Source organism: Peribacillus suis, assembly GCF_059384845.1.
In genome coordinates, this window is the sequence record NZ_CM182019.1 from 634,386 (window position 1) to 692,056 (window position 57,671).

At 41.9% G+C, this 57,671-nt stretch carries 51 protein-coding genes and 1 riboswitch (1 of these 52 only partly in view); of the genes, 31 read left to right on the forward strand and 20 right to left on the reverse strand.

Annotated elements, in window-relative coordinates; all coding sequences use genetic code 11:
* Positions 1–513, reverse strand: the beginning of a protein-coding gene (gene exaC, locus AC503W_RS03060) for an acetaldehyde dehydrogenase ExaC (protein ID WP_402871640.1). Its footprint begins 1,008 nt before the window's first position; only the first 513 of its 1,521 coding nucleotides appear in the window; it begins with the start codon at positions 511–513; its stop codon lies off the left edge, out of view.
* A gap of 685 nt (positions 514–1,198) precedes the next feature.
* Between exaC and AC503W_RS03065 the strand changes: the two genes are divergently transcribed.
* On the forward strand, positions 1,199–1,798 hold the full coding sequence (locus tag AC503W_RS03065) for a hypothetical protein (RefSeq protein ID WP_494916004.1): 600 nt from the start codon (positions 1,199–1,201) through the stop codon (positions 1,796–1,798).
* A 183-nt stretch (positions 1,799–1,981) separates the two neighbouring features.
* Complete coding sequence (locus AC503W_RS03070; RefSeq protein WP_494916006.1) at positions 1,982–2,668, forward strand: nuclease-related domain-containing protein; 687 nt, start codon at positions 1,982–1,984, stop codon at positions 2,666–2,668.
* 79 nt (positions 2,669–2,747) lie between these two features.
* Here the strand turns inward: AC503W_RS03070 and AC503W_RS03075 are convergent, their stop codons facing one another.
* Entirely contained in the window at positions 2,748–3,479 is a 732-nt protein-coding gene (locus AC503W_RS03075; RefSeq protein WP_494916007.1) for a GntR family transcriptional regulator, read from the reverse strand.
* A 259-nt stretch (positions 3,480–3,738) separates the two neighbouring features.
* Here AC503W_RS03075 and AC503W_RS03080 point away from each other — a divergent pair, with 259 nt between their 5' ends.
* The 5 genes from AC503W_RS03080 to chbG are packed head-to-tail and all read left to right on the forward strand — an operon-like array spanning position 3,739 to position 7,814.
* Positions 3,739–4,047, forward strand: a complete 309-nt coding sequence (locus AC503W_RS03080; protein WP_402871625.1) for a PTS sugar transporter subunit IIB — start codon at positions 3,739–3,741, stop codon at positions 4,045–4,047.
* Positions 4,048–4,051: 4 nt separating this feature from the next.
* The gene (locus tag AC503W_RS03085; RefSeq protein ID WP_402871622.1) at positions 4,052–5,407 is read left to right on the forward strand and encodes a PTS sugar transporter subunit IIC; all 1,356 of its coding nucleotides are present in this window, start codon (positions 4,052–4,054) and stop codon (positions 5,405–5,407) included.
* Between the two features lie 16 nt (positions 5,408–5,423).
* On the forward strand, positions 5,424–5,771 hold the full coding sequence (locus tag AC503W_RS03090) for a PTS sugar transporter subunit IIA (protein WP_402871619.1): 348 nt from the start codon (positions 5,424–5,426) through the stop codon (positions 5,769–5,771).
* The gene (locus AC503W_RS03095; RefSeq protein WP_402871616.1) at positions 5,768–7,114 is read left to right on the forward strand and encodes a 6-phospho-beta-glucosidase; all 1,347 of its coding nucleotides are present in this window, start codon (positions 5,768–5,770) and stop codon (positions 7,112–7,114) included. The genes AC503W_RS03090 and AC503W_RS03095 overlap by 4 nt, the downstream gene beginning before the upstream one ends.
* Positions 7,107–7,814 carry a chitin disaccharide deacetylase gene (chbG, locus tag AC503W_RS03100; RefSeq protein ID WP_402871614.1) on the forward strand — a complete coding sequence of 236 codons (708 nt, stop codon included), beginning with the start codon at positions 7,107–7,109 and terminating at the stop codon, positions 7,812–7,814. The genes AC503W_RS03095 and chbG overlap by 8 nt, the downstream gene beginning before the upstream one ends.
* A 77-nt stretch (positions 7,815–7,891) precedes the next feature.
* On the opposite strand, the gene AC503W_RS03105 is transcribed toward chbG, so the two are convergent.
* From AC503W_RS03105 to AC503W_RS03120, 4 genes are all read right to left on the reverse strand, one after another.
* Positions 7,892–9,373 carry a sodium:solute symporter family protein gene (locus AC503W_RS03105; RefSeq protein ID WP_402959032.1) on the reverse strand — a complete coding sequence of 494 codons (1,482 nt, stop codon included), beginning with the start codon at positions 9,371–9,373 and terminating at the stop codon, positions 7,892–7,894.
* The gene (locus tag AC503W_RS03110; RefSeq protein WP_402871609.1) at positions 9,370–9,570 is read right to left on the reverse strand and encodes a DUF3311 domain-containing protein; all 201 of its coding nucleotides are present in this window, start codon (positions 9,568–9,570) and stop codon (positions 9,370–9,372) included. The genes AC503W_RS03105 and AC503W_RS03110 overlap by 4 nt, the downstream gene beginning before the upstream one ends.
* Before the next feature lie 209 nt (positions 9,571–9,779).
* Entirely contained in the window at positions 9,780–11,117 is a 1,338-nt protein-coding gene (locus AC503W_RS03115) for an amino acid permease (RefSeq protein ID WP_402959034.1), read from the reverse strand.
* 193 nt (positions 11,118–11,310) lie between these two features.
* Positions 11,311–11,390: riboswitch (glycine riboswitch) on the reverse strand.
* 224 nt (positions 11,391–11,614) lie between these two features.
* Positions 11,615–12,157, reverse strand: coding sequence for a GNAT family N-acetyltransferase (locus AC503W_RS03120; RefSeq protein ID WP_494916010.1), 543 nt, complete (start codon positions 12,155–12,157; stop codon positions 11,615–11,617).
* A 267-nt stretch (positions 12,158–12,424) separates the two neighbouring features.
* On the opposite strand from AC503W_RS03120, the gene AC503W_RS03125 reads away from it, so the two are divergent.
* The 4 genes from AC503W_RS03125 to AC503W_RS03140 all read left to right on the forward strand — a co-directional run bounded on the left by AC503W_RS03125 (position 12,425) and on the right by AC503W_RS03140 (position 16,666).
* Positions 12,425–13,813 (forward strand): amino acid permease, encoded by a 1,389-nt coding sequence (locus AC503W_RS03125; RefSeq protein WP_494916012.1) that lies wholly within the window; start codon positions 12,425–12,427, stop codon positions 13,811–13,813.
* 216 nt (positions 13,814–14,029) lie between these two features.
* Positions 14,030–14,989 (forward strand): hypothetical protein, encoded by a 960-nt coding sequence (locus AC503W_RS03130; protein ID WP_402959042.1) that lies wholly within the window; start codon positions 14,030–14,032, stop codon positions 14,987–14,989.
* Positions 14,990–15,108: 119 nt separating this feature from the next.
* Positions 15,109–15,678, forward strand: coding sequence for a TetR/AcrR family transcriptional regulator (locus AC503W_RS03135; RefSeq protein WP_402959044.1), 570 nt, complete (start codon positions 15,109–15,111; stop codon positions 15,676–15,678).
* A gap of 52 nt (positions 15,679–15,730) precedes the next feature.
* Positions 15,731–16,666 (forward strand): SDR family NAD(P)-dependent oxidoreductase, encoded by a 936-nt coding sequence (locus AC503W_RS03140; RefSeq protein WP_402959046.1) that lies wholly within the window; start codon positions 15,731–15,733, stop codon positions 16,664–16,666.
* 42 nt (positions 16,667–16,708) lie between these two features.
* Here the strand turns inward: AC503W_RS03140 and AC503W_RS03145 are convergent, their stop codons facing one another.
* Both AC503W_RS03145 and AC503W_RS03150 read right to left on the reverse strand, forming a co-directional pair.
* Positions 16,709–17,494, reverse strand: a complete 786-nt coding sequence (locus AC503W_RS03145; protein WP_402871574.1) for a glucose-1-dehydrogenase — start codon at positions 17,492–17,494, stop codon at positions 16,709–16,711.
* Positions 17,495–17,513: 19 nt separating this feature from the next.
* On the reverse strand, positions 17,514–18,365 hold the full coding sequence (locus tag AC503W_RS03150; protein ID WP_402959048.1) for a GRP family sugar transporter: 852 nt from the start codon (positions 18,363–18,365) through the stop codon (positions 17,514–17,516).
* A gap of 208 nt (positions 18,366–18,573) precedes the next feature.
* Between AC503W_RS03150 and AC503W_RS03155 the strand changes: the two genes are divergently transcribed.
* Positions 18,574–19,134, forward strand: coding sequence for a thioredoxin family protein (locus AC503W_RS03155; protein ID WP_402871568.1), 561 nt, complete (start codon positions 18,574–18,576; stop codon positions 19,132–19,134).
* Positions 19,135–19,179: 45 nt separating this feature from the next.
* Here the strand turns inward: AC503W_RS03155 and AC503W_RS03160 are convergent, their stop codons facing one another.
* The 4 genes from AC503W_RS03160 to AC503W_RS03175 all read right to left on the reverse strand — a co-directional run bounded on the left by AC503W_RS03160 (position 19,180) and on the right by AC503W_RS03175 (position 23,772).
* Entirely contained in the window at positions 19,180–20,400 is a 1,221-nt protein-coding gene (locus AC503W_RS03160; RefSeq protein ID WP_402959050.1) for an MFS transporter, read from the reverse strand.
* A gap of 138 nt (positions 20,401–20,538) precedes the next feature.
* Positions 20,539–21,129: a TetR/AcrR family transcriptional regulator gene (locus AC503W_RS03165; protein ID WP_402959052.1), complete on the reverse strand. Its 591-nt coding sequence runs from the start codon at positions 21,127–21,129 to the stop codon at positions 20,539–20,541.
* A 140-nt stretch (positions 21,130–21,269) separates the two neighbouring features.
* Positions 21,270–22,670 (reverse strand): hypothetical protein, encoded by a 1,401-nt coding sequence (locus AC503W_RS03170; RefSeq protein ID WP_402959054.1) that lies wholly within the window; start codon positions 22,668–22,670, stop codon positions 21,270–21,272.
* 271 nt (positions 22,671–22,941) lie between these two features.
* Positions 22,942–23,772 carry a TetR/AcrR family transcriptional regulator gene (locus AC503W_RS03175; RefSeq protein WP_494916017.1) on the reverse strand — a complete coding sequence of 277 codons (831 nt, stop codon included), beginning with the start codon at positions 23,770–23,772 and terminating at the stop codon, positions 22,942–22,944.
* A 95-nt stretch (positions 23,773–23,867) separates the two neighbouring features.
* Between AC503W_RS03175 and AC503W_RS03180 the strand changes: the two genes are divergently transcribed.
* The gene (locus AC503W_RS03180; protein ID WP_494916022.1) at positions 23,868–26,951 is read left to right on the forward strand and encodes an efflux RND transporter permease subunit; all 3,084 of its coding nucleotides are present in this window, start codon (positions 23,868–23,870) and stop codon (positions 26,949–26,951) included.
* A 316-nt stretch (positions 26,952–27,267) separates the two neighbouring features.
* Complete coding sequence (locus tag AC503W_RS03185) at positions 27,268–27,645, forward strand: SMI1/KNR4 family protein (protein WP_402959070.1); 378 nt, start codon at positions 27,268–27,270, stop codon at positions 27,643–27,645.
* A 322-nt stretch (positions 27,646–27,967) separates the two neighbouring features.
* Here AC503W_RS03185 and AC503W_RS03190 read toward each other — a convergent pair whose 3' ends face one another.
* Positions 27,968–28,990: an HNH endonuclease gene (locus AC503W_RS03190; RefSeq protein ID WP_494916025.1), complete on the reverse strand. Its 1,023-nt coding sequence runs from the start codon at positions 28,988–28,990 to the stop codon at positions 27,968–27,970.
* A 604-nt stretch (positions 28,991–29,594) separates the two neighbouring features.
* On the opposite strand from AC503W_RS03190, the gene AC503W_RS03195 reads away from it, so the two are divergent.
* Positions 29,595–30,659, forward strand: coding sequence for a C45 family autoproteolytic acyltransferase/hydrolase (locus AC503W_RS03195; protein WP_494916030.1), 1,065 nt, complete (start codon positions 29,595–29,597; stop codon positions 30,657–30,659).
* Between the two features lie 252 nt (positions 30,660–30,911).
* Positions 30,912–32,081, forward strand: a complete 1,170-nt coding sequence (locus AC503W_RS03200; protein ID WP_494916033.1) for an MFS transporter — start codon at positions 30,912–30,914, stop codon at positions 32,079–32,081.
* Positions 32,082–32,129: 48 nt separating this feature from the next.
* Here AC503W_RS03200 and AC503W_RS03205 read toward each other — a convergent pair whose 3' ends face one another.
* Positions 32,130–33,044, reverse strand: coding sequence for a TIM44-like domain-containing protein (locus tag AC503W_RS03205; protein WP_494916035.1), 915 nt, complete (start codon positions 33,042–33,044; stop codon positions 32,130–32,132).
* On the reverse strand, positions 33,041–34,129 hold the full coding sequence (locus tag AC503W_RS03210) for an SPFH domain-containing protein (RefSeq protein WP_494916037.1): 1,089 nt from the start codon (positions 34,127–34,129) through the stop codon (positions 33,041–33,043). The genes AC503W_RS03205 and AC503W_RS03210 overlap by 4 nt, the downstream gene beginning before the upstream one ends.
* 318 nt (positions 34,130–34,447) lie before the next feature.
* On the opposite strand from AC503W_RS03210, the gene AC503W_RS03215 reads away from it, so the two are divergent.
* Both AC503W_RS03215 and AC503W_RS03220 read left to right on the forward strand, forming a co-directional pair.
* Positions 34,448–35,635 carry an LL-diaminopimelate aminotransferase gene (locus AC503W_RS03215; protein ID WP_427688727.1) on the forward strand — a complete coding sequence of 396 codons (1,188 nt, stop codon included), beginning with the start codon at positions 34,448–34,450 and terminating at the stop codon, positions 35,633–35,635.
* A 217-nt stretch (positions 35,636–35,852) separates the two neighbouring features.
* Positions 35,853–37,610 carry an IS1182 family transposase gene (locus AC503W_RS03220; RefSeq protein WP_494917255.1) on the forward strand — a complete coding sequence of 586 codons (1,758 nt, stop codon included), beginning with the start codon at positions 35,853–35,855 and terminating at the stop codon, positions 37,608–37,610.
* Here AC503W_RS03220 and AC503W_RS03225 read toward each other — a convergent pair.
* On the reverse strand, positions 37,607–37,846 hold the full coding sequence (locus AC503W_RS03225) for a hypothetical protein (RefSeq protein ID WP_427689173.1): 240 nt from the start codon (positions 37,844–37,846) through the stop codon (positions 37,607–37,609). The two genes, AC503W_RS03220 and AC503W_RS03225, sit on opposite strands and share 4 nt — an antisense overlap.
* Positions 37,847–38,047: 201 nt before the next feature.
* Here AC503W_RS03225 and AC503W_RS03230 point away from each other — a divergent pair, with 201 nt between their 5' ends.
* The 4 genes from AC503W_RS03230 to AC503W_RS03245 all read left to right on the forward strand — a co-directional run bounded on the left by AC503W_RS03230 (position 38,048) and on the right by AC503W_RS03245 (position 40,504).
* Positions 38,048–38,767, forward strand: coding sequence for a hypothetical protein (locus AC503W_RS03230; protein ID WP_494916039.1), 720 nt, complete (start codon positions 38,048–38,050; stop codon positions 38,765–38,767).
* A 24-nt stretch (positions 38,768–38,791) separates the two neighbouring features.
* Positions 38,792–39,199, forward strand: a complete 408-nt coding sequence (locus tag AC503W_RS03235) for a GntR family transcriptional regulator (RefSeq protein WP_427689171.1) — start codon at positions 38,792–38,794, stop codon at positions 39,197–39,199.
* Positions 39,196–40,047 (forward strand): ABC transporter ATP-binding protein, encoded by an 852-nt coding sequence (locus tag AC503W_RS03240; protein WP_427689169.1) that lies wholly within the window; start codon positions 39,196–39,198, stop codon positions 40,045–40,047. Before AC503W_RS03235 ends, AC503W_RS03240 begins: the two co-directional genes overlap by 4 nt.
* A 184-nt stretch (positions 40,048–40,231) precedes the next feature.
* A complete protein-coding gene (locus AC503W_RS03245; RefSeq protein WP_494916042.1) occupies positions 40,232–40,504 on the forward strand; it encodes a phage holin in 273 nt (90 codons plus the stop codon).
* Positions 40,505–40,588: 84 nt separating this feature from the next.
* Here the strand turns inward: AC503W_RS03245 and AC503W_RS03250 are convergent, their stop codons facing one another.
* Positions 40,589–41,026 carry a DUF5391 family protein gene (locus AC503W_RS03250; RefSeq protein ID WP_427689165.1) on the reverse strand — a complete coding sequence of 146 codons (438 nt, stop codon included), beginning with the start codon at positions 41,024–41,026 and terminating at the stop codon, positions 40,589–40,591.
* A 247-nt stretch (positions 41,027–41,273) separates the two neighbouring features.
* On the opposite strand from AC503W_RS03250, the gene AC503W_RS03255 reads away from it, so the two are divergent.
* Positions 41,274–41,756: a C40 family peptidase gene (locus AC503W_RS03255; RefSeq protein WP_402871515.1), complete on the forward strand. Its 483-nt coding sequence runs from the start codon at positions 41,274–41,276 to the stop codon at positions 41,754–41,756.
* A 70-nt stretch (positions 41,757–41,826) separates the two neighbouring features.
* Here AC503W_RS03255 and AC503W_RS03260 read toward each other — a convergent pair whose 3' ends face one another.
* Both AC503W_RS03260 and AC503W_RS03265 read right to left on the reverse strand, forming a co-directional pair.
* Complete coding sequence (locus tag AC503W_RS03260; protein ID WP_427689163.1) at positions 41,827–42,366, reverse strand: GDYXXLXY domain-containing protein; 540 nt, start codon at positions 42,364–42,366, stop codon at positions 41,827–41,829.
* Entirely contained in the window at positions 42,356–43,417 is a 1,062-nt protein-coding gene (locus AC503W_RS03265; protein ID WP_427689161.1) for a DUF2157 domain-containing protein, read from the reverse strand. Before AC503W_RS03265 ends, AC503W_RS03260 begins: the two co-directional genes overlap by 11 nt.
* Positions 43,418–43,634: 217 nt before the next feature.
* Here AC503W_RS03265 and AC503W_RS03270 point away from each other — a divergent pair, with 217 nt between their 5' ends.
* The 3 genes from AC503W_RS03270 to AC503W_RS03280 are packed head-to-tail and all read left to right on the forward strand — an operon-like array spanning position 43,635 to position 45,286.
* Positions 43,635–43,958 carry a PadR family transcriptional regulator gene (locus AC503W_RS03270; RefSeq protein ID WP_402871504.1) on the forward strand — a complete coding sequence of 108 codons (324 nt, stop codon included), beginning with the start codon at positions 43,635–43,637 and terminating at the stop codon, positions 43,956–43,958.
* Positions 43,951–44,505 carry a DUF1700 domain-containing protein gene (locus AC503W_RS03275; RefSeq protein WP_402871501.1) on the forward strand — a complete coding sequence of 185 codons (555 nt, stop codon included), beginning with the start codon at positions 43,951–43,953 and terminating at the stop codon, positions 44,503–44,505. Before AC503W_RS03270 ends, AC503W_RS03275 begins: the two co-directional genes overlap by 8 nt.
* Positions 44,498–45,286: a DUF4097 family beta strand repeat-containing protein gene (locus AC503W_RS03280; protein WP_402959326.1), complete on the forward strand. Its 789-nt coding sequence runs from the start codon at positions 44,498–44,500 to the stop codon at positions 45,284–45,286. The genes AC503W_RS03275 and AC503W_RS03280 overlap by 8 nt, the downstream gene beginning before the upstream one ends.
* 863 nt (positions 45,287–46,149) lie before the next feature.
* On the opposite strand, the gene AC503W_RS03285 is transcribed toward AC503W_RS03280, so the two are convergent.
* Positions 46,150–47,481 carry a hypothetical protein gene (locus AC503W_RS03285; protein WP_494916045.1) on the reverse strand — a complete coding sequence of 444 codons (1,332 nt, stop codon included), beginning with the start codon at positions 47,479–47,481 and terminating at the stop codon, positions 46,150–46,152.
* Between the two features lie 262 nt (positions 47,482–47,743).
* Between AC503W_RS03285 and AC503W_RS03290 the strand changes: the two genes are divergently transcribed.
* The 5 genes from AC503W_RS03290 to AC503W_RS03310 all read left to right on the forward strand — a co-directional run bounded on the left by AC503W_RS03290 (position 47,744) and on the right by AC503W_RS03310 (position 57,591).
* Positions 47,744–48,940: an MFS transporter gene (locus AC503W_RS03290; RefSeq protein ID WP_494916047.1), complete on the forward strand. Its 1,197-nt coding sequence runs from the start codon at positions 47,744–47,746 to the stop codon at positions 48,938–48,940.
* A 443-nt stretch (positions 48,941–49,383) separates the two neighbouring features.
* Positions 49,384–54,060 carry a hypothetical protein gene (locus AC503W_RS03295; protein ID WP_494916048.1) on the forward strand — a complete coding sequence of 1,559 codons (4,677 nt, stop codon included), beginning with the start codon at positions 49,384–49,386 and terminating at the stop codon, positions 54,058–54,060.
* A gap of 190 nt (positions 54,061–54,250) precedes the next feature.
* A complete protein-coding gene (locus AC503W_RS03300) occupies positions 54,251–55,708 on the forward strand; it encodes a circularly permuted type 2 ATP-grasp protein (RefSeq protein WP_494916050.1) in 1,458 nt (485 codons plus the stop codon).
* Entirely contained in the window at positions 55,701–56,663 is a 963-nt protein-coding gene (locus AC503W_RS03305) for an alpha-E domain-containing protein (protein ID WP_494916051.1), read from the forward strand. Before AC503W_RS03300 ends, AC503W_RS03305 begins: the two co-directional genes overlap by 8 nt.
* Before the next feature lie 73 nt (positions 56,664–56,736).
* Positions 56,737–57,591 carry a transglutaminase family protein gene (locus AC503W_RS03310; RefSeq protein ID WP_427689085.1) on the forward strand — a complete coding sequence of 285 codons (855 nt, stop codon included), beginning with the start codon at positions 56,737–56,739 and terminating at the stop codon, positions 57,589–57,591.
* The last annotated feature ends 80 nt before the right edge of the window (positions 57,592–57,671 follow it).

Here is a 57,671-nt window from a genome sequence, read left to right on the forward strand (position 1 = left end):
AGCCATTAGAATTGGGAAATTCCAAGGGATGATTTGTCCAACAACACCAAGTGGCTCTTGGAAGTGGTATGCTACTGTATCATTATCTATTTGAGTTGTGCGGCCTTCTTGAGAACGAATGGCACTTGCAAAGTAACGGAAGTGATCGATTGCCAATGGAATATCGGCATTCAATGTTTCACGTACTGCTTTACCGTTGTCCCAAGTTTCAGCAACAGCGATCATTTCTAAGTTTTCTTCTAAACGGTCAGCGATTTTGTTTAAAATGCGAGCGCGTTCAGCAGGAGTAGTTTTTCCCCAAGCAGCTTTTGCAGCATGTGCAGCATCTAATGCCAATTCGATATCTTCAACAGTAGAACGAGCAGCTTTTGTGAATACTTTACCAGTTACTGGTGATTTATTTTCGAAATATTGGCCTTTAACGGGTGCAACCCATTCTCCACCAATAAAGTTATCGTATTTTTCTTTGAATTGTACGACAGAACCTTCTGTATTAGGATTAGCATAAATCATAGTTGTATTTCTCCCCTTTAATTGGTTTAGAAAACTAACCCTGATGAACACGATTGTTTGAACAATGATAGAGGAATCATCCAGGTCTGCTTTCTATCTCTATAATCGTCTTTTTTCGACAAAAACACAAGCAATAAGAACTAGAAAAATAGATTACTAATAGCATTTTTGTAAAAATGTGGATAATTTTGAAAGGGAATCACCCTAATTATTCCATAATTTTCTCGATATTTCCTGTTCTTAGAAACGCTAAAAAAAGAAAGTTATTTCGGAATATTTCCTATTATTCTTTTAAATGATAGTGGCCGATCAATTCTCCCGAAGGGGCTGTCCATTGACGATTAAATCAGAGCCATCTAACTAGGAAAGCAAGGGGATTTCGGAAATAGTATCAGGAGCGTTAGTGATTTCATTGAATAACAAATCGATTGAGTAGTAACCAACCGTCCTTTCCCTTAGCATTTCTTATCTGGAAGAAACCATACGACAATAAGAAAACTTGAATGTAATCGAACTACCCATAAAGAATAACCAGTAAGTATCATGTGAATTTCTGCTTAATTAAAGGAAACAAAAAATACTTATACTGGATCAATACTTTTCTTATATAATGTTAAAGTGATTTGAAATGATTTTTTTACTTGAAGAATTATGATCGATCATACATATATAGGAGGGATACGGTATGAAGAAATTTGGGTTTATCTTTTTAATGGTAATGATGGCGATGCTTGCAGCCTGCTCATCTGATGATGATAATGCATCAAAAAAAGATGAAGAGGGGGCATTGAAGGTCGATAAAGGCCTCCTAAATGTAGAAGTGACATTGCCTGCTTCATTCTTTGAAGGTGAGGACATCGATAGCGTCATTGTTGAAGCCAAAAAAGATGGTGTAAGTAAAGTGACGAAAAACGAGGACGGATCATTAACGTATAAAATGCCGAAGTCTAAGCATAAGGAAATGATGAAAGACTTAGAAAAGAATGCGGAAGAGACAATGGAAGAGATGAAGAATGGCAAAGATTATCCATCCATTAAAGAGATCTCTCATAACAAGGCGTTTTCAAAGTTTACTTTAGAAGTGGATAAAGAAACATATGAGAATGGTTTCGACGGTTTTGCCGCCATGGGACTAGGGATAACTGGCATGTACTATCAAGTTTTTAATGGAGCAAGCCCGGATGAGTATAAAGTTACGATATCAGTTAAAGATGCGGCGACTCAAAAAGTCTTTGACGAAGTCGTCTACCCGGATGATTTAGAGGGTGAGGAAGAAGCCAAGTAACTTCCTGCGTGTTAAAAAGTATGATATGAAGATAAGAGGCATGAGAGTACAGGAGAAATCCATACATCTCATGCCTTTTTACATATACAGAAGTTAATATCGGTATATTTTTCCATATAAATATTAAAGGATGATGCGGTTTTTGACGAAATAAAGAAAAGGTCAAAGCGGGAGGGATTATAGGTGATAGGGTGGTTCATATGCTTATTTGCACTAGTGTTTATTTCTGGATTTCTTGTGGACAAAGCCAAATTTGAAAAAAGCACGTACAAAAAAGAAACTGATTTTTCGTACTGGAAAGTAAGGAGCGATAAAGGGTTATATGGGGAATATCTAACGGTAAATGAAATCGATAAATTGAAGGGTTATCATAAAGTTTTGGTCAATGTGTATTTGCCTAAAGTAAGGGGTGAAGGCACAACTGAAGTGGATATCGTCCTTCTTCACGAATCGGGAATCTATTCGATTGAGTCGAAGAATTACAGTGGATGGATATTTGGAAATGAGGAGAATAAAAACTGGACGCAAACATTCCCTAACGGAAAAAAGCAGGCGTTTTATAATCCAATCAAGCAAAATCGAAGTCATATCAATGCGCTAAAAAAGCAATTGAATGAGTTGGATGAGGGGGCTTTTAAATCGATCATCGTATTTAGTGAGCGCTGTGAATTAAAGAAAATCGTACTGACTTCCCCTGATCACAAGGTCATCAAAAGGAAACGTTTAAGAAATGCCATACATAATGAAGGAAGACAGGTTTTATCAGGAAGTGAGATTCTCTTGATATACAAGGTACTTAAAAGATATGCCAATGCATCATCTGATGTGAAGGTCGGCCATATAGAACGGCTTAAGAAAATTCAAAGGTAGATAGAATGAATCTTTTCATCATTCACGTTCCTTATAACAAAAAGAACTGTCCATGTCATGATGGGCAGTTCTTTTTGCATCATTCATAATTTCTTTCAATTACGAAATGGGAACGGTCTCCCCTGAAGTAGGTTTTGGAGTATTCGATGACGCTCTGGTCGGCCTCGTACGTATGGGTTTCAAGCGAGAAACAGGGAGATCCATTGGGAATTTCCAGTTTTTCTGCAATGGACTCGTCGGCGAGGGCCAGTTCCAGATGTTCGATGGTCTTCAGGACTTTGAGATTAAACTGGTTTTTAAGCAGTCGGAAAAGGGATGTTTCACAGGCCTTCATATCAAGACCGGGTGTTTTATGCCACGGTAGGTAGGCGACTTCGTATTGAAGGGGGACGGAATCTACATAACGCACCCGAACGAGTTTATTGATGGGATCACCAATATCAAGGTCAAATCGTTTGGCAAGGGATGCGTTTGCTTCAATGACCGTTAAACCCAAGACCTTGGTGGAGGGGTTTTTGCCCTGCATCATGACCTGATCGGAAAAGTTTTCAACCGTGCTGGTAAGTGTTTGGCGTACTTTATTTTCTGAAACGAAGGTTCCCTTACCTTGGATCCGGTACACATACCCTTCCACGGTAAGTTGTTGGAGGGCTGTTCGGACGGTCGTCCTGCTCACTTCGAATGATTTACAGAATTCTGCTTCGGTCGGTAATTTAGTGTTTGGCTGATAATCCCCATTCTTTATCATTTGAACGATGGATTCCTTTACGGCAGAATGAAGGGCTGTCACTTTATTCGTGGTTTTCAACATGCTTCCTCCTAGACATTTTTCGCTACTTCTAGAGTATATCTTGTTACAACAAGAATCAACTATAAAGTTATTTGTAGTAACAAATTTAAAATTTGTATTGAAATTAGATATAAATGACTATACAATGGAATATATAGGTAATGACCAATGTTCCACTCAAAAAGGAGGAGATACATTCGTAAAAGGTGAACATTAGAAAAGGAAACACCTATTTACATCAAAAATACAGAATATTTAGAAATGAAAAGGGGAGAAATCTATGAATATCTTATTATGTTGTTCTGCGGGAATGTCTACGAGTTTACTAGTGACGAAAATGGAGAAAAGTGCGAAGGAACAAGGCATAGATTGCCGCATATGGGCAGTGTCTTCTACTGAGGTGGACAGAGAAATGGATAAGGCAGATGTCGTTTTACTAGGGCCACAGGTTAGGTTCCTGCTTTCTAAGATGAAGCAAGCAGGCACAGCAAAAGGCATTCCAGTCGATACAATCAATCCGATGTTCTATGGTTTGTGCAACGGGGAAGAAGTGCTCAAACAAGCTGTTACTTTGATAAAAGGAGAATAAGGATATGATGACTTTCATTGATAAGTACATTATGCCGGCTGCAGTCAAGTTGGGGAATAACCGACATCTGTTGGCCATTCGTGACACGTTGATTGGAATGATAGCGATTACAATTATCGGATCGTTCGCGGTTTTATTGAATAATCTAGGGCAAATCATCAAGCCATACGGAAGAATGATGGAAGCCATTTTCGGTCCTACCTGGACGACGCTTGGCAATGACATTTCATTCGGTACCTTTGCATTCATGACCATTTTTGCCGTTTTCGGCATATCTTATAAACTTGCTAAATCTTATGGAGACGATGGATTCGAGGCGATGCTCATTTCGGCGGCCTGTTTCTTCTTATTGCTTCCACAGATGGGATTGGTCTCGCTGACGGTTGATAACAAAGTCGTATCAGGCGAGGCAGCTGGCTTCATCAGTACCAATTACTTTAATGCAACCGCTCTCTTTACGGGAATTGCCGTTTCCCTTATTGCGACGGAGATTTTTGTAAGGCTTTCCAAACTCAAATTCTTGGTGATCAACATGCCGGAGGGTGTACCTCCTGCAGTAGGGCGCTCGTTTGCCAAATTGATTCCAGGCATGGCAACCATTTTCATCATCGGGGTGTTCGGATTGCTTTTCCGTATCGCAACGAATGGCCAAATCGTGAATGACTGGTTAAGTAAAGTGATCGTATCTCCGATGCAAGGGGCCGTGGATTCACTGCCATTTGCCATCCTTCTTGTCTTTTTCGTCCATATTTTATGGATGGTGGGATTGCACGGACCGAACATCCTTGGTGGAATCACGACACCGCTTTTTGAAAGTTCAGGCGTAAAGAATATTGATCTGTATGCAAAAGGCATTACAGATATGGACCAATACGGCGTCTTGGCCGGCTCATTTCTTGATGCTTTTGTTTATCTAGGCGGATCGGGCGGAACGATGGGCTTGATCATTGCGATGATCATAGCCGGTAGAAGGCGGTATAAACAGATGATTGGGCTTGGTGGGGCCCCGGGACTTTTCCAGATCAACGAACCGATTCTTTTCGGGCTTCCCATCGTATTGAATCCAATCTGGTTGGTTCCATTCGTTCTAGGACCTATCATTACTACAGTCATTTCGTACTTAGCGGTGAGCAGCGGTCTGGTCTTCCCGATTGTAGCCAAAATTCCATGGGTGACCCCGCCGATTGTCGGAGGATTCCTGGCGACAGGTGGCCATGTTTCGGGGGCTGTCCTGGCAGGAATCAATCTCGTCATTTCAACCGTAATCTACTTGCCATTCGTGTATGCCCAGGTGAAAATCGATTCGAAAAATAAAACGGAGCTTACAAAGGATTCGGAATCAGAATCAGTAAGTCTTTAAGAAAGAAGTGGGGAACATGGAAAAAGAAGAATTATATCAGTTATCCTTCCAACTTGTTTTACACAGTGGAAATGCACGGAGCTTTGCGATGGAAGCCTTGCAAGAAGCCAAGAAAAAAGATTTCGAAGCAGCCAGGCAGAAGATAGCGGAGGCGGAGACGGAATTATTGCAGGCGCATAAATTTCAGACCCAATTGATTCATGCGGAAGCGGGTGGCGAGAAATTAGACATCCCGATTATCCTGATACACGCACAGGATCATTTGATGACGGCGATGACTTTGAAGGATTTGGCGGTTGAAATGATTGAGATGAGAGAAGAGTTTCTTGGAGCCAACAAGATCAAGGAGGGGACAGCGGAATGAGTAAGGGGTTGAAAATCGTTACGATAGGTGGAGGTTCAAGTTATACGCCGGAACTGATTGAAGGATTTATTAAATATTACAAGGAGCTTCCTGTAAGTGAAATCTGGCTCGTGGATATAGAAGCTGGCAAGGAAAAGCTTGAAATCGTCGGCGGGCTGGCAAGACGGATGGTGGAAAAAGCGGGAGTGCCGATCGATATTCACTTAACGCTTGACCGAAAAAAAGCTCTAGAGGGTGCCGACTATGTCACGACCCAATTACGGGTCGGGCAGTTGGCTGCCAGGGCACTTGATGAGAAAATTCCGCTGAAGCATGGAGTCATCGGTCAGGAAACGAATGGACCAGGCGGGTTGTTCAAAGCATTTCGGACGATTCCTGTCATTCTTGACATCGCCCGGGAGATGGAAGAGATTTGCCCGAATGCCTGGTTGATCAATTTCACAAACCCTGCCGGCATGGTCACGGAAGCGGTTCTGCGTCATAGCAACATCACTAAAATCGTCGGTCTATGCAATGTGCCAATCGGGATGGAACGTGGTGTCGCCGAGTTGATGAAGGTGGAACCGGACCGGGTGCGAATTGATTTCGCCGGATTGAACCATATGGTATACGGGTTGGATGTATTCGTGGATGGAAAGAGCGTGAAAGAGGAAATTATCGATATGATTTCAGACCCGGATAAAGCGGTGACGATGAAGAATATCCATGCGATGGGATGGGAGCCAGAATTCCTTCGTGCATTGAATTTATTTCCTTGCCCATATCACAATTATTACTACAAAACGGGAGATATCCTGGCTCAAGAGCTGAAGGATGCAGAAAATGGGGAAACAAGGGCTGAGGTCGTACAAAAGCTGGAAACAGAACTATTTGAACTATATAAAGACGTCGATCTAGACATCAAGCCACCACAGCTTGAAGAACGGGGCGGCGCTTACTACAGTGATGCCGCGGTTCGGTTGATCCATTCCATGTATACGGATAAACGTGATATACAGGCGGTCAATACGATGAATTATGGTGCGATTGAAGGCATCCCGTACGATTCAGCCGTTGAAGTGAGCTGTGTGATTACGAAGGATGGTCCAAAACCGATTACGGTAGGTGAATTACCGGTAGCCGTTCGCGGACTCGTCCAGCAAATTAAGTCCTTTGAAAGGGTGGCTATCGAGGCTGCCGTAACAGGCAACTATGATACGGCCCTGCTTGCGATGACCATCAACCCACTAGTTCCAAGTGACCGGGTGGGGAAATTGATTCTGGATGAAATGCTCTTGGCGCATAAGGAATTTTTGCCGCAGTTCTTCGAGAATAAGGAATTACAAGGAAGTTTTCATGATTGAAGTGCTGGTCAATGCTGATGATTTCGGGTTTTCGCGGGCTGTGAATTACGGCATATTGAATAGCCACAAAAATGGAATAGTCAATTCGGCGACCATGATGATGAATGCAAAAGCGACCGATCATGCCATCAGAATTGCCAAAGATCATCGCACGCTTAAGGTGGGCATCCATCTTGTCCTGACATGGGGACGGCCGCTGCTACATGATGTGCCTAGCCTTGTAGACAGAGAGGGAAACTTCAAAAAGCAAGATGAGGTATATGGGAACCCGGGTAGTATTTCCTTGGAAGAGTTGGAGAGGGAATGGTCTGCCCAGATTGATAAATTCATCGATTTGGGGATGATGCCGACCCACTTTGACAGTCATCATCATGTCCATGCGATCCCGGCCTTTTGGCCGGTCGTGAAAAAGCTTTCCGCCCATTATGGGCTACCAGTCCGAAAAGCGGGACCCCATTTTCAGGACATTGAAACAGTGACCGATACATTCCTTGACGATTTTTATGGGGAAAAGGCGGCCGTCGATTACTTTCAAACCCTTAACGAGCGGATTAGTGAGGGCAAAAGCGTGGAGGTAATGACCCACCCAGCCTACCTGGATGATGATTTGCTCCAGCATTCCTCCTACAATCAAGAAAGGCTCAAGGAAACGGCCATCTTGATGAAAGCCACATTGCCGGAAGGATTCATTCTCCGGTAATGATCGGTTCAGGAAGGCCCATTAAGACAAAAAAAGCAATCGGATCTCAGTTTTCACTGAGGTCCGATTGCTTTTTTTTATACTTCTTTAACCACTACGGATTTAACTTCGCCAACTACCAGCTTCTTGAATGCGAGGCTGACAACCATCATCACGATAAAGTTCACAGCCAAGGCGATGATTCCGACATTCAGATCCTTCGCCGCTTGTGGCAAGGATGGGAACAGCGTGCCGATTGTCGATTGGCTGATGGTGATGTAGGTGACGATGGCCAATCCACAGATGATACCCGCTATTGCCCCATATTTATTGATAAAGTTCTTCTTTTTCAGGCTGAATAACAGGGACGGGAATAGTTGTGTAATGAAGCTATATCCCATCAAGATCAAAGCAGACATCGTTTCTCCGCCATTTAAGGTGAAGTAAACGGATATGAGTGCAATCACGGGAACGAGTAACTTGGCCAAACGTACCACATGCCGGTCTGATGCTCCAGGATGGAGTTCCTTATAGACATTTTTCGCAAGGAGCGTAGAGACGCTCATCAACAGCATCGATCCTGGTACTAATGCCGTCAACATGCCAGCCGCACCGATGACTCCTATAAACCATGGATCAAAGGTCTGTATCGCAAGGCGCAATAAGGAAAGGTCGGCATCGGCGCCTTCCAGTCCAGGCACTTTCAAAATCGCTGCAAATCCTACAAAAAAGACAAATAGTAACATGAGCGTATACAGTGGACTGATGATGGCATTTTTACGAAATGTTTTTCCGCTCCGGGCCGTATAGACGGCACTGAATACTTGGGGCCACATGTAAAAACCAAATACGAGCAAGATGACGGTCGAGATGAACCACGAAACGCTAAGACCTTGTTCGGGCAGCGTCAGGAAACCTGGTTTGGCGGCATTTATGGTCTCAAACATCGGTTGAAGACCTCCAAAGTAATGAATCGGAAGATAAATGCCCAGGAATGCGATGATGACGATCATCATGATGTCCTTGATGACGGCGGTCCAGGCTGATCCGTGAATGCCGGAAATCATGACATAAATGGTCAGGCTGATAGCTCCAAGCCACACAGCGGTGGACATGGAAATGGCGCCATATGATGCTTCGGAAACAATGATCCCTAAGCCTTTGAGCTGTACGACGACGACCGGAATCATCGATACCACGCCGACAAGGGCAGCAAGAATCCCTAGAGTTGGGCTCTTGTACTTGCTTACGAAGAAATCGGATTGTGACATAAGCCGATTTTCTTTTGCGTATTTCCAAATGGCCGGAAGTAGCCAATAGGATAATACATAAGACAAGGTAATATAAATGAGGACGTATAAAGCGGGCGCACCCTTTCCATAAGCCCAGCCGCTTCCTCCAAGGAAGGAGAAGGTTGTGTAAATTTCCCCTGCCATCAATAGAAAGACGAATATGGCACCAAAACCGCGGCCGCCCACCGTCCATTGTTCCAGGTTCATGTCTTTTCCTTTTGTCGAACGGATCCCAAGAAAAATCGATAAAAGTAAAAATGCTAAAATAATGATAAGAGCAATATTCATTCTTCTTCACCTTCTCGGTTCCTAGGATCCAACTTATACATGACGGCTAGAGTGACGGAAGTGAGCACGACCCACATCGCCATCCAAAACATATAAAAAGGCATCCCCAATACATAAGGTTCTACTTTATTAACAAAAGGAAGAAACCCTAATATGCCGATAAAAGGAACGAGTGTAAGAATATATAATACTTTCATGAAGCAACCCCTCCATTCTAAATATGTTTCACAGATTATGATGTTTTTCTAAAAAAATGTTTCCGTAATACCTAGTACCTTACACTAATTCGATAAAAAAATTAATAGTGTGGCAGAAAAAAATATTCGTCACGCTTCATTTTACTCTCTCATTTAATCACAGGAAAATGGGATAGGAAGGTAGACTTCCGTATCCCAAAATTCCTCGTTCATTTTTTTCGATAGTTATATATGACAACTAAAAGAATGAACCAAAGCGGTGTCAGCAATAATGACGGCCTGGTCGCCTCAGCAAACAGCATGACGATCAAGATGAAGATAAACAGCCCTAAGATTACATAGTTGATGAAAGGTGTTAAGGGAGCCCTGAAAGTGGACGTAGCCCTTAAGTCCGGACGTTTTTTCGTATACCGGATATGGGAAATCAAGATGATGCTCCAGACCCATAGGAAGCAGATTGCACTAATCGTTGTCACGATGGTGAAAGCTTGCTCCGGTATGATTTTACTTAATAATGCCCCAATGGAGACAACGATGGTAGACGTAACCAATGCATTGCTCGGAACAGCACGTTTATTTAATTTCTTAAGTTTTGCAGGTGCTTCGTTATTGTTGCTCAAGGTATAAAGCATGCGGCTTGTTGAAAACAATCCACTGTTTCCGGCAGAAGCGGCTGATGTCAACACGACGAAATTGATAATCCCTGCAGCAACCGGAATCCCGATCAAGGCGAAGACCTCCACGAATGGGCTGCTCGCGGCATCGAGCTGTGTCCATGGATTGACGCAAAGGATGACGGTGATGGCACCGATATAGAAAAGCAATATCCGGACAGGGATCTTATTGATCGCTGACGGGATGTTTTTTTTCGGATTGGCGGTTTCGGCCGCTGTCACTCCAATGATTTCGACACCAACAAAGGAGAAGACGACTAGCTGTAGGGAAAGCAAAAAGCCGGATGCGCCGTTCGGGAACATGCCCCCATGACTCCAAAGGTTGTTGAGGGAAACGGTTCCTGTATCGGTTTGGAAGCCAATGATGAGTAAGACAATTCCCACAACGATCAAGGCGACGATCGTGATGACTTTAATGAGGGAGAACCAGAACTCCAATTCTCCGAATAGCTTCACGGTCAACAAATTCAATCCTAGTAGAATCACCAAGCAGGCAAGTGCAGGGATCCATTGCGGAATGTCGAACCAATATTGCATATAGACCCCGACAGCGATGATATCGGCCATGGCCGTCATGATCCAACAGAACCAGTAGGTCCAGCCAGTCACGAAACCAGCCCACGGTCCGATGTATTCCGTGGCGAATTCGGTGAATGAGGAATATCCCGCGTTGGACAACAGCAATTCCCCTAAAGCCCTCATGACGAAAAACAAGGCAATCCCGATAATCAGATACGAAAAGATAATGGAGGGTCCCGCCAACTGTATGGCTTTTCCGGATCCCAAAAATAACCCGGTCCCGATGGTTCCTCCTATGGCGATGAGTTGTACATGTCGATTTTTCAAATCCCTTTTCAATTCTTGTTTAGCCAATTTGTGCGCCCCCGTTGTTATAATTCTTGAATGTGAAGTACATGGTCCGTTGATTCCAATCGATCACCAGGGCAATGAATCTGTCCAGTTTAGTAGCGATTTCACTTCGTTTTTTTAGTGATGATTGAAAAAAGACAATAAAAAAAGAGATTGGAAGCTACCAATCTCGAAAGGTTAAAGAATAACAAATATTCGTTACTCTTCTGTCCTTTTGCCTGAGATTGTGAATCCTTCGGCGCTGCACGTGTGTACAGTCTCTCCAGAAGCTGCTCCTGCTATAGTGTGATCCATAGCATTCATCGCTTGCTTAGTATGTGGTTGTCAATAAATGATCGCTGTGAAAGATGAAATTCTTTTTGGCAACTCATTTATTCTTTTAAAATAATAATGGAATTCTATCACTATTTTGATTTTGGGTCAAAGGGATATATTGTAAATGTGGTGGGGGGTGAATCTATATGACCAGTTTGATGCCCAAAAACGATGCGAACCCCGAATCAGTTTGATAAGAACATTTTTTCATAGTCCCTTTTAAGAATGGCCATGATAATCTCGTCCGAATATTTTCCATTAACATATAAAGACTCCCGTAAAATCCCCTCTTTGACAAAGCCGACTTTCTCATAGGCTCTAATTCCCCGTAAGTTATGGCTGAATACTTCCAGCTGCAGGCGATTTAAAGCCAATTCTTCAAAAACAAAGGCTAAAACAAGCTTGATCGCTTCTGTACCATACCCTTTGCCGGTTAATTCAATGGAATTCATTGAAATTCTAAATCCTGCCTTTTTGTCCTCTTTATCGATATCAGAGATGGATAATTCCCCGATCATTTGGTCACTTTCGTTTAAGCAAATGGCTAGATCATGGCGGGATGGATCTTCATGTATATTCTTTATATGAAGTTGAAGCTGTTCTAAGGTGAATGTAGATCTTGTCCCTGTCATATACCGTATTTCCTCATCCTTTGTATTCTCTAAAAGGATAGGTGCATCCGATTCTTTTAAATAACGGAGATAGATTCTTTCTCCTATTAATTTCACTTTATTTCCTCCTCCGTCGATACTTACCATCAATCGTACATAGGTTTCCTTCACCCGTATAGGGAAAGAACAAGTACCAATCATGTTATCCCATCCATTGCTTTGGGTTAAAAAGTGTTTTTCCTAAAAGTACATTTGTGTTTTTGGGGAATATTTATTATTATAAGATAAGGAAATGCTTTTGTGGGTAAAATACTTAGGAAGCATCGTAAATCTACTAAATTATTTATCTCGTCATTTTATGCTTGTACATCTGGGGGAGTTATCATGTCAAATAAAGAATTAACAAGAGGGCTGGAGGCACGTCATATTCAGATGATTGCCTTGGGCGGTACGATCGGTGTTGGGTTGTTCATGGGATCTGCCAGCACGATTAAGTGGACCGGACCCTCTGTGATGCTGGCGTATGCCATCGCGGGCCTTTTTATCTTTTTTATTATGCGTTCGATGGGGGAAATGCTGTACCTGGAGCCTACTACGGGCTCATTCGCAACGTTTGCGAGTGATTATATCCATCCATTGGCAGGATTTGTAACTGCTTGGAGCAACTGGTTCCTATGGGTGTTGGTCGGCATGTCTGAAATCATTGCCGTAGGATTATATATGAACTTTTGGTTCCCTGAACTGCCAGCTTGGATTCCGGGAGTGGTGGCCATGGTCATCCTTGGCGCCGCTAACCTCATTTCCGTCAAATCCTTCGGTGAATTCGAATTCTGGTTTGCACTGATCAAGATCGTTACCATCATCTTGATGATCATTGCCGGTCTAGGTCTTATCTTTTTCGGGATAGGGAATGGTGGGGAGGCAATCGGCCTTTCCAATCTATGGGCTAACGGCGGTTTCTTTACGGGGGGATGGAAAGGTTTCTTCTTTGCCCTTTCTCTTGTTGTGGCATCTTATCAAGGCGTTGAACTTATCGGGATCACTGCTGGTGAAGCAAAGGATCCGAAGAGTACCATTACTAAAGCAATCCAAACGATCATTTGGCGTATATTAATCTTCTATATCGGCGCGATTTTTGTCATCGTCACGGTATTTCCTTGGAATCAATTAGATGAACTTGGAAGCCCGTTTGTATCGACCTTTGCAAAAATAGGCATTACCGCAGCCGCGGGCATCATCAACTTTGTCGTGATCACGGCGGCGATGTCAGGATGCAATAGTGGGATTTTCAGTGCAGGGCGCATGCTTTATACCCTTGCCTTGAACGGGCAAGCGCCAAAGATCTTTGCAAAAATATCGAAAAGCGGAGTGCCGGCCTATTGTACAATCGCTGTCATGTTGGGCTTGGCCATTGGTGTTGTCCTGAACTACCTGGCTCCACCGGAAATATTCCTGTATGTGTACAGTGCAAGTGTGCTGCCCGGGATGATTCCATGGTTCGTGATTCTTATTAGTGAGCTTAGGTTCAGGAAGGTACGAGCTGAGGAAATGAAAAACCATCCATTCAAAATGCCTTTTGCCCCGTATACCAACTATGCAACGATTGCCTTCTTACTATTGGTATTGGTCGGCATGTGGTTTAACCCGAGTACGCGACTCTCCTCGATTGTGGGCATCATTTTCCTAGCAATCGTTGTAGCCTGTTACTACCTACTGAAAATGGATAAGCGGGTTCCCTTAGACGTGAAGGCGAAAGAGGATGTATCTGCGTAATCTAGAGTGTCGGAAAAAGTTATGCTTCGTGCATAGCTTTTTTTGTTTGACCGATATAGTGAGGGAGTTGACCGATAAAAGCGGCCATTTGACCGATAAACCTTCCAACTTGACCGATAAAATGAGAAATTGACTGATATATGTAATTTATTGTAATGTTGGACGCTTGAATATAAGATGAAGAGAAGAAATATACATACAAAGAAGGTGATTCGATTGAGAAAAGTGGAGAGGATTTTTAGCATTAATTCTCTGGTTAAGGAATTATGGGAAAGTCAGCCGGATATGAGATTCCTTCAATTGTTGGATTGGATAGAATCGGAGTACTCGAAACAGAATGGGGGCTTTGGGCAAGGAAATTTGTTCAAACGGGATTCTTATCAAGCCGAGGAGCCTTTTTCTTATATCGATTTGTTTTATCTTGAGGACGAGCTGTTAGAGCAGTTTTTACTGCAGTTGGTAAAGGATACTGAGACTAGGCTTAGGCTTGAGAAGGTTCAGGCTGAAAAAGGGAGTAAACATTGGATTCAGCAATTCGTAAATAACAGGCAAGGGGAATTGAACCATCTTATTTTGATGAGTTCGCCTTCCTTGCTGACTTTCCTTGATAAAGAGCGGTCCATCCAGTGGAAGTCCCCATTGCGGGAAACGGGTTACCAAGAATACAGAAATGAATTTTTGGAGCTTGAAAGTGTGAGGCGGGGCAGACGAATCGAGCTGGAGAAATATTGGCCAAGGATGGGTCCGCAATGGGATGGATATGCCACGGTGGCAGGGAAAGATGGTCAAAAAGGGTTTTTGCTAGTGGAAGCGAAGGCCCATTTGAAAGAAATGGCTTCATCGATACGGGCAAAGGATCTGGACAGTAGATTCCTGATAGAGAGTACCATGAAGGAAACAATGGAGGCCATGGGTTCCCGGGCCCCTATGGAAGTCTGGCTGAACCGTTATTATCAGTTGGCGAATCGTTTGGCTTTTTTATATATATTGAATGAGAAAATGGGGATTCCAACGTGGCTGGTCCTTGTGAATTTTCTTAAAGATGATACCCATATACCTACCGGTTCTGTGGAATGGGTAGAACATTACCAAGAAGTTTTTAGCGAAATGGACATTACATCCGAATCGAATCCATTATTTGATAAGATCGTCACGGTCTATCCAAGTTGTAATTGATATGTGGAAAACTTAGGGAGAGCTTAATCCTCGGCTCTCTCTTTTAATTGGTACTTATTGACAATGGTAAAAATATGAATTATACTTTTAATTAACCAGTGGTCAACAAGGAGGATATCATGTCACCAAGAAAATCCGTTACACAGGAATTAACACGGGAAATGATAATGGACGCAGCACGGAATCTCTTTGTGGCGAAAGGGTATCAGCATGTTTCCATGAGGCAGATTGCGAAAGAACTAGGGTACAGCCATGGCGCTCTTTACTATCATTTCAAGAATAAAGCGGAGTTGTTTTACGCGTTAGTGGAAGAACATTTCGCCATGCTCGATCAAAAACTGGATGATGTGATGCACCAAGCCATCCCAAATGGGGAAAAGCTAGAGAACATTCTTTTGGGCTTCATTGAATTCGGGCTGACCCATCAAAGCCATTATGAAATCATGTTTTTGATCAAGGACGAAGAAGTACAGAACTTCATCAATCAAGGGCCACACAAAACCTATGAAAAATTCGCCCAGATTATTTTCACTTTATGTGAGAACAAAGTTTCCATCCAGCATATTTACAGCATCTTTTTATCCTTGCATGGTTTTGTCACGCATTATTGCCGTCATGTCACGACGTATGAGGAAGTAAAGAATCTAGCTGTGTTGCACGTGAAATTTTTAACAAAATCAATTAGCTGATTTTTTTTACCACGTATTGACCAGTGGTTAAATAAAAGGGAGGGCGTCCATTATGAAAAAAGCATTGGTAGTAGGAGCTTCAGGAGGAATGGGGTATTCAATCGTCAAGGAATTATCAAACAGGGGGATCTCGGTGACGGCCTTTGCACGCACCCGCAGTAAGCTGGAAAAACTTTTCGGAAATGATTCGAATGTGACGATCCATACGGGAGATCTATTTCAAGTGGAGGATTTAGAAAGAGCAGCCCAAGGTGTTGACGTCATATTCCAATCAGCGAACATTCCCTATTCAGAATGGGATGAGAAGTTAGTGGTCATGATGTCCAATATTATGGAAGTGGCAAAAAAGAATGAAGCGAAACTTGCCTTTGTCGACAATATTTATGCCTATGGACGCAGTTCAGGGAAAAGCGTGACTGAAATGAAGGTTAAACATCCCCACACGAAAAAAGGAAGCATCCGCCTGAATGTCGAAAACCTGATTAAGGAATCAAACATTCCTGCAATCATTGTTCACTTTCCTGATTTCTATGGTCCCAATGCGGAAAGTTCTTTACTGCATTATACGCTTAATAATGTCATTAAAAATAAGAAGGCCAGTTATGTGGGCGACCAAAGCATTGCCAGGGAATTCATATACACCCCGGACGGAGCAAAAGCCATCGTTGAATTGTCCCTTAACGAAGAAGCGTACGGTCAGAACTGGAATATACCCGGTCATGATGTGATTACTGGAAAAGAACTAATCAAGATCATTCGCGACATAACGGATTATCAAAAAGGAGTATCCACCATTTCAAAGAAGATGATTCAATTCTTGGGGATCTTCAACTCCCAGATGCGTGAAGCGGTCGAGATGTATTATTTGAATGAAGAACCGGTTGTGTTGAACGGGGAAAAATACGAAAAGCTGATTGGACCGGTGCCTCGGACTTCTTATCGTGAAGGGGTGATCGAGACGGTGGAGTATATGAAAAGCCATGCATGAAAAAAACACGGCGTAAGAACGCCGTGTCGGTAATCCCTATAATCAACCTTTCCCAGCTTCGAATCCAGGGTATTTGGTCATGCCGCCATCCGCATATAGTGTCAAGCCGGTGACGTAGCTGGATTCCTCGGATGCGAGCCAAACCGCACATGCAGCGATTTGTTCCGGTTTTCCGATATAGCCCATCGGAATCAGGTCGATGACTTCTTGTGTCGCCTTTGGATCATTGAATTTCTCGGCGTTAATCGGTGTATCGATCGCTCCAGGGGAAATGTTATTCACGCGGATTCCTTTTGGCGCATATTCAAGGGCAAGTGTTTCGGTCATCATTTTGACGCCACCTTTACTTGCTGCATAGTGAACAAAATGTGGCCATGGAATTCTGTCATGAACCGAAGACATATTGATGATGTTTCCTTTAATATCATGTTCTAACATATAACTGATTGCATCCCGACTTGCTAAAAACATGCCGGTAAGGTTGACGTCGATGACCTTTTGCCAATCTTCTAGCGTCAGTTTTTCGCTTGGCACTTCATTTTCAATGCCGGCATTGTTGACCATGATGTCGATGGTACCGAATGTATCCACTGCAAACTGAATTAATTTCTTCACATCTTCTTCTTTTGTAACATCGCCTTGAATGGCTGCGGCCTTCCCGCCTGAAGCTTCAATCGTTTGAATGATTTCTTTATAGTCGTTCTCTTCCGAATGATAATTTAAGACAACTCGTGCTTTTTCCTTTCCGAAGCGTTCCGCCATTGCTTTACCTAATCCTGTTGCGGCCCCTGTGATTACGACTACCTTGTTCTCTAAATCTGTATACATACTATATCCTCTCCCTTATTTATTCTTTTGTGAATCCAATCATGACGCCACCGGCGATGACTAAGATACAACCGATGATGACATAGGTCATTTGTTTCTTTGATTTTTTCTCTCCTAATAGGAAGATGCCGCCTAAAGTGGAAATGACGATACCCATTTGCGAGAATGAAAAGGCAATGGCAACGCCCACTTTTGGATTAGCGAGAAGGAGACCGATATTCCCGGTCGCCCACATGATCCCAGTTAAGATGTTGCGTCCGGCATATTTGTTGAATGGTTTATGTTTAATGGATAGAAGGAAAGCTGCAATAAACATTCCGATCGCTTGTGGCAAGATAGTCGACCACCCGTCAATGTCAAACCATCTGACGACGATGACATAGGTGACAAAACCAAGAGTGGAGACGATCAAGTAAAGGATTCCTTTTTTCATGCTGCCTTCATTTTTCCCTTTACTACCTTCATAGCTTGTCAGCAATACACCCGCAATCAAGAAAATGATAGCAATCACGCCAAGGATGATCGTCGAAGTGGTGTTCCACTCCTTAAAGACGATAACCGCAAAAAATGTATTTCCTAGTATTTGCAATCCGGTTGAAATGGGAACGGTTTTGGAAACGCCCATTTCCTTGACACTGTTGAACTGAAAAAGTTGACCGAACGCCCAGCCAATCCCTGAAATGATTCCGACAATCCAGATGAGGCTCGTCCATTCGGGGGGATTGATGACCGACATCACGATGGCAAACAATAAAGAGCCGATGGTGATACCGAGTGTTTGGTTATATGAGTTGCCCCCGAGTTTTTCGGAAACAAGTACCAAGCTTCCCCACGTTAATGCGGGGATAAGTGCATAGAGAAAACCTTCCACAAAATCCATCTCCTAAGTTACAAACATTTGTATTAATGAAAAGTACTGGTTATTTAGTTAGCTAATAATAAATTTCCCTTGTTTTCTAAAATGAAAACATTTTTTTAATATATTAATTTAGATATATGATTCGTTTCTCCCGAATCAATGGGCTGAAAAATAAACCGGTTTATGGTATTTTTAATTAAAATTAGTTAGGAGTGGGAACATGACGACATTACATGAATGGTTTGAAAAGGGGATACCTGCAAAGGAATTTGTGGAGTCGATGAAAGTGAATAAGGAAGGCTTGCAATCCGTATACGAGCGTTTTTCCATTTCGGAAGAAGACCGTGCATTTTTCGAAGAAGTAAAAGGGAAAGAGCTGAGAGCGATTGTCATTACAGAAGATTGGTGTGGCGACGCGATGATGAATATCCCGATCCTTTTGAACATCGCACAGGCAGCGAATATCGATACGCGGATGATTCTGCGGGATCAAAACCTTGAGCTGATGGATCAGTATTTAACGAATGGAACGGCACGATCGATTCCCATCTTTATTTTCATCGATAATCAAGGGAAGGAAAAAGCTGTTTGGGGCCCTCGAGCACCTAAAGTACAGGAGTTCGTAATGGAATTGCGCAAGGATTTGCCAGCTAAGGAAGACGAACATTTTGAAGCGGCACAAAAGGAGCTTTTTAAGAAAATCGGGGAATCTTATGCCCAAAACGAACAGCTTTGGCAAGAAGTGTACAGTAGCATTAAAGAAACATTGACGAAGGCGTAAACCACTTGCATCCCCGTTTTTAGCGGGGATGTTTTTTTCTTAACCTTACAAAGTTTTGATTCTTTCCTCTTTATTTTCAGTATGTGATGCGACCGACATGCCCAAAGCCGGGATAGCTGCCAGAGCAACGGTGATAGCGGATAAACTAAAAACCGTGAATAGCGAAGTTATTTTCAGCAATGGACCGGACGAAGCCGTTCCAATTAAGAGAAATAGAATGAAGATGGGCGTGATGATGCCATTTGTTCTACCGATGAATTTTTCTTCCACAAGTTTAATCATCATGGTGCTTAAGAGTATTTGCATGAACGCCATCATGAAGGCGGTGATGAATCTCATCGATGCCGTTAAAATAAAGGAAGTGGACAGTACTTCGATAACGGTGGAAAGGGCTAACAATAAAAACGTACCAACAAACGTCACCCTCACATGAAGACGATTAACTAAAGTGGCCGCGATGATTCCCCCAATCAGTAAACCAGCCCCTGCTGCAGCGGATAACCATTGAAGGGCTTCTTTTGGCAATTGTAGCCTATCCGTGATCAGAAAAACCTCGAGCGGTTGTACCAGGCCTGCTCCAAGACCCAAGAAACAAAAGGTCAGGGCGATTCTTTTCAAATTGTGATTATGGAGTACATAGTGAAAGCCTTGTTTAATTTCTGTAACGATCGTCGAGTCAGCCTGTTTTTCCTTTTTGGCATCCTTCGGTAAAAAGAGCGTGATGACCGTGGATAATCCAAATGTAAGAATTAACAAGGAAAGGGAAACCGAAATGCCAAAATTCGAATAGACGGCCGTACCGATGATGGGTCCCAGAATCAAGAACAGGGAACCAAGGCTTTGCACGATGCCTATCGCCGAACCGACTTGATCTTCAGGGATGTGCCGTTTGAAAATTTTCGCGGAAGAAGGTTGTGAAAATTGAGAGACGATTGCTGAGACGAATGTGGCAAAGAAAACGGCTTCCCACATCCCGAATGAGATGAAACCTAAAATGATCAGAATCGAAACGATGCTGAGCAGCCCGCCGCTAATGATCGTCTTCTTTGGATTCCAACGGTCGGCAAAGGTTCCGCCTATAAAGGAAAATAAGAAGATGGGGGCGTACTCGATGACAGTGATAAGGGATATCGCGACCGGATCCTGATTCGTTTTTTCGATAATGTAAAACAAAACGGCCATATTTCGAATCCATATGCTGATTTGATCAAGCATATCCGAACTCAACATGATCCAGAAAACCTTATTTTTCAATAATTGGTTCATCCACAGGCAGCTCCTTCTTAATTAATCTGACCGTTCGGTTTAATAAATTCCTAAAAAAAATCGTTCTACAGGACTATCGTTAAATAATCGAGGAACATCCTTTCTTGGGAAAAGGATAAGAAAGGGATGTTTGTTCCTCTAGTGTTTCGAAATGCCTTTTAAAAAGACGTCCACGCTTTTGTGATATAGTCTCCTGATTTCAGGAAATTCCATCTCGTAATAGGTGGCATGTAATCCGGCATGCATGCCAAAGAGAATGTACATAAGGTCTTTGGGATTATCTTCGATGAACGCCCCTTCTTTAATTCCCTGGTCAATGACGGCTTCATACGTGTCATAATACTGACTGCGATAAATTTCTAAAATATGCGCAAAAATCTCAGGGTCAGCCGTTTCACTTCCGCCAAATTCCTCAGCGGCTTTAATTAATGGACTTTGCAGATCTTCAAGATAATGGTCTGCCAATGCATATAATTTCTCTACACTCGTGCGGTAGTTCTTTTGCTTGATGTTCCAGGCGCGCTTCCACTCGTCGGCGTTATTCTCGACGATGTACAAGAAAAGTTTTTCCTTGCTTTTGAAATGATAATAAATGCTCCCTTTACTGCTTTCGGAGACGTTTGTGATGTCTTCCATTGACGTAGCGGCGTATCCCTTTTGGGCAAACAATTTTTCTGCTTCTTTAGCTATCTTAAGCTTAGTGGGAGAGGGGGTACTTTGTTGTTTCATGTCAGATAAGCCTCCAATGATAAACTGAACGTTCGGTCTATAATTAAACTATCGTAATTTCCTATAATTGTCAATGATGTTTTGTTATTCAAAAAAGCCAGTGTGCATTAAATGGATGCGCACTGGCTTAGTTATATGGATCAAATCAAAAACATCGCTACGATCGTCGTCACGAATAAACCGATGCATACCGGAAGCAAGTTTCGGCGGGCGAGTTCAAAGGGACTGACGTTACAAATGGCCGCCGCTGGGATAAGTGCCCATGGAATCAAGGTACCGCCACCGACCCAGATTGCCGTGATTTGGCCGAGGGCAGTCAACGTCGCAGTACCGCTTCCAATCGCCGTCCCGAATAGATTTGCGACCGAACCGGTCAGGGAAATACCTGAAAACCCGGAACCATCCAAGCCGGTAATCGCACCGATGCCTGTCAGTGTGACGGCAGCTATCTCTTTCGTCAATGGAACCGAGGCGGCGAGTGCTGCACCCAAATCGTTGACGATGCCGAGAGAGGCTTTCGGTAAGTAGTCCCCGATGATTTTAGTGAAGCCGGAATCGCCTAAATAGAAGAAAGCGGCAATCGGGATGACCGGACCGAAAACCTTGAAGCCAAATTGGAACCCTTGAATCAAGTAGCTCGTTGATTTTTCAAGGCCAGGATGGCCATGGGCCACGAGAGATAAGATCAGCAAGATAAAAACGGCGGTTCCGCCAACCAATGCTGTTGCTTCGCCGCCTTGTAATTTCAGAAGCCAAAGAGCGACGACATCCAGTAAAAAGGCCAATGGGATGAATATCGCAAAAAACCTCTTCTGTCCCATCGTAAGTAACTCTTCATTCATCCCATCCTGGTCTTCGTCGATTGCTTCTTGTACGGTAGGCTGAATGCGACCAAGCCGCATATCCCGCTTCAAGAAGATGAACGCAGAAACCGTAGTCACGACGCCCATTGTGATGACGAGCGGGATGCTGGCTGAAATGACGTCACCGACCGGAATCGAAGCCGCATCAGCCGTGAGTTTTGGTGCCGCTTGAATGACGAAATCACCCGAAAGCGCAATGCCGTGGCCAAATAAATTCATCGCCATCGCTACGCCTAGTGCAGGCAATCCGGCCCGCAATGCGACCGGTAGCAGCACGGCACCAAGCAAAGCGACGGCAGGAGATGGCCAGAAAAACCAGGAGATGCCCATCATGACGATTCCAATCACCCAAAAAGCGAGTGTGGGGTTTTTAATGAATCTAGCAAAAGGTGCAATCATGACATCATTGATACCTGATCTCGTTAAGACTGTACTCATGGCAACAATGATGGAAATGATTAAAATGGTCGACATTAACTCGGTAATGGCGAAAGCGAAACTATTGAATACGCCACTGATGGAGGAAGCCAAACTGCCTGTAGAGACGAGCGCCAAAATGAAGATGCCAACGATGCAAATGAGGGTGGTATCCCGACGCTTTACCATAAACCCGATGATCAACACGATGAATAAAACATAAATCCAATGGAGAGCCGTCAATCCCATCCCATAATCCATCTCCCTCAAAATCTTCCTGATACAGATTATGAAGGGGAGCCCAAATGGTGAGTTGTTTTAAAAAAAGTCATAAATCGGACTTGTTGGAAAGCTGTCCAAGCAATTGTTGAAAAAAAGACAAGAATGAGAACATTCAAATGAAAGAAAGTTAGAAACACATGATAAAATAAATGGAGGGTGTTAATAATTGTACCTAAGGGTGAATATAAAGAGTAAGTGCATAGAAAAAAGGCAGAAAGCTTAATTCAAAGCGTTCTCCCCTTCTTTAGAGTTAAAAATTATAATATTGGCGTAGTAAATAAGCTAGGTACTTGCAATGTGGATGAGCGTGAAGGTTCTCGAGCAATCCTTTTATGATGGCCGGTCCGAAAGTTTGTTCAATCAGTTGCTCCTTGAGCAGGAGTAAGGATTCTTTTTCAATGGACTCTTCGATTTCCTCAATCTTATTATCCATAAGATCGAGTAGCTGTTCCTTTGTCATTTCTTCGCACATGACAGGACTGATTATTTCCGTCAATTCTTGTGAAATAAAAGGAATAGTTGAATGCCTTGCCAGTATATTCGTTTTTTCCACAAGAGATTGCGAGAGTCGGACTAAATCCAACGGTATATTATAGAATAAAAATAAAACAGCATACTGTTGCAAGAATCCTTTTATACAATAGGTTAAATCATATTTTGTTTGAATGATATCGTCCCCATATAGTCGTTCAACCAATGAAAGGATACTCGTTTCATTGATTCTTTCATAGTGTTGAATTCGTGTTATGAGTTCTTCATTTAATGATTGTGCTTGTTCTTTAAAAATAATCTTAGCGAAGTCTGTATGGTTCAGATAAGATTTAAATGAGGTATAGAAAAATTCATATAAAAGGTCTTCATTTGCTGTGTTTTTGACTACGTGGTCAATATCTGAGACGAGCTGTATCATAAAATAATCGACCAGCGCTATAATCAATTCATCTTTGGATTTAAAAGATAAATAAAAGGCACCCTTTGAAATGCCGCAGTGATCGGTGATTTGCTGTACGGAGGTAGCGTTAAACCCTTGTTTTGCAAAGAGTTCGATGGCCGTTTCCATTATGAGTTCCTTTTTAATCATTCCATTCGCTCCTAGGTCATATTGTTGACAAATGACTAATTAGTCATTAGTATAAGTAAATATGTTTGATAAGTCAATTAAGGGTAGGTGTAAAGGTGAGAGGTTTAGTCAATTTTGTTCTAAGGAATAAACTAGCAGTGTGGCTCCTTACAATTATTATTACGGTATCTGGTATTTATTCGGGTACTCAAATGAAAACGGAGACAATCCCGGATATTACAATTCCCTATTTAACGGTGATGGGTGTATATCCTGGTGCTACTCCAGAGAAAGTGATGGATGAGGTCTCGATACCATTAGAGGAAGCGGTTGAAGGGCTTGAGGACGTGAAAGCCGTTTATTCCAATTCGTATTCCAATATGTCCAATATTCAAGTGGAATATGAATATGGGATCGATATGGATGAGGCGAAGCGTGCTCTTGAATCGGCAATTGACGGAGTAAAGTTACCGGAGAAAGCGGAAGAGCCGACGATTACAGCCATCAGCTTAAACATGATGCCTGTTATGGCATTGAGTGTAAGCAGTACAAAAGAGGATATTGTTGAATTAACGTCAACCGTGGAAGATAGTTTACTTCCAAAAATCGAGAAAATTGACGGGGTTGCTTCGGCCACTACCACTGGCCAGCATATAGAAGAAGTTGAATTAACATATGACGAAGCAAAAATGGCTAAACTGGACCTTACGGAAGATAAGGTAAAGGAAATGATTCAGGCAAGTGATTTAGCTGTATCATTAGGCCTTTACGAATTCGAAGAAGGGGAACAGGCCGTTTCAGTAGACGGTAAGTTCATGACAGCTAAAGAATTGAAGGGAATGCTTATTCCTGTAACACCATCAGCTAGCAATCCAGCACCTTTTGTGAAACTTAGCGATATTGCTAAAGTTGAGCTAGTTGGGAAAGAAGAATCCGTATCACGTACGAACGGTGAAAATGCGATTGCCATTCAAATTGTCAAAGGGCAGGAAGCAAACACAGTTGACGTGGTTAACGATGTGAAAGATCTAATTAAAGAAGAAGAGAAAAAGATTGATGGCCTTGTTGTCGATGTCAGTCTTGACCAAGGGGAACCAATTGAGGAATCCGTATCGACGATGATAGAAAAAGCGCTATTCGGCGGTCTAATTGCGATATTAATCATCCTTTTATTCCTAAGGGACATTAAATCGACGATCATTTCGATCATTTCGATTCCTGTTTCGATCTTTATGGCCTTCCTAATCTTAAATGGGTTGGGAATCACATTAAATATCATGACATTGGGTGCGATTACGGTGGCCATCGGACGGGTAATCGATGACTCGATCGTTGTTGTTGAAAATATTTACCGACGCATGCATTTAAAAGATGAAAAATTAACGGGTCGTGCATTGGTGCGAGAAGCGACAATCGAAATGTTCAAGCCAATCATGTCATCAACATTAGTAACGGTTGCGGTATTCGCTCCGCTTATCTTCGTTGGCGGTATGGTAGGCGAACTGTTCACGCCATTTGCATTAACCATGACATTTGCCCTTTTGGCTTCGTTAGTCGTTGCCATAACGATTGTACCGGCATTATCTCACTTCTTATTTAAGAAAAAATTATATGGTGAGAAGACCGAGAGTAATCATAAAGAGCTTGGCAAATTAGCTAAGGGATACAAACGTGTTCTTAGATGGACATTGAATCATAAAGTGATCACTTCCATCATATCTGTGGTTCTATTAGCCGGCAGTTTGGCCTTAACGCCATTAATCGGTTTTAGTTTCTTAGGTAGCGAAGAAGAAAAAGTGATGTACTTAACCTACACACCAGAACCAGGGGAGCTTAAAGAAGAAACATTAGCGAACCTTGAAGTGGTGGAAAAGAAGTTACTGAAACGTGACGAGATTGATATTGTTCAGTTATCCGTAACAGAGGATGGCGACTCCATGGCTGCAATGATGGGCGGGGGCGGAAGCGGTGCCCTCATGTACCTGATCTTTGACCCAGACATGAAAAACTTCCCGGAAGTACGGGAAGAGATTGAAGAATATGTCTTCAATATTGGTCAATCAGGCGAATGGAAGAGCCAGAACTTCTCGTCTATGTCTGTGGCGAGTGATGAAGTCAGCTACACGTTCTACAGTGAAGATTTAGGTAAATTAAATGACGCTGTAAAAACAGTAGAAGGCGTTATGAAGAAAAATAACGGCTTAAAGGACGTTTCTTCTAGTACAGAGGATGCTTATGTTGAATATACATTCAAAGTAGAGCAAGATGAATTATTGAAGTATGGATTAACTACAGCCCAAATCATTGGGATGTTAAGCCCTTCTACCCAAGAAGAAGTATTAACAACCATTGAAAAAGACGGTGAGTCAGTAGAAGTCATCGTTCAGCAAGATCAAGACGAACAGCCAAAATCAATTGATGATATGTTAGATAAAAAAGTACCAACCGCAACAGGTACGACGATGAAACTTTCTGAATTGGTCACGGTTAAAGAAGGAACCACGTTGAATACATTGGCCCGTAGTAAAGGTGAATACTACGCCACTGTTTCAGGAACCATCACAGATAAAGATATTTCAAAGGCTACTTCTGAAATAGATGAAGACATTGATAAATTAGACTTACCAAAAGGCGTGACAATCGGTGTAGCCGGTGTAGCAGCGGATATGTCAGAAACATTTACCCAACTTGGTTTAGCCATGATCGCAGCAATCGCAATCGTGTACTTCATCCTTGTTGTCACATTCCGTGAGGGTGTCGCACCATTTGCTATCCTGTTCTCCTTACCGTTTACGGTCATTGGTTCGTTTGTAGGTTTATTAATCGCTGGTGAAACGATCTCGGTATCGGTCATGATGGGACTTCTCATGTTAATTGGTATCGTTGTAACAAATGCCATCGTACTTGTAGACCGGATCATTCATATGGAACGTGATGGTATGAGTATGCGTGAAGCCATTCTAGAAGCTGGCGCAACACGACTCCGTCCAATCCTGATGACGGCCATTGCAACCATCGGAGCATTAATGCCATTAGCATTTGGCTCAGGCGGCGGTGGTTTAATATCAAAAGGTCTTGGTATTACAGTAATTGGTGGATTAGCAAGTTCAACGCTATTAACATTGCTTATCGTTCCAATCGTTTACGAAGTATTATCAAAACTATTCAAGAAAAAACGTAATGAAATAGACGAAAACTAAAATAGAGCCCTGCAGGATGATGATCATCTTGTGGGGCTTTTTTTGTGGATATGCATATAGTGCTGTGTTAGAGATACCTGAGAGTATGTATAAGGGATATACTAAAGTAATACTAGGATGGAAATATAATGGAGAGAGCTATAGACTCTTGAGAGCATTAATATGATGCATTCCGCATGAAGTATTAGAAAGGGATAGCAAAACAATACGAAACTCAAGATTAGAAGGTGCTAAAAATGAATTATTCAACAGTACAGAACTCATAAAGAAATATGGAGAGGATAATGATTTTACAGGTGGGGTAAGTGAAAAAAAAATTGAAGAAATCGAAAATGAATTAAAAGTTTCACTCCCTGAAAGTTACAAATGGTTTTTAAGAAATTATGGATATGGTGGTCTTTATGGTGTACGAATAATTGGATATGGTTTTTCAGGTCCAGCAGTAGTAGTAGATACCACTAAAAATCATCAAAAGTACTATAATTTAACTAAAGGAATCATCGTCATAGAAGATGTTGATGAATTCGCCTATTGCATTGATACTAACAAAATGAATAATGGAGAATGTCCAGTGATTTTGTGGGATAACCAGGAAGGATATGGGTTTACTGAAGCTGACAATTTCTTAGATTATATGATTAAAAGATTTGAAAAGGGAAAAGATGATTTAGATGAAGACGAAGAGGACTGGTGAAAGTTAAGAAAGACTAATTTTTAAATAACTTAAGGGATTTAATATAAATTGATAGTCTCTTTGAAGGGGCTATCATTTTTTTATTTTGGGTATTGTAAACGATTAAGGTCAGGAATATTCATATAATATAGAAGGTACCCTATATTAATTGGGTTCCTTTTATATTATATTGTTGTTTTTCAGTGAAAATGGATTTTAATCTATTAGAAGGGAATCAGGAAAAGTATATTATTAGCTTATAGGTATCCTTCTTATATTAAGGTGAGCTTAGAAGTTTATGGGAGCACTTGTTTTTAATATAATGAGCCATACATTAAGACATTTAATTTTTACAATTTAAGACGCGTTCTCTTAATTGCTCTATTGATAAATACAGTCCATTTTCCTTACGATGAAGCATCGCGTGGCAGTTTGGACAAACGGGTATTAGGTCTGTTATCGGGTTGACGATATAGCCCTGTTGTATTTTGTGAAGAGGTATAATGTGATGAACATGAATGAAATCTTTTCCAACTTCTCCGTATGTATCTTCGAAATGGAGATTACAAACTTGGCATTGGACTCCATAATGTTCTATACATTGCTTGCGAGCGATAGGATTGCGTTCATATACATTGACTGTAATAGTTTTTCGATTTCCTTCTTCTAAAGTTTCAGGGACTTCGTCAGGATAATAACCCTTTGTTAAATCACTTTTAAAGAATGACATGATATAATCCTGAAGCTCGCCAGTAAGTTTCATCGAACCTTGAATATTTCCTTTTAAACCATGTTCACGTAATTTAGAAAGAGATAACTCAGCAGTATCAACCACATCTACTAAGCGAACCCGTGTCCAATTCCACTCTATGGATTGATTAAATTTCTCTTCGTCTTCCCAAAATGTTTTATTGTGCATAACATCACTTGAGGGGACTAATCCTTTTATTACTTCAACTTTATAGCGAACTTTTTGAATACCAGATGAAACATACAAAAATAAGATATCCCCATTTTCATAATGATAAGAGCGTTTCCAGTCTAAGGTGTCGTATTGGCTAAATGCACTTGCTAAGTCGTATTCTTTTGGGTTAGCTGGAACCAGCCAAACGCGCCGGGCGTTATGATGTCCTTTCTCTTCCAATTCCTTACGACGATTAATCGCAATCTTTTCAGGTGCGACAAAGTGATATTCGTCTTCATTAACATAATAAGGAATGTTGTATACATAGCCTCTTTCAATTGGATCATAGCACTTATTTTTAGTTGTGTTCAGGTGATCTGCTAGAAATTTTGCAGCTTCTTGAATGTTTGTTGCTTCAAATAAAAGCTTATCATTTTTAGAAATAGTTATTGGGCAAGCCATAAAATAGTAATCTCCTTTAGAATTGTATAATCTCCTTTTTTTACTATACCGAAATACTCTTACATTCACAGAATTATTTCTGAAACATTAACAGTACTGAACTTATATTTAATATTGATTTTGAAAAAAATGGTATAATCAACGCGTGTAAAGGTGGGAGGGACACATAATATGAGGGAGAAGGGAAATAATTCTGATTGTTATTTAACTCTATTGATTTTGGCATCTCTATTGTTTTTTCAGGACCTAGTACAGGATGGTTTTTATAAGAGTACCTTGGATATCTTGCTCATTCTATTGGTCATGATCATAGATAAATCCATAGATATATATTCTCGGTATCTATTATCGAAGAAGATTGTGAAATACTAACTATTGCTCAGAACCAAGTATCATCCTATGATGGTGCTTTTTTATTTTTACAAAAAAGAGAGGAACTCCATGAAAAATATAGCAGGCCGTCAACCCTTTGAATGGTTTTAAAACCATATCCCACCGAATCAGTGAGGAATTTCAAAATAAAAAGCATTAGTTCCTTTATTTTCAACTATACATCGAGTATTCTTAATGGGAGATAACCACTAGGATAAAAGAGGGATAATTCGTGAAACACCTATACAGTGAAATACTACAATTTAGGGGTAAGCATTATGACTTTGGATTCATGCAGGGAGAGAAATTAAAGGATTCCCTCACTGTTAAAAATCGTGAAGATCAGTGGAAAGTAAGGCAGCCACGTTTTACGGTTGAAGAGGAAGAGGTCAAAAAGGCAATTACTTCATTTGCACCTGGCGTATGGGAAGAAATACTCGGGTTCCAAGAAGCATTAAAATGGCCAATCGAACGTGTTCTCCAGGAGTTCGGCGGCTATAGATTGGATTATGTTCGATCAGGTTGTTCGATCATGACAGGCGATTCGTATTTGGTGCGTAATTATGATTACCATCCGAAAACCTATGAGGGACGTTATGTGCTATTCCAGCCGACGGACCAGGGGTATGCGAGCATCGGTCCGAGCCAACGCGGGACTGGACGGATGGATGGGATGAACGAAAAAGGGCTATCGATAGGGTATAACTTCATGAATCGGAAAAATCCCGGCGATGGATTCATTTGCTGCATGATTGGCCGATTGATATTGGAGTCTTGTGCAAATGTCGAGGAAGCCGTTGCGATGCTGAAGGAAATTCCGCATCGACATTCATTCACATACGTCGTTCATGATGGAAGCGGGAAGAGCTTTATAATAGAAACGTCCCCAAGAAATGTGGAGGTCCGGACAGCGACTGCCTGCACCAATCATTTTGAGATCCTGAAGCATGAAAACCGTCATCATCTTGTGGATTCGAAACGGAGATTGGACACTATCCACCAACAACAGGATAGCATCTCGGATACATATGAAGCCTTTCGTTTGTTTAACGACACCAATCAGGGTGTTTTTTCCGATTTATATAGCAGCTGGGCAGGGACGATCCATACGTCGGTTTATTTGCCGCGTGAAATGAAAGCATGGATTGCACTGGGCGGCAATCAAGAGCCTACGGTTTTGGACTTTGCCAAATGGCTTGCAGGAGAAGATATTGAAAAAGAAAGAATCATGGGTGTGATTGATACCACCATCCCATTTGTACATATGGATGAAGGGGCGAATTGGTTCCGTGAGTAAGAGTGGATAATGGAGGCTCGATCTTTGGATTGGGCTTCTTTATTTATTCGTGTCTCCAAAATTGCGTGTATTTTTACATGATGAGGGATAATATGTAGGGATGACGACATCATTATTAGATTAAAACGAATGAACATAGTATGAAACAATGCTGTGTAAAGGGATAGTTGTATAATAGAATGGATGGTAAAGTGGATACATATAAAATCTAACAGAAGATTCTACCAAATGGGGAATAGAGGGAGATAAATCATGGAAACAAAAAAGGTATTACCCGTTCTTTTCTTAGTGATGTTTTTAGTCATGGTTGGGTTTGGAATCATCATTCCCGTCATGCCTTTCCTGGCTGAAAAAGTGGGAGGAAGCCCGACAGAGCTTGGTCTTTTGATGGCTGTCTATTCGTTCATGCAATTGATATTCGCACCAATGTGGGGCCGCGTATCTGACCGGATTGGCCGGAAGCCGGTTATGATGATCGGGATCGCAGGCTTGGCTGTTTCGTTTTTCATCATGGCATCGGCGGATTCTTTACTAGTGCTATTCATCGCCAGGATTATCGGGGGTGCCTTATCATCAGCGAATATGCCAACTGCCATGGCATACGTAGCAGATATTACGACGCCCGAAGAACGGGGAAAAGGGATGGGAATCATTGGGGCCGCTACAGGACTTGGCTTCATATTCGGTCCGGCCATTGGTGGGATATTCTCGGAGACGAGTTTGAATATGCCGTTTTACATCGCCGGCATTTCATCCATCATTACCCTGATCTTAGTCATGATATTACTGAAAGAATCGCTTACTGAAGAAAAAAGATCCCATCGGACGGAAGAAAAGGTGTCCATGTGGAAATCCTTTAAAGGCCCGATGAGCGTCCTGTTTATTCTGCAATTGATCATTACCCTTTCCATGGCGGGCTTAGAGACGACGTTTGCTTATTTTGCAGCCCAAAAGGCCGATATAAGTCTTGTCCAATTAGGCTATATCTTTATGATCATGGGATTTGGCAGTGCCATCGTTCAAGGTGGATTAATTGGACCGATGACCAAGAAATACGGGGAAGGGAATGTCATCCGTATCGGGATTGTCGTATCGGCGATTGGATTTGTGCTGATCTTATTCTCGACTGATTTCTGGACATCGGCGATTTTCCTGACGATTTTCGGATTGGGGAACGGTGTCATCCGCCCTGCCATCTCGGCACTGGTCACTAAAAGTTCAACATCCGGCCATGGTGGGGTCACGGGCTTACTTTCTTCCTTTGATTCATTCGGAAGGATTGCGGGCCCTCCTATAGGTGGTTGGTTATTCTCCATCTACATCGGTTTACCTTTTATATCCGGTGCGATCCTATCGCTGTTTGCATTGGTCCTTTATCAAGTGTTCCATGCAAGGAAACGATCAGTGGAAACAAGCAGCTAATCAAGAACATAAATAAGAAAAAACGAGTTAGGAAATTCCTACTCGTTTTTATTTTTGGCTGATGACTTTGATCTTGGAGAGCACCCAATCGTATTCCCCGCTTGAAATTACGCTATCGCAATATTCGCATTGTCCGGATGCGTTGATACTGACATTCGCTCCACAGTTTGGACATTGCGTCACATCATATTTCTCTTTTTGAGTCTCGGTCAATACTGTTTCCTTACGGATCAGTGTCCAGATATAAGACATGTGAATATCCCGGTCAGGATTGCCTTTGAGGACTTTCTTGGTGTGATCATCGATTACGTAATCATTCATCCGGGCTTTGATATATACATCGAGTTCGTCATTGGATCCGTCATTTTCATAGCGAACGATTTTCGATTCAAGGATGGCGATATTTTCAACCACATTCGTTTTATGCTGGTCAATATAGGACTGTAATTGCCGGTTATGCATATTGAATAATGAATCGGTTTCAAACGGTCTGATGCTGTTCCACTGTTTCTCCATCCAAGCTTGCTGTAATTGGAGAAACATATTATTGATTTTCGATAAAAACACTTCATCATGAAACAGAGGATCTTTCGATTTCAATCCTGCAAGATTAGCGTCTATAGGCCGGTAGGCAGGCTCTGGGCTTTTTACGGTATTCCTATTGGATGTGGTGCCTCTTCGTTGTGTTTGTTGGTTGCTTTTACCGAATTTTTTATAGGCAAAGAAAGCGACGATCAAAATGACTCCCAATACGGGATATTTTTTTAGAAAGTAAAACAAAAACCATAAGTCGATGCCTTCCCCTGAAGTCGTGGAAGTATTGACGAATTCGTCTTCCGGTTCCTCATTATGCGATACACCATTCCCCACATCGGCTAGTGTGGCATCGACGGGAAAGATGAGAAGGGAGGTGAAACAGAGAAGCAGTGTGATGATCCATTGAATGTTCCATTTATTCATCATCCTAATTTATTCCCGCATTCTGCACAGAATTTAGAATTCGGCGTATTGGGATGGCCACACTCCGTACAAAAAGTGGCAACAGCCTTTCGTTCTACTTTCGTTCCGCAATTGCCACAGAATTTTGCGCCTTTTTGATTGTCATGATTACACTCAGGACACTTTTCGGTTTGTTCAGACGGTGCCGTTTTCTCCGTGTGCAATGGTTCATTGTTCTGGTTGCCGCCTTGAAGAGATTGGGAAATGAGTTGCCCAAAACCGAGGCCGGCACCAAGTCCCATCCCGGCTTGCATCATATCACCGCCTGAGCCTTCCTTTTCAGAAACATTCTCTAAGGCATCAAGCTTTCTGACATCTTTGTAGTTGTTCATGCCACCCATCATGTTAATGCGCGTTCTTTCTTTCAAGAACTTCGTCAAATCTTCCGGCAAGGAAATGTTGGTGACGGTAAAGGAAACGATTTCAAGTCCCATATCCGTGAATTCATTTTCCAGTTCCTGTTTCATCGCATCGTTCATCACCCGATAGTTCTGGGATAATTCGGTGATCGTCACGCCTTGTTTGGCAACGACATTGGAAAATTCGCTTAAGACATATTCCTTCAATTGCCCTTTCAGTTCATTCAACTTATAGATCTTGTTTGTGGAGCTGACGGTACGAATGAACATCTTGGGGTCTTCAATCCGAAAGCCAAAGGTCCCGAAAGCCTTGACTTCCACTTGTTCAAACTTCGGATCATTTATCCAAATCGGATTGGATGTACCCCATTTCTGATCGATGAATTTTTTGGTGTTTACAAAGTATACATCGGCTTTGAACGGGGATTTAAATCCGAAAGCCCAGCCTTTAATGTCTGCTAAGATAGGGAGGTTCTTCGTCTCAAGCTTATACATTCCTTCGCTAAATACATCAGCCACTTTTCCTTCCTCAACGAAAACGGCGTTTTGGCCTGGGCGTACGGTCAACTGTGCCCCATTTTGAATCTCGTTATCTTTCATGGGGAACTTATAGACCAAGGTATCGTTGGTGGCGTCTTCCCATTCGATAATATCAAGAAATTGTTTACCCATAAAATCCTTAAAACCCATAGTGTCATCCTCATTTCAACATGTAGTACGTCCCGATTGCATTTCTATATATATTCATATATTGATAATATTTCCCATTACATTTTATAATAAATGGTAAATGGTGTAAATGATTAAGGGGAATCTATGAGTCTACCTGTTGGTTTATTCAATATTCAAGATATCCTTTCATAATGAAGGTTTTGGAGGTATTCGTGAACTAAACCACGAACTGTTTAGATAACGTAAAGAACAAATTCCACCTATAAAGCTGACAAGCTAGGAACAGGACATTTACTAAAGCACTAGATAAAAAACACGAGGTGAAGGGGACTTATCATGAAAATTACTCCATCTGCAAAAGTAGGGAATTTCGAAACGGGAATCTTTTCGGAGCTGGCGAACCGTAAACAAAAGGCGTTGAGGGAAGGCAAGGATGTTATTGATTTGAGTGTCGGAAGTCCGGATATGCCTCCGCCGGACTTTGTAAGAGATACACTTGTAAAGTATGCAAAAGATCCAACTGCATACGGGTATACGTTGAAGGGAATACCGGAATTCCATGATGCTGTTTGTTCTTTTTATGAACAGCGTTACGGGGTGCATCTTGAGCCGGATACGGAAGTATTGCAGCTGATGGGATCGCAGGATGGACTTGCTCATTTGGCGACTGCGATGATTGACCCGGGCGATTATGTGTTGGTGCCCGATCCGGGCTATCCGATATATGAAGCAAGTGTGAATCTTGCAGGTGGCGTGATCTATCCGATGCCGCTTACGCAAGAGAATCATTTTCTGCCCCAGCTGAGCGATATTCCGGCAGATATTTTGGCCAAGACGAAGATGATGGTCCTTAGTTATCCAGGAAATCCAGTCACGGCCCTTGCGGATGAAGCCTTTTTTGCCGAGGTCGTCTCCTTTGCAAACAGGAACGATATTTTGGTCGTACACGACTTTGCCTATTCAGAACTGATTTTCGATGATCATCCACAGATTAGCTTCCTATCCATTCCGGGTGCAAAGGAGATTGGAATCGAGTTCAATTCGCTTTCAAAAACGTTCAATATGGCCGGCTGCCGAATCGGATATGCAGTCGGAAATCAAGAGGCGCTGAACATCCTGGGGACTTTGAAGTCCCATATCGATTATGGGGTCTTTTATCCGATTCAAAAGGCGGCCGAGATGGCACTCACCTCCAACCTTTCCTTGTTGTCCGATCAGGTGGATGTGTATGAAGCCCGTCGTGACGCCTTGATATCGGGTCTCGCAAAATCCGGTTGGTACGTGCCGAAAACTGCTGCGACAATGTTCATTTGGGCCCGCATTCCGGCTGGATGGAAGTCACGCGACTTTGCCTATAAACTGATTGAAAAGGCGGGTGTAACCGTGGTCCCAGGAGATGCTTTTGGAAAACAGGGTGAAGGATATGTTCGAATGGCCCTGGTCCAGCCGGTTGAGAGATTGACAGAAGCGGCCGAACGGATAGGGGCGTTTTTGATAGACTATCAAATAGTGGCGCAGGATTAGATGGAAGATCCTAAGCCTAATGTCATTTGTTATTTCGGATTAGGTGTTTCCAGGGGCTGTCCCAAAAGTCAGGAATATGACTTTTAGGGCAACCCCTTTTTTTTATAAATTTATGCACAAAAAAATCGCCCTTTTTAGTAAAATGAAGTTACCAGACAACATTTAGAAAGGACGATTTTTTATGAGCAATCCAAAGATTACTACAGAAAATTATAACATGGAACAAACTTTACTACCACTCTGCATACATGAGGAAACTGTCGTTCCCCAAAAACGAAATGTCACACCTACTTTTATTCCCTATGATAATCAACAAACAACTGTGATTTTTGATATTCAGGATCTGATTCCAGCTTACCACGTCGCGCGTGTAATCGATCAAATGATTGAATCAGTAGAAGATAAAGTCTTTTTCGAGCACTATAATGGTGGCGGACGTAGCTCTTACCATCCCAAAATGATGACGAAAGTCATTTTGTATGCCTATTCTCAAAAAGTCTATTCCTGTCGTGAAATCGCCAAACTGGTTGAAGAAAATATCCCAACAATGTGGCTGGCTGCCTTGCAGAAACCGGATTATCGAACGATTAATCGATTTCGTACACAACAAATGGAAAAGCTCCTTCCGAAGCTATTTGAAGAAATGATCCATCAACTAATAGAAGAAAAGCACATCACAATGGAGAACTATTTCCTAGACGGAACAAAAATTGAAGCAAGTGCAAACAAGTATTCATTTGTGTGGAAAAAGGCGACGACCAAATTTGAGGCGAAGCTACAAGAAAAAATTGAAGAAACGTACCAACAGATTCAGACCATTACAAATGAAGAAGGGCATGAACTGTCTGCTCAAGACGAAACGTCCTTTTTAACGGCAGAGGAAAAACTAACTCAAATAGAAAAAGCATTAGTGAAAAAAGTTGAAAAAGAAACGAATGGTATCCAGCTTGAAGAAGATGTCCAGGTACGAAAAGAAAAACGACGGGAACTCAGTCCGGTTAAGAAACTATTGAAATTAGTGCGTGAAGACTTAGGTCCACGATTAGTAAAATATAAACAACAAAACGCTCTATTTGGCGATCGAAATAGTTATTCTAAAACTGATACGGATGCGACATTTATGCGAATGAAAGATGATCATATGAATAACGGACAACTAAAACCTGGTTATAATATTCAAATGGCAACGGAAAATCAATTCATTCTTTTTTATACGATACATCAACGTCCAACTGATACACGGTGTTTTAAGCCCCATATAGAGGCACTGAAGAATACATCGCTACCATTCCCGAAAAACGTCATCGCAGATGCCGGCTATGGCAGTGAAGAAAACTACCTCTACTCTTTGGAGGAAGAATTTGAAGCTTTGATTCCTTACAATACTTTTTTAACGGAACAAAAACGGAGCTATAAAAAAGATATTCGTCATGCGAGTAACTGGGCATATGATGAACAAAAGGATGAATACACCTGTCCAAATAACCGTAAGGTTTTATTTAAGCGTTACTCGACCCGTACGGATAAAAATGGATTCACACGTGACTTTAAAATTTATGAATGTGAGGATTGTACGGATTGTCCATTAAAATCGCAATGTACAAAGGCGGCAGGAAATCGCCAAGTGCATGTTAATCCAGTTTATGAAGAACTAAAAGCGAAAGCAAAAGTGAACCTTTGGTCTGAATCGAATGCACAAATTTACGCTCGACGAAAAATCGAGGTAGAGAGTGTTTTTGGTCATATCAAGGGCAATAGGTCGTTCCGTCGCTTTTCGCTTCGGGGCTTAACGAAAGTCCAAACGGAGTTTGGCATCGTAGCCATGGCACATAATTTACTGAAGATAGCTGGCTTGCATCAGCTACTTTCAATGAATAATTATAAAAATAGAAAAACAGGTGGAGAAAAACAACTCGTTTTTCTCCACCTGTTTTATTTTAGGGACTTATTAGACAGCCCCTTTCTTGTTATTTAATTCTTTCCCCATTTCGTTGGGACTAGGTAAGCTAAAGTGGCCGCTACTGTTGCAATCAATAAAGTCGGGATTTGTGACTGATCACCAAAAGTCACTTCCTGGGTTAATGGGAGGCTCAGTTCCCGTACGTTAGTGGGATTGGGAGTATATGTAGCGGTTAATAATAGACCTGCTGAAATGTGTAGCAAGGTAAAGAGTAACAAGAAGCTCAATATGAATATCGCATACTTTTTCATGGTACACCTCCTATTTTATTTACGGCTACCCTGTTAGAAAGGTTTCAAAAATTCCCATATACAAGTGCTAAGGGATTAAGCTTTTCTATGAGCCTATCAGTTTTTTTACCTAAAAATTACTTTTATGGTTGATAATTGTATGTATTTAACATATAGTGTGTATATAGATATAAACACCATAACAATTTGAGAGGAGTTTAGATGATGAATACATGGAAAGATGCTTTTTGGCTCGCAAGTATCGAATGGAGGAAATCTTGGTTCGGCACGCTATGTTTATTCTTTGCACTGTTTGTACTGGCTGCTTCCTATTCATGGGTTTTGGAAGTGGAGACTCAGGCACCATCACTTTTGACCGACATTGGTTTTATATTGTCATTTGGTTGTGTGGCCTTCATGGTAAGGCCGAAAGAATTGCAGCTTCAAAAGGTGGAGGGAGATGTTTGGGTGTCCCCGTTTTTCATGATGTTAAATATGTTTCCTATCGAAAAGGAAGTATTGATTAAAAGCCGGTTTGTTCACATGCTGTTCCCTAGTCTGCCTTTCCAGGTTTTGTTCTTGTTATTATTTACTCCAAGACTTCTAGAATCCATGGTTGTTTTGGAGTATGTTGCCTTCTCGATTATCTGGCTGGCTTTTGGTGTTTCGTCCTCTTTCGTTTTTGCAGCAAGTGATGTAGGGGAACGAATCACCCCGATTAAGTTAGGTATATATAGTGTAGTCTTTTATGGTGGAGTGACGTCCGTGCTCGTGTGGTTATCCTTGAAAACAGATAGGGGAGTTGTCGGTTGGGCGATGGAAGCCGCTAAGAACTTCGCGATCGGGTCGATTCTCATTTCGGCAGTCGTAACGGTCGGGGGCTATTACTTCTGGAAGCGATATATGAAAAAGAAAATGTTCCAAATTGATTATCTAAAATAATGATATATAGGGAGGAGAAGTAAAGTGGAGCTGCCGGTTCGTTTATCAAAAGAATCAAGAATCCCCATTTATCATCAGATAACGGCTCAAATCCAAGCTTTGATAGCAAGCGGACAGCTGTCTTCGGGTTCACCTTTGCCATCGATCAGGATGCTTTCTAAAGATCTGGAAGTCAGTGCCATCACGACCCGTAGAGCTTATCAAGATTTAGAAACGGAAGGCTTTATCACAACAATCCAGGGAAAAGGGACGTTCGTTGCAGACGTTGAGGAAAGCCTTCTCCGAAGTGTGAAAATAAAATCAGTCCAGGAAGCCATGAAAAATAGCATTGAAGCTGCCCTTCAACAAAACTATTCATTCAAGGAAATTGAGGAAATTTTTACGGGTTTAATAGAAGAGCTCAAAACGGAAAAAGGAGAGGAGAAACCATGACAACGTCGCTTGAGATTCATTCTGTCAAAAAGAAAATCGAGGACTTTTCGTTGGGACCGATTGATTTGACGCTAGAGCCAGGTACCGTGACAGCCTTGATTGGGAATAATGGCGCCGGGAAGAGTACACTGCTGAAGATGGTCATGCAATTGGCACGACAAGATGCTGGTGATATTATCATTTTTGGGAATAATACGAAGCAGGAAGATGAAGCCTGGAAACAAAAAGTCGCTTATCAGCCACAAGCTTTGATTGGCTGCGATTCGTTTACGGGGCATGAATTACTGCGGTTATCTTCTAGATGGTATCCCACTTGGGATCAGGTATTGTTTGACGAGGTGATCACAACCTTCGAGGTCCCCCTGAATAAGAAGTATGGAAAGTTGTCCCAGGGAAATCAACAAAAGCTAATAGCTGCGCTGACTTTAGCAAGAAATGCCGAACTATTGATCCTGGATGAGCCAACGGCTTCTATGGACATCATCTCAAAACAGCGATACATGAATTTTTTGATTAAGTGGATGGAGAGGGAAGGGAAAACCATCTTCTTTTCGACCCACCAAATGGAAGACATCCGCAAACTTGCTGATTACCTGATTTTCATGAATCACGGCCAGCTCATCGGTCATTTCGAAAAGGATCAGTTGGGACAGCAATATAAACGGTATTGGTTAACAGAGGATTTGCCGGCATTCTCCATTCCAGGGGAAATAGAAAGAAAGGGATTGCGGATGATTACGTCTAATTTGCCACTCGAAACAGAAGCGTATTTTCAAAATGAAAACATGCAGTGGCATACGGATGAATTTGTTGAACTAGAGGAAGCCGTCACCTATTTGTTAAAGTGAGGTGCGGTGATGCTATAAGGATCTAAAAGGGAGTTCTGTCTTTGGATGGATCTCCTTTTTTTGGTCTAAGGGATTTTCTAGGGGGGCATGAATTTTCCGAACGCTAAAAGGACAAGCAGCATATGATATAGCAAGTTCGTACCATTGTAGTGTGGACGGCACTGATAATAGGGGATAGAGAAAATTGATTAACTGGAAAGTTCGTTTTAAAAATCCTACGTTTATTTTTACTGTATTTTTGCCAGGTGTTTTGATGGTAACGCAGATGGTTGCTGCGTTTATCAATAACTTTATACACCCGATTGGCTTTACCATCACCGATGATGCATTGAACGGGGCTATGGGGATCATTAATTTCATTGCGCTTACGTTTTTTGGAATCGGCGGCGTAATTGACCATACGACACAAGGCATGAGCGACAGTGATGAGGCTAAGAAAAACGAGAAACCTAAATAGTAGATCATCCTTCTTGAATCAAAGAAAGCGGAGAGACCAGATACCACCGTCTATCTATGGAACGGTGATATCTGGTTTCTTTTTTTAATTTTGAATAGGATTTTTCAAACTTCCTCCAATGGAAGTCTTGCTTCCTTTAGAGAATGCCGTGAAGAACCAGATTGTATTGATGAGTATATTCATCCCACTGACGATGACCACGCCGATGAGTGATGAAGTGAAGCCTTCCATTACACCAAGAAATACGACTATGCCGATCATGGGTAATAAAGACAGTAAGGATAATGAGCAGAATACGGCCATTACATATTTCATCCACTCCAAGCCGATAACATACAGGAGCAATGGGACGAAATACAGTACCAGCATCATCGCAATGGAAAGCCACATCCCGATAGAATTAAATTGATTCGCATTTTTACCTGTATCCGCTAGTGGTGAAAGAGAACTCAAAACGATGACCATGCAAAATAGCAAAGCTGAAAATAATGTCATGATGATTATTTTCTTTTTATTCCTCATAAAAAACCCCCAGTCTATTATTGAAATTACTTACAATGGTTCATACATGATTATACTTAATTTAACATAATTTAACAGTGTCGTTTTTTATATTTGATCTAAGAAGTTTCTAAGTTTTTGTCTGGATTGTAGAGTTCATCCTCAATACAAAGCTTTTTTTTGAAAAAAAGGTGAATCAAGGAATGAAAGCGAATGTACTTCATATATTTAAAATTGTGTTTCATTTACAGATTGGGGGAGAAAAAAGATGAGTCTTAGATTACCTGTTTCAAAATGGCTTGTGGCCGTACTTGCACTTGCCGCATTGTTGGTAGCTTTCGTTTTCAGTCCGGCCAATGCTTCGGCGTCCATTAATTATGGAGACGAAGTGGCTGCAGTAGCAGCAAAACAAGTGGGAAGCCCTTATAAATATGGCGGAACGACACCAAAAGGATTCGATGCAAGTGGACTCACTCAATATGTTTATAAACAAGCGGCGACAGACATGAAAATTCCAAGAACCAGTGCGGAACAGTATAAGAAAGGAAAGGCTGTAAAACAGAAAAACTTAAAAACAGGTGATTTAGTGTTTTATGCGACCGGTAGCAAGAAAGGCAAGGTTTCCTTCGTCGGCATTTATAATGGGAACGGTACATTTGTCGGAACGACCACAAAAGGCGTGAAGGTCGTGAAGATGAGCGACAAGTATTGGAAGGATCGCTATATCGGGGCTAAAAGGCTCATCAAATAAAATAATGTGTGCCATAAAAAAGCATAGGAAGCATCTCATTCGATGCCTCCTATGCTTTTCGCATGTATAATCACGGTACGATGATTTCCTGCAATACCGCATTTCCGTTCTTCACTTTCACCACGGCCATGGCCGTTTTTGCAGCAGCGGACATTTCCAGTTCCAATGCCTTGTCTTTAGGAGCGTAATAATTATCTAAGCCATATTTAATGTGAATGGACGAGGCCCTTTGTAAATCATAGGGGATTTGTAATTTTCCTTTGAGATACATGTCTTCATCCGGTTTTTCCTTCGATACATGGTGGACGCCGTAATGCCCATTGCTGTCTTGTTTTAATGAAACATATACACTTTTGTAATCTCCGACATTCTTACTGTGGAAATCAGTTTTCACCGTCTCATCAAGTTGGTCGAGCGTGACGGATTCTATCTCATATCCTAATGCTACATAGCTTCCCCTGAACAAGTCCGTCGGATCGATCGGAGCCGTTCGGATTTTGATTTCTTCACCAAACATAGTTGTCCAGACGGGTGGAACCGCCAGGGCTATAAGAATCAAAACAGGAATGGCGAATACGATGAGCGGGCGCAAAAATTTATTACGATTCAATGGATTCCCCTCCTTTTTGGCGTTGTTTTTCAAAGAAGAAGCCAAACACAAGGAGCAGGAGGCCTCCGATGATGAAGGTCAGTGACTTCGGCAGGAATTCAAAGGAATCGATATAGTACCTGAATATCAATGCACATATGATCACGATACTGGTCAAGCTTCCTTTTTGTATCAGGTAAAGGAGAAAAAGAAAATAAGCTAAAGGAAACCATATGGCAAGCTCGTAAGTTAAGAAAATAGCCGCAACCCCGTGGAGGATATGTCCTTGAATATGTGTGATTCTCTGCAACTTAACTGGAACGCGAATGTAAGCGAGCAGGATTCCTACGATAAAAAGAATCGAGAGAATGATGGTATCCCCGTTACCCTCCACGAGCTTAGGTACGAATTCCATGAGAAAAAGGATGAGGGCATTGATCGTTAAGCCATTAACGATAAAGGATAGAAACCTAGGATAGTTGAGTTGCTTTACTAGAAAATATAAAGCCGGTAGAAGGATGATAATGGCCAGCGGGTAAGACGTTTCATCAAGAAAGATGCTGCCATTAAGGTAAACGAACAGTAAAAAAGAAGTGAATAGGAGGACAATGGCGTCCTTTAGGTAATATCCGATGAAGATGGCTCCAATCCCCCATAACAAAAAGGAACTGTTAAAATTGATGCTGATGTTAAACATCTGCTCGACTAAAAATATACCTGCTCCAAATAGGAGAATCCCGACATAATGCAGACTTCGGGAGGTTTTTGGAAAGCGTGTCTCCCACTTGACCCCGGCAACATTCACGCCAATCAAACAGGTGATGATCAATAGGAATTTAACGCCTTTACTTATATACATCCAGTTGCTGGCCACGAATGTTAAGACCCCAAGCCCTAACAGGATGGCCCCAATCGCTAATAGGATGGAGACGAAACTTAAAGAGGCCTTCACATCATAGGATGCTAACATCTTTTTCTTCTCTTCCTCGGAAATGGTCCCGCCATTTTGCAGGTAGGTAAATTCTTGTTCAAGAAATTCAAACTGCTTTTTGGTTATTTCTTTTTTGACCAAATCAATTCCCCCTTTCCATATCCTTCTATTATACGGATTGAATCGGGGAAGATGAAGTAAGAAGAAAAAACAACTTGAAAAAATTAACAAAATAATTTCCACAGTACCTTGTATTAAACAGTAGCATGTGGTAAATTATTGAATAAGATGTATTATTCGCTGTCAGGTACTGTTCATTAGATAGTACCGAGACATATCAGAAAGGAGTGATGGTGCATTGAATGTACAGTTTAAGAAGGGCGTCTTGGAGCTATGCGTACTGGTGTTGCTTGATAAGCAAGATCGATATGGCTACGAGCTAGTTCAGAAGATTTCAGACCAGATTGAAATATCGGAAGGGTCGGTTTATCCACTGTTACGAAGATTGACGAAGGAAGAGTACTTTACGACATATTTGCAAGAATCATCAGAGGGTCCACCACGTAAGTATTACAAGTTGACTGATAAAGGGCGGGAATACCTTCACGAATTGCTGACAGAGTGGAATGAATTTTCTAATGGAGTCAATCAATTAATCGAGGAAGGTGTCGTAAATGAATAAAGAACAATTTTTAAAGCAGTTGGAAGCTTCCCTAAAGAGGCTTTCTATAGAAGAAAGGCAGGATATCCTGCAAGATTACGAAGAGTACTTCACAATTGGAATAGAAAAGGGAAAGTCGGAGCAGGAAATCTCAGCGTCCCTAGGAAACCCAAAACAAATAGCCAAGGAGCTTCTGGCATCCTACCATCTTGATATGGTTCAACAAACGACTTCCACGGGAAACATCTTACGGGCAGTATGGGCCGTGATTGGATTGGGATTCTTCAATATTGTGATTGTCCTCGGGCCTTTCATTGCACTGGTGGGCGTCGTGTTTTCGGGATGGGTAGCATCTTTAGGGTTCATCCTCGCTCCACTTAGCATCCTTATTAATCTGTTCATGGGTGAATTTAGATTGTTTGATTTGTTTGCTTCACTTGGTATTTGTGGAATCGGAATATTCATCGCCATGGGGATGTTCATTGCAACAAAAGCTCTTACTAAAGGATTTATTCGTTACTTAAAATTTAACGTGTCTCTTGTAAAGGGTGGTGTGAAGCATGGGTAAAAAATTATCAATCCTTGCGTTGTTTCTATTGATCGTTGGCGGTATCGGCAGTCTCTTTACGTATTCACAAACCAATCATGATGAGATTACGACAGAGAAAAAGGTGAGTGCCGAAATGGTAAAGGATATCGAGGTCCGTTCGGACAATGCAACGGTAGAAGTTCTTCCGACTTCGGATACAGAGATTAAAGTGGAGCTTGTCACAAAAGGCGTGGATGTGTCTAAGTTGGATTTAGCTGCCGACGTGGAAGGAAAGAAGCTGACCATTAGATTGAAGGAACCTAATCTCTTCAGCATTGGATTTAACTTTCAATCCTCTCATTTATACGTATATGTCCCGCAAAAGTCGTATGATTCCTTTGTCTTCGATAATGATAATGGAAAGATGAAAATATCAGAATTGGAAATAAAGGATTTGAAAGTGAAAACGGATAATGGACGGATTGAATTAAATAAGATTGTAGCTGAAAACATTGATGCAAAAAGTGCAAATGGCAGGTTGGACCTTAATGATGTAGAGGGCAATCTCAAGGGCTCCTCAAATAATGGTAAGATATCGCTCGTTACAAAGGATTTAGATCGGAACATTCAATTAGAGAGCGACAATGGAAAGATTATCATTAAAACGGATAAAGAACCGACGAATACAACCTTCAAGGTATCTGTCGATAATGGTACCATCAATATCCTCGATAAATATGAGGGGAATACGGTCATTGGAAAGGGAGAAAATTTGGTTGATCTAGAATCGAACAACGGCAAAATTGAAGTGACCAAATAATGTAGTAACCCAAACGTCCCCCGCCTGGCAGGAATCCTGCCAGGCGGGGGACGTTTGTCCGTTCATGACAAAAGCACCCAACTGATCTGGTCGTTATTCGTTAGTTAAAATGGCTTGTATCCTTGGGGATGGATATACAAGTTCATGGAAGCTCAGTACGCATTACAGCTCAATCAGTTAGATGCCTTTACTTGTCTTCTACTGCGTCAAGTGCAGAGAAAATAAGGGGGTAGTAGGTTTGCAAAATGTGAAACCATGGTAAGTAATTTTCAAGTATCGTCTGCCTTGTTTGCTTCTCTACCTGTCAGCTCCTTTCTGGAATTGGTGAATCTACTTTATCACTTACCCAAAATATGAAAGGATTTGTCCGATTTTATGAATAAAAATAGAAATCGTTCACACCTCCTAGCTTGCATATGTGCTGAACTATCTAATTCATCTAGATCATCGTTACTTGCTACCTATATTTCTTATGGTGAAGGGGGGACTCTCGTTCATTCCCTTATTCATAACGATATTCAGAACTTTTTTTAGATAAGTGATTGAGACCCTTTCTTTAGACCCTTGGATAACTTTTATGAGAAAACCGTTGGTATGACTGGTTTCATCGATGCCTATCAGGAAAAAGTAGGGACGTTCCTTTTTTATTCACAGACAAGTATCGGATATGTGAAGGAAGGAGGTGGTTATCCACAACTGAATACAGGTTATTCATAGGAAGGGAAGAGAAAATCAGAGGAAATCCTATCGACTCTGACGATGTGGGAAGGAACATGGGGTTTTCTGAGTGAAAGGAAGGATAAGGATGCATGACAAAAAACACTCGCCCAAAAGCCAGTGTTCACTGAGTTATATGATTCACTTTATTTTTTCAGGCGCTCTTTCTGAATGGCGAAATAGGATTGGAGGGTTTCTTTCTTCTGTTGTAAAATGTCCAGAACATATTCACCATGATTGATGTGTCGGTACACTGACATGTGTCGTTCCAGTTGCTCGTATGTATGTTTTTTCAGGTAGTCGAGATAGTCGGATGGACTTTGGTTGTTTAAGATCCGTTTCTTAGATGATCCTGTTTCAGTCATTGCGGATTTTACCCGGGAAATCACCCAGTCTTCGCACCATTTATTCAGCGTCTGGTACATGTCCATTGCCAGGTTATACTTCGCACGAATGGGCTCAATATGCTCATCCACTTCACTATAATCTACATGCCGGTCCAAAATCTCGCGATGAAAGTGTTCGCGGTCTACAAGCTCATTTATGCAGGCAGCCTGGTGAGCATATACCCCCAATTGTTCTAGTGCTTCATTATATACGATCGTACTGAAATAAGCGGAAGCCTCTTTCGGCTCAGCCAATAATGGTTTGTTGCCGTTCAAGGCACAGCCAAACTTTTTAAGGGAAGACTGATAGATGAAGCGCGCTAGTTTCAATAGCTCGTCTTTGACAGGTCCTTCTGCAGCATGAAGAAACGAATGGAAAATATATTTTCCGACACGCTCCAGTTCGATACAGACTTTATCCTCAATATGTTCCAGAAACCCCGCTTCATATATGGTTTTTCTCAACATCATTCTTTCTGTCCGATTTTCGAGGTACTCGTTAAGTGTGCCCGTTTTGAAGGAAACCACGATGAATTCCTTACGGTTGAAAGTGGAGGAAGCCATGGAAAAGGCCATGGTGCCATTCAATGTTTCGTTAATGATCCTCATCGCTTCGTAAATATGCTTTCTTTTAGCCAGGGAACTTCCCGAGTGAATGACTTCCTCGTAATTCAGTGAGACAACTTCGGATTTTTTCACGGACATCGTGAAGGCAGCCATAAGTACAAGTCTCTTGGCCGCTAGGGGGAGACTGCGAAAGGCATCAGTATAGAAGAAACGGTATTTTTTACAATATCGATCTTTTCTGTTGGTGAAGCTGCCGGTTGGACCTAAATTGAATTGGTATTTCCTCACCATTCCCTGATCGACCGGAAGGAAGATTCTACGTCCGCAACCGAGCTGCGGCGATGATAGCCTCTTGATGATTTTCTTTAGGTATTTTTCAGTCGTTCCTATTCCTTTGGCCATTTGGTAAATCGGGCTTTGAATGATGCCATCCCAATCCATATGCAATACGGAGTATAAGCATGTGTCGAATTCAGTGGAGTTTACATTTCGTAATAAATAGCGATACGTTTCTTCATAGATCATTAGTTTTCGGCTCCTTTTTGGCCCATCGAGGTTTATTTTGAGTTCACTGTCTATATAAACTCTAAAAAGGAAAAAGTAGCATGCTGTTTAAAAAATTTTTCATGAAAAGTAAGGGGCAGGGAGAAATAAGGATACAAGGGGTCCCGTTTTGAACGGGGCGTTATAAGTTGAATCTTTTGGCACTTCAAAATTCAATTCGTCGCTAATTTTTTCCTTTTTTAGTAAACTGGAGATGACTATTTCGGATAGAAGGTGAAGTCATATGGGGGAACCATTAGCCGAGGAACGGGTTAAAGGTTCGGAAAGAATATGGACGCGTGACTTTGTCATGATCTGTTTGGCGAATCTATGTATCTTCATGGGTTTCCAAATGACGATGCCAACGATCCCGCTGTTTGTTGAGCAACTTGGAGGGGATGACCGCCTGGTTGGGGCAGTCCTTGGGGTATTCACGTTTTCTGCATTGCTTATAAGGCCATTTGCGGGCAAGATGTTGGAAACGAAGGGAAGAAGGAGCATCTTTCTGATTGGGTTGGCCATATTCGCCTTCTCTGTGGGTTCCTTCGGTTTCATGGGAAGCATCGGCTTGTTATTTTTGATGCGTATTGTTCAGGGAGTCGGCTGGGGATTGTCTTCAACGGCGTCCGGAACGATCGCTTCTGACATCATTCCGGCTAAACGTCGTGGTGAAGGAATGGGGTATTACGGATTATCTGGTAATCTAGCACTTGCACTTGGACCGACACTTGGCCTTTTTCTTGTGACAGTCCTTCCATTTCAACAGTTATTCCTGATCTGCTCGCTATTGGGAATACTGGCCATGGTAATGGCATCATTGATCACCTATCAGAAAGTGGAAAGAGATCCGGTTGCCGCATTGAGCACTAAACGGTTTGATATTTATGAAAAAAGTGCGTTGCAGCCTTCGCTGTTAATCTTTTTCATATCCGTCACATTTGGAGGAATTGCGACGTTCCTGCCACTTTATACGGCGGAAAAAGGGGTAAGTGGCATTCAGTGGTACTTTTTGCTGTATGCCCTGGCACTCATGGTTACGAGGTTGTTTTCCGGACGTTTATATGATCGGAGAGGCCACCGGACCATTTTCGTTCCCTCCGCATTGCTTATTATGTCGGGGATGTTGCTATTGGCATGGATGCCGGGTGAATCGGTTCTGTACCTCGCAGCCGTGCTTTATGGAATGGGGTTCGGTTCTGTGCAGCCGGCCTTGCAGGCATGGTCAATTGAGAAAACGGCCCCCAATCGTAAAGCGATGGCGAATGCCACGTACTTTTCCTTTTTTGACCTGGGCGTTGGAATAGGAGCCATCGTATTCGGACAGATCGGGTATCTATTCGGGTACCGAAGCATTTATGTCACGGCAGCTTTTTCGATTTTGATTTCAATCATGGTCTATTTATGGATCGTAAGAAGTGAGGATAAGTTAAGAACATTATAGAAACGAGGGGGTGATCGCTAGTAGGTCGCCCTTTTTGTGCTTGTATCCTCAATACGGTCCCGAAGGATTGTAACATTATATGATTCAATGAACCTATTGTGGGGGTGAACAGCGTGAGTAATGAAATGGCGGACTTTTTTTCGAGTCTTTTCCTAATCATAAGCTGGATTCTATTCGCGATTAGCAGCATTTTCTTTGTATTTTGCTTTTTGACGCCTTTTGCCATTCCTATTTTTATCGTACTAGTGGCATTGGACTATCTTTGTTTCTCTATTTCTAGGAAACTGGACACATAGGGTAAGGGGACTAACCTTGGCTGTCAAATCGATGGCTTGTTCGTTATTAAATGGTTTAATATTCTATAAATAGGTAATTTTTGTTATTATCAAAAGTAGTAGATACATAAAATGGGAAGAAGCTATGGCGAAGGAAGGGGTTTCTGGATGGTTGATTCTTCAAATGAGGAAATGGGTTTAGAAAGAAGGCAGCAGATTTTCCAAGAAGAGCTCCAAGCTTTATGGGAAAAGCGGCTCATTCCTAAAACCGAATATATCCGGATCAGCCGGGCATATGACCGGCATGTTCAACTGGTTATCTATCAGGAAAAGCGCCTGAATGAGGCAAAAAAGAAAGCTGAACTTGAGAGAGAGCCTGCAAGGAAAAGTCAGGAGCGTGAAGACGAAAAAACATCCGTTCACCCTGTGGATGACGTGACAGGGGAAGAGCAAACGGTACAAGAGACTCCTAATCTGCCAAATCTTCCACGAGTCGAGGAATCCACCGAAGAGAAAAAGGATTCAAGGCCTCTAGAGGAACCGGTCAACATAAGCGCTCCCGTGGAAAAAACTGTTCCCCAGCCACAGGTGACTCAGAAGAAAAAGGTGGTGCGCCCAGAAAAACCGAAAAAGACACCGGAGCAGATACGGGAGAGGAATATTTCCGTCGTTCTCCTTACCGGAGTCATTCTTCTCTTATTTGGCGGATTGATTTTGGCGACCAGTTCATGGGGGAACTTGAACGCGGTGTGGAAGGTCTTGTTCATTGGTATGGTGTCAGTCGTATTCACTGGCATGGCCTTTATCGCTTCCAAGCTGAAAATTGAACAAACGGCTTTTGCTTTTCTGACATTGGCCAGTTTATTTATCCCGATTACGATTTTATCAGCTTCCTATTATCAGATCTTCGGAGAGTATTTATCCCTGGAAGGCGGGGGAGGAGGCCTGCTTGGGTTTCTTGGCGGTCTCCTTTGCTTAGGGATCTATTACAGAATTGCAGCATACTTTAAGTCGAAAATATTCATTTTCATTTCCATTTTCACTTTTGCCATCACATGTTATTTCGGTTTTGCCTATTTGACGCCGACAATCGAGTGGTTGTTATTGATGGTCAGTATATTTAATTTATTGCTGGTATGGAACGTCGAATATCTGAAGAATCGAAAGGTGTTGGCCCTATTCAGGCCATATCTGTTTCGATTCATCCAGTTTAAGATCATCGTGGAAAGCTTTGTCGCCTTCACGTTATTTTCGAGTAACTTGGTCTATTCGATTACATTGATGGTCATCTCTATCTTGTTTTTAATATTGGCCGTGAAATTCCACAAGAAGTATCATGAGCTGGCATTCAATTTCATCTTCACTTATGGATATATCCATTTTGTCTTTAACTCTGTTCTAAGCGATTACATGGTCATCGCTTATGCGAGTATCCCGCTGATTTTCATGGCACTTTCAACTTATATGGCAAGAAGGAATGAGCCTGGGCTATCCAAAAGCTTCATGGTGACCAGCCTGGTCGAGGTCGGAATCGTTTTCCTATATATCAATGCGATGGCCTATCAGGAAAAATATGCCCAGATTTTTATCGCTCTGATGATCGTGACTGCCCAATTGGTTTATGTTGCCCTGCACACGAAAAATAGGAACTTCACCTATCCGGCGGTTGCTGTCTTTAATTTTGGATGCTTTTATCTTTGTTTTGCGTTTTCACTTGCTTTCCCCGCTGTTTTGAATCTGATGTTCCTTCTTCAGATCCTTTTGTATGTCGGTCTGTATGTATACAATCGCCATGCAAGGTACGGCTTGTTTAAACAGAGTGTCTTGCTTATTTCTTCCTTGATCATGGTGGGAATATTGACAATCAAATTTAGCGAGATGGCCTGGGTAGAAGTAGGCATCGGTCTTATCGTAGTATCTGGCACGTTCTTTCTTACCTATCTTAAAGGGGATGCTCGACAAATCAAGGAAGTCAGTGTATATGGATTTCCGATTTCCTTCTTACTGGGGCTTATCGCGTTTTACCCGTATTTGATGGAAAGAAGCGATTGGTTTCAGTCGAATATGGCATTCAGCATGCATCTAATGATGGTAGCCCTGATTTCCATCGGAGCAGCGTATGCCTTGAAAAAATCATTGGGGATCTTCTTCCCTCCCTTTTTCTTTAGTGGCCAGTTCCTGTCCTTCATGGCTTTCTTGCTGGTCGGATATGGTGCATTGAGTCCTTTGGAGGTCACCGTTTTACTGGCTATTGCGACGGCTATAAACGGGTGGTCCGTTTATTTGCATCGTACATCTCTTTATTGGCTTCCGGTCATCGTTACAAGTGCGGGATTGTATGGTTCTCTATATGAGGTCTTTGATTTCAGTGAGACTTCATACCAGATTGGTTTTGTGCTGTTTGGACCATTCATCTTTTTCCTTGTCGGGGAATGGATCGGGAGGCATTCACAGACTGGAAGAAAGTATTTCCTTTATTCGAGCCATTTGGCCAACCTTGTTGCCATACCGCTTGGATTCATCCTGATCACGATGTCTGATGTTTCACCCTTTCTATTTCTCACACAACTTCTCCTATATGTGAGTGCACTGCGAACCCAGGTGAAATGGGAAAGGTTCCTCTTCACATATCTTGGATTTACCGTCCTGTTTCTACAAATCCAGCTGTTTTTTACCGACATGGAGCCAACACGGTTCGTCTTTTCGATTTGCTTGATGATTACGGCGGGAATCATTACGGGTTTATGGGCGGTCTCCAAAAAAGAGTGGAAAGGCATCATCGAGTTTTATTTGATTCCTTTCATTCATATAACGGCTGCCCTGTCGATTGTTGAAACGGCCCTGTATGAATTCCCTCTTGATCGAGAAATCATTTGGGTAGGTTTGGTGACTATCCAGCTTCTCTTTGCTTGGTATTTACTCATGAGAAGGAACTGGAAAAATTATGTGGTGCTTCCACTCGGCATGGCTTTCATTTTCTATGTGATGTATGCGGGCACTTTATCGATACTTCTTGGAATGGCCGTCCTGTTTGCCTGTGCTGTTGGGATGGTGTTCATGAGTAAACGATATTTCACGGGCTTGGTCAATCAAGCAGGTGACAAGCAAATCATTGATTTTTATAGAATAGTCGGCTTGTTCTTTATACTTGATATGAATGGGGAAGTATTCTGGGATTCTACGGAATTTGAAATCTTGAAAATAACGGTATCCTTGTTGCTACCGATTTACTTTATCGTGATAAGAACCTTTACGATAGGCAGACAGGAAAGAGGGATCTATTCAGGTGTAGCGGCCGTCATCGGATTGTATCCGTTTTTCAACATATGGGATTACGTCCACTCGCTGCCGACCGTGACAGCTCTGGTTGTCCATTTCCTCTGTATGGTCGTGTTGCTGTTGTTGAGCAGGCAATACTTCAAAGGGCTGTTTAAGACGGACGAAACGGGGACGGCAATCGATGCATTCCGTATTTATGGGCTATTATTCTTACTTGCCATGAATGGGGAAGTGCTCGTACATGAACCATCTTATCCACTTTTACAAGTCCTTGTAGCACTATTGATCCCAGGCTATTTCATTCTGATACGAAGCTTTACAAATGGACGGAAAGAAAGGGAGGTGTATTCCGCTCTTGTGATGATCCTCAGTCTGTATCCGTTCCTTAGCATCGTGGATTACATTCATACGGTTTCGTTGATTACGGGTGAATGCGTTCTTTTTGCATGTATGCTCGTGATGATCCTGTTGAGCAGACACTTCTTTACAGGCTTGGTAAGGAAGGATGAATCAGGAATCAAGGTGGATGTATACCGGATATATGGCTTGCTATTTTTACTAACCATGAATGTCGAAGCATTTATGAATGAACCGACATATTGGCCACTCAAGGTCCTTGTTTCTTGTTTCTTGATTGGGTATTTTATCTTGATGAGGCACTTTACGATCCCTGCAAAGGAGAGGGAAACATACGCATTGCTTGCAGGGATTCTTGGATTGTACCCGTATTGGACCATCTTGACCTATGCAGGAACATTGGACATATTCATTGGCACCGGGGTCCTTTTCGGATGTACGGCTGCAATGGTGTTAGTAAGTAGAAGATCCTTTAGTGGAGTCGTGAAAAAAGGCGCGATCATTTTGCAAATCGATTTTTACCGGGTGTACGGATTACTTTTCCTTGTAGCGATGATGATGGATATTTACAATCGAGAATCTGAATCCATCATTCTAGACATTTTCGTTTCTCTTTTATTGCCGGTTTATTTCATCTTGATGAGGGCGATGACGGTGAGAGTAAAGGAAAGGGAAATCTATTTGGCAGCTTCCATAGTGCTCAGTCTATATCCATATTGGGCCATCATCGATAAGATTCCATTCCCGGATGTCCTGGAGGTAGAGGCACAGATCCTGCCGCTCTTTATCGTAAGTACCATCTTATTACGGAAAATCTTTAATAGAGGCAAATTAACGCAGTATATCGAGATGGGTGTCGTCTTCGTCCTCTTTATTATCATGATAGGAGATGCCATGGCAAGCAACACCCTATATGATGCCCTAGTTATCGGGACGATTTCTTTAGCGGCGATCCTCCTTGGATTCACGATGAAATACAAATCATATTTCTTGGCGGGAACCGTAACGATCTTGTTCAATATCTATATGAATACAAATTCGATGTGGGGACAGATGCCATGGTGGTTGTACTTAGTCATCGGCGGAGGGCTCCTCATCGCCATTGCTTCTTTCTTTGAATGGAAAAAACAAAAAGACAACCAAACATCGCAGGAAGTTCTCAAAAAGAATAAACAACGAATCAAAAATTGGTTCAACCGATGGAACTAATAGGGCAGCCTATTAGTTTTTTTCTTGTGGATTTATAAAAAGAAAGAATGAAAACGGTACCATTCGATAATTATTAGAAAAATCTAAATTATTAGTAAAAATATTGTTGGAAAAGAAGGATATCCCATGAAATTTGTCGTAATTAAATAGTCATTACACTTTACATAATATTATTTGGAGGCGTATAGCTTTGTTCAAAACTTATGAAACGGGCCCTTTTTTCGATGAAATGCTTCAGGAAAATGGCGAGCCAAAAGACCACTATCGATACTTCCATTCAATTCTTCAACGATTTTCAGAAGAAGAGTATAGGGAAAAGCATGAAACAGCTCAATCTAGTTTTTTAAGACAGGGAATCACTTTTACGGTGTATGGGGAAGAAAGCGGAACGGAGCGCACCATGCCGTTTGACTTCATACCAATTATCATCCCTGCTGAAGACTGGGAAGTGATTGAAAAAGGCATGATTCAACGAGTTGAAGCACTTAATCACTTCTTGGATGATATCTATCATGATCAACAAATTTTAAAAGATAATATCGTACCGAAGCATCTGGTAGAAAATAGCCCATATTACTACTATAAACAGGTAGGCGGGGTTGAGATCCCGTTACAAAATCATATCTTTCTGGCGGGAATCGATCTAATCAAAGACGAACATGGTGAATATCGAGTTCTTGAAGATAATCTCCGAAATCCTTCAGGACTTTCATATGTGTATCAAAATCGTTATGTTATGCGTCAGGTTTACCCCGAGTTTTTTTCTGAACATTCTCTCAATACACTTGAAAATCAAATTGCTCATTTACAACACTCCTTATTATCGCATGTTCCAAATAACATCTTAGAAAATACTGAACTTAGAGCAGTCCTCTTAACAGCCGGAATGTACAATTCGGCTTATTATGATCATGTATTTCTTGCACAACAAATGAATATCCAGCTTGTAGAAGGAAGAGATTTGATTGTGAAAGAAAACATTGTCTACATGAAAACCATTCGGGGATTAAAAAGGGTGGATATCATCTATCGCCGTATAGATGATGATTTTCTTGATCCGGAGGCGTTTCGTGAAGATTCCTTACTCGGGGTGCCGGGGTTGATTGCTGCTTATAAAGAGGGGAATGTCTCCATCTTGAATGCGATTGGAAACGGTGTGGCGGATGATAAGGCGATATATTCCTATGTACCGGATATGATTCAATATTATTTGAAGGAAGAACCGATCATTAAAAACGTGGATACCTACCTGTTAAGTGATCCAATCCAGAGGGAGTGGGTTCTAGAAAGATTGGATGAACTCGTCGTGAAGAATGTAGGGGCTTCCGGTGGGTACGACATGCTGATCGGTCCCCATGCTACCGAGGAAGAGAGGGAACTATTCCGTAAGAAAATCATTGAAAAACCTTATCAGTACATAGCCCAGCCTACCATTAAATTATCACGGGCTCCGGCGTACCAAAAAGGTCGATTCTATCCATGCCATGTGGATTTACGCGTATTCGTCATGAAGGGGGAACAAGTACAGGTGCTGCCGGGCGGACTTTCGCGAGTGGCTTTAAAGGAAGGATCACTCGTAGTGAACTCGTCGCAGGGCGGGGGAGGAAAAGATACCTGGGTGTTAAAGGAGGCGATGCAGCATGCTTAGTCGTGTAGCCGATTCTTTATTCTGGATGGCAAGGAATTGTGAACGGATCGAAAGCAATGCAAATATTCTTGAGGTTCAGCTAGTAAAAATGCTAGAAGCCTCCGAGCATGAAACCCTGATCAAACACGATTTGGAAGTGATCATCGGGATTTGTGGGGATAAGGAAGAATTTGATTCTCTTTATGAAGACATTACGATGAAAAATGTCGTCCATTATTTGGCCTTTTCAGAAGATAACTTCAATTCGCTATCGAAGATAACCAATTATATTCGGGAAAATGCCAAGATGACAAGAGATAGAATCCCCAACATGCTTTGGGAGGTCTGGAATGAGTTTTACTTAGAGCAAGAAAATGCCGAAGCAAGAGAGGATTGCTCCCTCCAAGAGATTCATTCGTATATCAGGCGTATTAAAACGACTTCAATGATAGCAACTGGAATCATTGATTCCACCATGTCACGAGATTTGCCCTATCATTTTATTAAGATAGGAAAATGGCTGGAACGGGCTGAAAAAACGGCTCTTGTCATGCAGACGATGTATCGACAATTCGTTCCCTATGGTGACTTGGAATTGAAAGGTTTGGACTGGCGTACAAGTCTACAGCTCATTAATGGATACGAAGATTATACTAAGAAATTCAGCCCTATGATGGAACCTAAACTTATCCTGCAATTCATGATATCCGATCATAACTTTCCGCGTTCCCTCTGTTATTGCATGGAACATGTCAGAGAAGTGATCAAAGGACTTGAAGGCGAAAAGGTGGCCCATTATTCTTGGAAGATGTATGCGGCCATTGACAATATGATCAGTGACTTCAGAGATGTGGATATCCAAAAAATGAATACGGAAGAAATTGGAGTCTTCATTGATTCGGCTTATAGCCAGTGTCTGGAATTTGGAAAGTTATTCTCTAGAACGTATTACTTAGAAGCTGATCCTGTAACATGAAAGGGAGCATCCCCAGAGAAACCCCTTCCTCTTACAGGACAGTAAAACCATTGTATCAGGGAGAGGAATGGCCATGAAATATGAAGTTGAGCATGTAAATACTTTTTACTATGATACAGCAGTAGACCAAAGTATGAATACCATTCGTTTGAAACCTAGGACGGATGAATGTCAGCGTTTATTGTCTTATAAAAATGAAATCACACCTGTATCGATGCCAAAGGAACATGTGGATTTATGGGGGAATCACGTGGAGAGTTTCTTCATCCCCCAAAAACATACGAAGTTGGAAGTGAAGACGACCTCCATCGTCAGCATTCAAAGGTCGCCATTCATTCGACAAATCGAGTATTCTCCAGAAATGAGATATATCTTTCATTCGAAATTATTTCATGAGCATTACAAGAGTTTTTTAAATGGAACCAACTATACCTTCTTATATCAGCATCAAATCGATCAAGTTATCCAAGCGGTAGGTGATATTGAAAGTCCTGTTGAATTCTCCCTTCAGTTAATGAGGTATCTTCATGAGGTCATGACCTATGACGGAGAATCGACGAATGTAAGCACAACCGCTAATGAAGCATTTGAGTTGAAAAAAGGCGTATGTCAGGATTATTCTCATATTATGCTAGGCGTTCTTAGAGCCAGGAACATTCCGGCCAGATATGTAAGCGGATATCTCTACGTCGGTGAAAACTCTGAGCTGATTGGTGATGCTGCCTCCCATGCGTGGGTTGAATTCATGGCCCCTGGTATCGGCTGGATTGGACTCGATGCCACGAATAATGTAGAGGCACTTGAAAATCACATTTGTCTTAGCGCTGGGCGGGACTATTCAGACGTCAGCCCGTTGCAGGGAGTTTACAGAGGTGGGAACCAAACGCTTGATGTAAAAGTACAGGTGAAGAAACTGGAACATGAATAAGCAAAACTGATATCCATTAATGCCTCCTTGAGTAAAAGGAGGCATTTTTAAATGGGTTGGGAAGGTGAAATGGTAACGGG

Bases quoted from the DNA above. Each gene is read 5' to 3' on its own strand.
- AC503W_RS03210 (WP_494916037.1), bottom strand. From the start codon at position 34,129: ATGGGTTTTAAGGATTTTATGGGTAAACAATTTCTTGATATTATCGAA.
- AC503W_RS03255 (WP_402871515.1), top strand. From the start codon at position 41,274: ATGAGTCTTAGATTACCTGTTTCAAAATGGCTTGTGGCCGTACTTGCA.
- AC503W_RS03155 (WP_402871568.1), top strand. From the start codon at position 18,574: ATGACGACATTACATGAATGGTTTGAAAAGGGGATACCTGCAAAGGAA.
- AC503W_RS03225 (WP_427689173.1), bottom strand. From the start codon at position 37,846: ATGAAAAAGTATGCGATATTCATATTGAGCTTCTTGTTACTCTTTACC.
- AC503W_RS03200 (WP_494916033.1), top strand. From the start codon at position 30,912: ATGGAAACAAAAAAGGTATTACCCGTTCTTTTCTTAGTGATGTTTTTA.
- AC503W_RS03075 (WP_494916007.1), bottom strand. From the start codon at position 3,479: ATGTTGAAAACCACGAATAAAGTGACAGCCCTTCATTCTGCCGTAAAG.
- AC503W_RS03160 (WP_402959050.1), bottom strand. From the start codon at position 20,400: ATGAACCAATTATTGAAAAATAAGGTTTTCTGGATCATGTTGAGTTCG.
- AC503W_RS03080 (WP_402871625.1), top strand. From the start codon at position 3,739: ATGAATATCTTATTATGTTGTTCTGCGGGAATGTCTACGAGTTTACTA.
- AC503W_RS03105 (WP_402959032.1), bottom strand. From the start codon at position 9,373: ATGAATATTGCTCTTATCATTATTTTAGCATTTTTACTTTTATCGATT.
- AC503W_RS03170 (WP_402959054.1), bottom strand. From the start codon at position 22,670: ATGGATTATGGGATGGGATTGACGGCTCTCCATTGGATTTATGTTTTA.
- AC503W_RS03290 (WP_494916047.1), top strand. From the start codon at position 47,744: ATGGGGGAACCATTAGCCGAGGAACGGGTTAAAGGTTCGGAAAGAATA.
- AC503W_RS03250 (WP_427689165.1), bottom strand. From the start codon at position 41,026: ATGAGGAATAAAAAGAAAATAATCATCATGACATTATTTTCAGCTTTG.
- AC503W_RS03285 (WP_494916045.1), bottom strand. From the start codon at position 47,481: ATGATCTATGAAGAAACGTATCGCTATTTATTACGAAATGTAAACTCC.
- AC503W_RS03310 (WP_427689085.1), top strand. From the start codon at position 56,737: ATGAAATATGAAGTTGAGCATGTAAATACTTTTTACTATGATACAGCA.
- AC503W_RS03190 (WP_494916025.1), bottom strand. From the start codon at position 28,990: ATGGCTTGCCCAATAACTATTTCTAAAAATGATAAGCTTTTATTTGAA.
- AC503W_RS03145 (WP_402871574.1), bottom strand. From the start codon at position 17,494: ATGTATACAGATTTAGAGAACAAGGTAGTCGTAATCACAGGGGCCGCA.
- AC503W_RS03165 (WP_402959052.1), bottom strand. From the start codon at position 21,129: ATGAAACAACAAAGTACCCCCTCTCCCACTAAGCTTAAGATAGCTAAA.
- AC503W_RS03295 (WP_494916048.1), top strand. From the start codon at position 49,384: ATGGTTGATTCTTCAAATGAGGAAATGGGTTTAGAAAGAAGGCAGCAG.
- AC503W_RS03275 (WP_402871501.1), top strand. From the start codon at position 43,951: ATGAATAAAGAACAATTTTTAAAGCAGTTGGAAGCTTCCCTAAAGAGG.
- AC503W_RS03125 (WP_494916012.1), top strand. From the start codon at position 12,425: ATGTCAAATAAAGAATTAACAAGAGGGCTGGAGGCACGTCATATTCAG.
- AC503W_RS03240 (WP_427689169.1), top strand. From the start codon at position 39,196: ATGACAACGTCGCTTGAGATTCATTCTGTCAAAAAGAAAATCGAGGAC.
- AC503W_RS03205 (WP_494916035.1), bottom strand. From the start codon at position 33,044: ATGATGAATAAATGGAACATTCAATGGATCATCACACTGCTTCTCTGT.
- AC503W_RS03135 (WP_402959044.1), top strand. From the start codon at position 15,109: ATGTCACCAAGAAAATCCGTTACACAGGAATTAACACGGGAAATGATA.
- AC503W_RS03090 (WP_402871619.1), top strand. From the start codon at position 5,424: ATGGAAAAAGAAGAATTATATCAGTTATCCTTCCAACTTGTTTTACAC.
- AC503W_RS03175 (WP_494916017.1), bottom strand. From the start codon at position 23,772: ATGATTAAAAAGGAACTCATAATGGAAACGGCCATCGAACTCTTTGCA.
- AC503W_RS03230 (WP_494916039.1), top strand. From the start codon at position 38,048: ATGATGAATACATGGAAAGATGCTTTTTGGCTCGCAAGTATCGAATGG.
- AC503W_RS03220 (WP_494917255.1), top strand. From the start codon at position 35,853: ATGGAACAAACTTTACTACCACTCTGCATACATGAGGAAACTGTCGTT.
- AC503W_RS03280 (WP_402959326.1), top strand. From the start codon at position 44,498: ATGGGTAAAAAATTATCAATCCTTGCGTTGTTTCTATTGATCGTTGGC.
- AC503W_RS03140 (WP_402959046.1), top strand. From the start codon at position 15,731: ATGAAAAAAGCATTGGTAGTAGGAGCTTCAGGAGGAATGGGGTATTCA.
- AC503W_RS03085 (WP_402871622.1), top strand. From the start codon at position 4,052: ATGATGACTTTCATTGATAAGTACATTATGCCGGCTGCAGTCAAGTTG.
- AC503W_RS03065 (WP_494916004.1), top strand. From the start codon at position 1,199: ATGAAGAAATTTGGGTTTATCTTTTTAATGGTAATGATGGCGATGCTT.
- AC503W_RS03305 (WP_494916051.1), top strand. From the start codon at position 55,701: ATGCTTAGTCGTGTAGCCGATTCTTTATTCTGGATGGCAAGGAATTGT.
- chbG (WP_402871614.1), top strand. From the start codon at position 7,107: ATGATTGAAGTGCTGGTCAATGCTGATGATTTCGGGTTTTCGCGGGCT.
- AC503W_RS03110 (WP_402871609.1), bottom strand. From the start codon at position 9,570: ATGAAAGTATTATATATTCTTACACTCGTTCCTTTTATCGGCATATTA.
- AC503W_RS03095 (WP_402871616.1), top strand. From the start codon at position 5,768: ATGAGTAAGGGGTTGAAAATCGTTACGATAGGTGGAGGTTCAAGTTAT.
- AC503W_RS03215 (WP_427688727.1), top strand. From the start codon at position 34,448: ATGAAAATTACTCCATCTGCAAAAGTAGGGAATTTCGAAACGGGAATC.